The 57,671-nt window shown below is 46.7% G+C and carries 42 protein-coding genes and 1 pseudogene (1 of these 43 only partly in view); 40 read left to right on the top strand and 3 right to left on the bottom strand.

What is annotated here, in order from left to right; genetic code table 11:
• Positions 1 to 180 precede the first annotated feature (180 nt).
• From HP548_RS11415 to HP548_RS11275, 29 genes are all read left to right on the top strand, one after another.
• On the top strand, positions 181 to 1,971 hold the full coding sequence (locus HP548_RS11415) for a sensor histidine kinase (protein ID WP_175381691.1): 1,791 nt from the start codon (positions 181 to 183) through the stop codon (positions 1,969 to 1,971).
• On the top strand, positions 1,964 to 3,568 hold the full coding sequence (locus tag HP548_RS11410; protein ID WP_175381690.1) for a response regulator transcription factor: 1,605 nt from the start codon (positions 1,964 to 1,966) through the stop codon (positions 3,566 to 3,568). The genes HP548_RS11415 and HP548_RS11410 overlap by 8 nt, the downstream gene beginning before the upstream one ends.
• Before the next feature lie 358 nt (positions 3,569 to 3,926).
• Positions 3,927 to 4,910 (top strand): ABC transporter permease, encoded by a 984-nt coding sequence (locus tag HP548_RS11405; RefSeq protein WP_076291216.1) that lies wholly within the window; start codon positions 3,927 to 3,929, stop codon positions 4,908 to 4,910.
• Positions 4,911 to 4,925: 15 nt separating this feature from the next.
• The gene (locus HP548_RS11400; RefSeq protein WP_076291217.1) at positions 4,926 to 5,828 is read left to right on the top strand and encodes a carbohydrate ABC transporter permease; all 903 of its coding nucleotides are present in this window, start codon (positions 4,926 to 4,928) and stop codon (positions 5,826 to 5,828) included.
• Positions 5,829 to 6,014: 186 nt separating this feature from the next.
• A complete protein-coding gene (locus HP548_RS11395) occupies positions 6,015 to 7,703 on the top strand; it encodes an ABC transporter substrate-binding protein (RefSeq protein ID WP_099858550.1) in 1,689 nt (562 codons plus the stop codon).
• A 380-nt stretch (positions 7,704 to 8,083) separates the two neighbouring features.
• Positions 8,084 to 9,787 carry an ABC transporter substrate-binding protein gene (locus tag HP548_RS11390; RefSeq protein ID WP_076291219.1) on the top strand — a complete coding sequence of 568 codons (1,704 nt, stop codon included), beginning with the start codon at positions 8,084 to 8,086 and terminating at the stop codon, positions 9,785 to 9,787.
• A 318-nt stretch (positions 9,788 to 10,105) separates the two neighbouring features.
• Positions 10,106 to 11,803: an ABC transporter substrate-binding protein gene (locus HP548_RS11385; RefSeq protein WP_409347652.1), complete on the top strand. Its 1,698-nt coding sequence runs from the start codon at positions 10,106 to 10,108 to the stop codon at positions 11,801 to 11,803.
• A gap of 266 nt (positions 11,804 to 12,069) precedes the next feature.
• Positions 12,070 to 14,463, top strand: coding sequence for a glycoside hydrolase family 95 protein (locus HP548_RS11380; RefSeq protein ID WP_175381689.1), 2,394 nt, complete (start codon positions 12,070 to 12,072; stop codon positions 14,461 to 14,463).
• A gap of 3 nt (positions 14,464 to 14,466) precedes the next feature.
• Entirely contained in the window at positions 14,467 to 15,813 is a 1,347-nt protein-coding gene (locus HP548_RS11375) for a GH1 family beta-glucosidase (RefSeq protein ID WP_076291221.1), read from the top strand.
• A gap of 400 nt (positions 15,814 to 16,213) precedes the next feature.
• Positions 16,214 to 16,477 (top strand): hypothetical protein, encoded by a 264-nt coding sequence (locus HP548_RS11370; RefSeq protein ID WP_076291222.1) that lies wholly within the window; start codon positions 16,214 to 16,216, stop codon positions 16,475 to 16,477.
• Between the two features lie 317 nt (positions 16,478 to 16,794).
• Positions 16,795 to 17,748: a ubiquinol oxidase subunit II gene (gene cyoA / locus HP548_RS11365; protein WP_175381688.1), complete on the top strand. Its 954-nt coding sequence runs from the start codon at positions 16,795 to 16,797 to the stop codon at positions 17,746 to 17,748.
• 21 nt (positions 17,749 to 17,769) lie between these two features.
• On the top strand, positions 17,770 to 19,740 hold the full coding sequence (locus HP548_RS11360) for a cbb3-type cytochrome c oxidase subunit I (RefSeq protein ID WP_076291224.1): 1,971 nt from the start codon (positions 17,770 to 17,772) through the stop codon (positions 19,738 to 19,740).
• On the top strand, positions 19,741 to 20,361 hold the full coding sequence (cyoC, locus tag HP548_RS11355) for a cytochrome o ubiquinol oxidase subunit III (RefSeq protein WP_064640614.1): 621 nt from the start codon (positions 19,741 to 19,743) through the stop codon (positions 20,359 to 20,361).
• Positions 20,362 to 20,691 (top strand): cytochrome o ubiquinol oxidase subunit IV, encoded by a 330-nt coding sequence (gene cyoD, locus HP548_RS11350; RefSeq protein WP_076291225.1) that lies wholly within the window; start codon positions 20,362 to 20,364, stop codon positions 20,689 to 20,691. It begins immediately after the preceding gene.
• A 216-nt stretch (positions 20,692 to 20,907) separates the two neighbouring features.
• Positions 20,908 to 21,924, top strand: a complete 1,017-nt coding sequence (locus tag HP548_RS11345; protein WP_175381687.1) for a LacI family DNA-binding transcriptional regulator — start codon at positions 20,908 to 20,910, stop codon at positions 21,922 to 21,924.
• Between the two features lie 157 nt (positions 21,925 to 22,081).
• Complete coding sequence (locus HP548_RS11340; protein ID WP_175381686.1) at positions 22,082 to 24,412, top strand: glycoside hydrolase family 65 protein; 2,331 nt, start codon at positions 22,082 to 22,084, stop codon at positions 24,410 to 24,412.
• A 27-nt stretch (positions 24,413 to 24,439) separates the two neighbouring features.
• Positions 24,440 to 25,726 carry an ABC transporter substrate-binding protein gene (locus tag HP548_RS11335; RefSeq protein ID WP_175381685.1) on the top strand — a complete coding sequence of 429 codons (1,287 nt, stop codon included), beginning with the start codon at positions 24,440 to 24,442 and terminating at the stop codon, positions 25,724 to 25,726.
• A gap of 59 nt (positions 25,727 to 25,785) precedes the next feature.
• The gene (locus HP548_RS11330; RefSeq protein WP_053780124.1) at positions 25,786 to 26,682 is read left to right on the top strand and encodes a carbohydrate ABC transporter permease; all 897 of its coding nucleotides are present in this window, start codon (positions 25,786 to 25,788) and stop codon (positions 26,680 to 26,682) included.
• A gap of 14 nt (positions 26,683 to 26,696) precedes the next feature.
• The gene (locus HP548_RS11325; protein WP_076291229.1) at positions 26,697 to 27,539 is read left to right on the top strand and encodes a carbohydrate ABC transporter permease; all 843 of its coding nucleotides are present in this window, start codon (positions 26,697 to 26,699) and stop codon (positions 27,537 to 27,539) included.
• Positions 27,540 to 27,595: 56 nt separating this feature from the next.
• A complete protein-coding gene (locus HP548_RS11320; RefSeq protein WP_175381684.1) occupies positions 27,596 to 29,797 on the top strand; it encodes an alpha-L-rhamnosidase-related protein in 2,202 nt (733 codons plus the stop codon).
• An 18-nt stretch (positions 29,798 to 29,815) separates the two neighbouring features.
• Entirely contained in the window at positions 29,816 to 30,505 is a 690-nt protein-coding gene (pgmB, locus tag HP548_RS11315; protein WP_175381683.1) for a beta-phosphoglucomutase, read from the top strand.
• 21 nt (positions 30,506 to 30,526) lie between these two features.
• A complete protein-coding gene (locus HP548_RS11310) occupies positions 30,527 to 32,170 on the top strand; it encodes an alpha-glucosidase (RefSeq protein ID WP_175381682.1) in 1,644 nt (547 codons plus the stop codon).
• Between the two features lie 142 nt (positions 32,171 to 32,312).
• Entirely contained in the window at positions 32,313 to 33,152 is an 840-nt protein-coding gene (gene kduI / locus HP548_RS11305) for a 5-dehydro-4-deoxy-D-glucuronate isomerase (protein ID WP_076291293.1), read from the top strand.
• A 37-nt stretch (positions 33,153 to 33,189) separates the two neighbouring features.
• Complete coding sequence (locus HP548_RS11300; RefSeq protein WP_175381681.1) at positions 33,190 to 33,948, top strand: DeoR/GlpR family DNA-binding transcription regulator; 759 nt, start codon at positions 33,190 to 33,192, stop codon at positions 33,946 to 33,948.
• Between the two features lie 82 nt (positions 33,949 to 34,030).
• The gene (kduD, locus tag HP548_RS11295) at positions 34,031 to 34,783 is read left to right on the top strand and encodes a 2-dehydro-3-deoxy-D-gluconate 5-dehydrogenase KduD (RefSeq protein ID WP_053779016.1); all 753 of its coding nucleotides are present in this window, start codon (positions 34,031 to 34,033) and stop codon (positions 34,781 to 34,783) included.
• Positions 34,784 to 34,819: 36 nt separating this feature from the next.
• Positions 34,820 to 35,665, top strand: a complete 846-nt coding sequence (locus HP548_RS11290; protein WP_175381680.1) for a sugar phosphate isomerase/epimerase family protein — start codon at positions 34,820 to 34,822, stop codon at positions 35,663 to 35,665.
• Positions 35,666 to 35,912: 247 nt separating this feature from the next.
• Entirely contained in the window at positions 35,913 to 37,220 is a 1,308-nt protein-coding gene (locus tag HP548_RS11285; protein WP_063566572.1) for a homocysteine synthase, read from the top strand.
• A gap of 371 nt (positions 37,221 to 37,591) precedes the next feature.
• On the top strand, positions 37,592 to 39,604 hold the full coding sequence (locus HP548_RS11280) for a heavy metal translocating P-type ATPase (protein ID WP_175381679.1): 2,013 nt from the start codon (positions 37,592 to 37,594) through the stop codon (positions 39,602 to 39,604).
• A 180-nt stretch (positions 39,605 to 39,784) separates the two neighbouring features.
• Positions 39,785 to 40,600, top strand: a complete 816-nt coding sequence (locus HP548_RS11275; protein WP_175381678.1) for an alpha/beta fold hydrolase — start codon at positions 39,785 to 39,787, stop codon at positions 40,598 to 40,600.
• A 155-nt stretch (positions 40,601 to 40,755) separates the two neighbouring features.
• Here the strand turns inward: HP548_RS11275 and HP548_RS11270 are convergent, their stop codons facing one another.
• Positions 40,756 to 41,487, bottom strand: a complete 732-nt coding sequence (locus HP548_RS11270) for a ZIP family metal transporter (RefSeq protein ID WP_053779008.1) — start codon at positions 41,485 to 41,487, stop codon at positions 40,756 to 40,758.
• 253 nt (positions 41,488 to 41,740) lie between these two features.
• On the opposite strand from HP548_RS11270, the gene trxB reads away from it, so the two are divergent.
• From trxB to HP548_RS11255, 3 genes are all read left to right on the top strand, one after another.
• Positions 41,741 to 42,682 (top strand): thioredoxin-disulfide reductase, encoded by a 942-nt coding sequence (trxB, locus tag HP548_RS11265; protein ID WP_076291238.1) that lies wholly within the window; start codon positions 41,741 to 41,743, stop codon positions 42,680 to 42,682.
• A gap of 60 nt (positions 42,683 to 42,742) precedes the next feature.
• Complete coding sequence (locus HP548_RS11260; protein WP_024631391.1) at positions 42,743 to 42,973, top strand: glutaredoxin family protein; 231 nt, start codon at positions 42,743 to 42,745, stop codon at positions 42,971 to 42,973.
• 208 nt (positions 42,974 to 43,181) lie between these two features.
• On the top strand, positions 43,182 to 45,167 hold the full coding sequence (locus HP548_RS11255) for an AraC family transcriptional regulator (protein ID WP_175381677.1): 1,986 nt from the start codon (positions 43,182 to 43,184) through the stop codon (positions 45,165 to 45,167).
• Positions 45,168 to 45,298: 131 nt separating this feature from the next.
• Here the strand turns inward: HP548_RS11255 and HP548_RS11250 are convergent, their stop codons facing one another.
• Both HP548_RS11250 and HP548_RS11245 read right to left on the bottom strand, forming a co-directional pair.
• The gene (locus HP548_RS11250) at positions 45,299 to 45,496 is read right to left on the bottom strand and encodes a hypothetical protein (RefSeq protein WP_053779005.1); all 198 of its coding nucleotides are present in this window, start codon (positions 45,494 to 45,496) and stop codon (positions 45,299 to 45,301) included.
• A 145-nt stretch (positions 45,497 to 45,641) separates the two neighbouring features.
• Positions 45,642 to 46,808, bottom strand: coding sequence for an ROK family transcriptional regulator (locus HP548_RS11245; protein WP_076291294.1), 1,167 nt, complete (start codon positions 46,806 to 46,808; stop codon positions 45,642 to 45,644).
• 200 nt (positions 46,809 to 47,008) lie between these two features.
• Here HP548_RS11245 and xylA point away from each other — a divergent pair, with 200 nt between their 5' ends.
• The 8 genes and pseudogenes from xylA to HP548_RS11210 form a co-directional block, all read left to right on the top strand.
• Positions 47,009 to 48,325 (top strand): xylose isomerase, encoded by a 1,317-nt coding sequence (gene xylA / locus HP548_RS11240; protein WP_063566575.1) that lies wholly within the window; start codon positions 47,009 to 47,011, stop codon positions 48,323 to 48,325.
• A 471-nt stretch (positions 48,326 to 48,796) separates the two neighbouring features.
• Positions 48,797 to 50,290 (top strand): xylulokinase, encoded by a 1,494-nt coding sequence (xylB, locus tag HP548_RS11235; protein ID WP_175381676.1) that lies wholly within the window; start codon positions 48,797 to 48,799, stop codon positions 50,288 to 50,290.
• A gap of 294 nt (positions 50,291 to 50,584) precedes the next feature.
• Positions 50,585 to 51,301 (top strand): glycosyltransferase family 2 protein, encoded by a 717-nt coding sequence (locus HP548_RS11230; protein ID WP_246318028.1) that lies wholly within the window; start codon positions 50,585 to 50,587, stop codon positions 51,299 to 51,301.
• A pseudogene (locus HP548_RS34100) lies at positions 51,225 to 51,785 on the top strand (hypothetical protein); the annotation flags it as partial. The gene HP548_RS11230 and the pseudogene HP548_RS34100, both read left to right, overlap by 77 nt.
• Positions 51,786 to 52,214: 429 nt before the next feature.
• Positions 52,215 to 53,285, top strand: coding sequence for a glycosyltransferase (locus tag HP548_RS34095; protein ID WP_409347653.1), 1,071 nt, complete (start codon positions 52,215 to 52,217; stop codon positions 53,283 to 53,285).
• Positions 53,286 to 53,521: 236 nt separating this feature from the next.
• The gene (locus tag HP548_RS11220; protein WP_175381726.1) at positions 53,522 to 54,154 is read left to right on the top strand and encodes a bifunctional 4-hydroxy-2-oxoglutarate aldolase/2-dehydro-3-deoxy-phosphogluconate aldolase; all 633 of its coding nucleotides are present in this window, start codon (positions 53,522 to 53,524) and stop codon (positions 54,152 to 54,154) included.
• A 157-nt stretch (positions 54,155 to 54,311) separates the two neighbouring features.
• On the top strand, positions 54,312 to 55,262 hold the full coding sequence (locus HP548_RS11215) for an alpha/beta hydrolase (protein ID WP_343054819.1): 951 nt from the start codon (positions 54,312 to 54,314) through the stop codon (positions 55,260 to 55,262).
• Positions 55,263 to 55,464: 202 nt separating this feature from the next.
• A protein-coding gene (locus HP548_RS11210) for a YcdB/YcdC domain-containing protein (RefSeq protein WP_175381674.1) crosses the window boundary here: on the top strand, positions 55,465 to 57,671 show its 5' portion. It continues 193 nt past the right edge of the window; 2,207 of the gene's 2,400 nt are visible here — the first part of the coding sequence; its start codon is at positions 55,465 to 55,467; the stop codon falls past the right edge of the window.

Below are 57,671 nucleotides of genomic sequence, written 5' to 3'. Positions count from 1 at the left end.
ACTCCTAGTTAATTTATATAAAAGTATATACTGAAGAGGCGCTTCCAGGTATGGGAGTGCCTTTTTTTGAAGCCCTCTTGCAGGGCTTTTGCTGTTATGTGGTATGATGAATTGGAAGGGCAGGCGCAATATGTACTGACCTTTATATGTAAGCGCTTATAAGCGACGGAAGGTGCAGATATGTTTAGAAGGCTCATTCAAACATCCAACAATCTTAAATTAAAGCATAAATTGCTCATATCCTATGTACTTGTCGTCATGATTCCAGTACTGATTATTGGACTTGCTGTAACCGGATACTTTCGTAAGCAAGCGCTGGACAATGCAATAGGACAGACGATCAACAACGTGGAGAAGGTCAAGAGTCAGACCGCAACACTGCTGCGTGTACCCACAGATATTTCCAACATTCTGATGTTCAACAATGAATTGAAGGAAATTGTGAACAAAAGGTACGAAAGCGTTGTGGAGCTGACATCGGCGTACCTCGCATACAAAGATTTTCAGGAATACAAGCGTCTGTACCGTGAGGTTGCAGGCATTCGGTTTTACTCGACCAATCCGACGCTGATCAACAATCTGGAGTTCATTCCGGTGGACAAGCAGACCGAGGAGAGCTACTGGTACCAGAAAGCACTGCAAACGACGAGCATTGGTTGGTTCTACATTCCTGACAAGGGAGATAATCCGGTGCACAAGCTTAGTCTGGTACGTAAAGTGCCTTTTGCCGAATATCGGACCGAGGGTGTACTGATGATTGTAATCAATCAGGATGAGCTGAATGGATTGTTACGTCAGGAACCGTTCGAGACGTTGATTACGGACGAACAGGGTTATGTGGTTGCTGCCAAGAATACCGAGCTTGTAGGCAAGACGCTGGACGAGCTAGATTTTGGTGTAGATCTGCAAAACCAGGCCAAAGGTACAATTGAAGCTGATTTTCAGGGCGAGCCGTCCAACATTATCATTGATGAGATCAGTCCTGGATCGAGCATGAATAGCCTGAAGATCATTTCCGTTTTTGCCACCAAAAATATTGTCAAAGATGCGAATACCATTAGCATGATCGGTATGCTCTTTATTACGTTAGTGTTGGTCATTGCATTGTTGCTTGTATATATCATTTCATTTCTCACATCGAACCGATTGTTACGCCTTAGCAAACACCTGAATAAGCTCGCGCTGGGCGATCTTAACGTTACTTCCCGCATTGATGGAAATGATGAGATCGGGCAACTGTCCAGGCAGTTCAATTACATGGTGAAGAGCATTAATGAACTGATGACTCAAGTGGTAGAGGCAACGGAACAGAACAATCAATTGGAAATCGCGCAGAAAGAGATTAAACTGAAAATGATGGCCAGCCAGATCAATCCTCATTTTTTGTTTAATGCACTGGAGTCGATCCGCATGAAAGCCCATATCAAAGGTGAGGCGGAGATTGCCAATATTGTTAGGCTGCTAGGCAAACTGATGCGCAAGAGCCTTGAGATTGGCAACGGCAAAACGACGTTCAGAGCCGAGCTGGAGATGGTACGTTCTTATCTGGAAATTCAAAAATTCCGTTACGGTGACCGTCTTGCTTTCCAGATCCATATCGATCCGGAGGTAGAGAAGATATACATCCCTCCTTTGATTATTCAGCCTCTGGTTGAGAATGCGATTGTGCATGGTTTGGAAAATAAAGAGGGTACGGTCCGTGTGAATATAAATATTCGTTTGGTGGAGGATGTTGTTCAGGTGTGTGTCGATGATGATGGAGCAGGCATTACGCCGGAGCGTCTGGCTGAAGTGATGCAGTTCATCTGTGGACCGGAAGAACAGGAGAAGAGCCGGATTGGCATGCGTAACGTACATCAACGTTTAACGTTGACCTATGGAGAGCCATACGGGTTGCAGATTAAAAGTGTATACGGGAAAGGAACAGAGGTTTCTTTCACCTTGCCAGCAGGAGGAGACCAGCATGTATAAAGTGTTATTAGTAGATGATGAACCGAGCATACGTGAAGGACTGACAACGATCATTGATTGGGAAAAATACGGCTTTCAGGTAATTGCTACAGCTGCGAGCGGGCGTGAGGCTATTACCCGTTTCGAAGAGTTAGAACCGGACCTAACGATCATTGATATACGCATGCCCGGCATGACCGGACTGGATGTCATTGAGGAAGTGCGGCAGCACCATCCGGGTTCGCACTTTCTAATCCTGAGTGGTTACGCCGATTTTGATTATGCCAAGAAAGCCATTAGTTTTGGCGTGGATGGATATCTGCTCAAGCCGGTGGATGAAGAGGAGATTATCAGTGAGCTGGAGCGGATCTCTGTGATGCTGACACGGGAACGTGAGACACTGGCCCGCCATGCTGGTGAGGATACGGTCTACCGGGAGCATCAGATTGAAGCATTGCTTTTTGATAGTCTGGAAGGTACAGAAACGATGGAAGCAAATGCTCTAGGGTTGAACTGGTCGCAGTATCAGGTCGTGCTGCTGGAGATGCATGCCGAACCTGATTTACAGCGTGGTAGTGTGGTGAAACGCAGACTGGCGGAAACTTTTGACCAGAAAGATCGGGGCATTGTGTTTTCGTTCCATTCCGGACTGGGACTGTTATGTAAAGAGCCTATTTTGACTGTACAATCTGCCCAGCGTTTATATGATGAGTTGGAAGGGCTGCTGGGAGAGTGGAATATTCTCATGTACGCGGCAGCAGGTCAACCAGTAGACTCCACAGCAGACATCGCCCATTCCTATAATCAGGCCAACAGCATATTGGGCGGACGTTTCCTGTTCGCGGAACAACGTATTATGTTATGGAACGAAGACGAAAAGAGCAAGATTTCTTCTGCATCCATTGTTGTCAATGAGGAAGAAAGCGGTGAACCGGATGAAGCGGAGCTGGCGGACAAGCTGTATTATGCGCTCGACATTCGAAGTAGCGAGTCCGTGATGCGTGTGCTGACGGAGATGGAGGAACGACTGATTCCACATCACCAGACAGAACAGGCGATTAAGACGGCGTTCTCCCAAGTCTTTTCATTGGCGATTAACAAACTTGCAGCAACCAATCAGCATATGCAATCCCTTATGCAAGAGCATTCCGTTCTCATTACGGAGGTTTATCATCAATTAACGTTACTGGATCTCAAAGTGATGGCTGCTGAACACCTCAATCGGCTTATTCAACGCATGGGTGGAGGCAGCAAAGATACAGTACTGAAACAGATGATTGAATTTATCCGACGTAATCCGGGCGAAAATCTCAAGCTTGAGGTTCTAGCAGAGGTATTTAACTACAATAGCAGTTATCTGGGCAAGTTATTCAAAAATCATACCGGGGAATATTTCAATGCATTTCTCGATAAGGTTCGAATGGAGAAGGCAAAGGAACTGCTCGATGAAGGCTTAAAGGTGCACCAGGTTGCCGCGAGAGTGGGGTATGCCAACGTGGATTACTTCCACGGCAAATTCAAGAAGTATGTAGGGGAATCACCCTCCGCTTACAAACAAGCAAGAGAGCTTGCGAGATCACAGTCGAAGGATTCTTCAGGAGAGCCGGAACGGGAGTAGCCCATGTTTGGAGGGGAGTAGTGCCTTTTATCTTTGGGATTTCTCCTGATTAGGTAAAAACGTTTTCGAACTTATAGTCTATTGAAAGGACCCTGGAGGTCCTTTTTCTTTTTGATTTTACATAAAGTAAACGATTTCTATAAAACGTTTTCGATAATTACCATTTTCAAATTAATTTCCCTTTTAATTTCATTAATAAATAATAGACAGCGTCATTATCACTAATTTTATAGATATAATATCGGATTTTATAGGGGTATATCTAATTTTTATATGATTTTCTCTAAAATCCAGCTGGTATTTTGAAAACGCTCTATCAGGTATGATTATTTTATAAATCAGAGGAGGGGGAACGGAGATGGAAACGCTAACAGAAAAATCCGCTTCCGCGAAAAAAAGCAGTGACCCCAATCCGTCAACACAAAAACGGCGGAATAGAATTTGGGACAGCATGAAACAGCAAAAGTATCTCTATCTTATGTCATTGCCATTCGTAGCTTGGGTTTTTGTATTTAACTATCTGCCACTATGGGGATGGACGATGGCTTTCCAAAACTATAAACCAGCTAGATCATTCGGTGATCAAGAGTGGGTTGGTTTTAAACACTTTGTAGAGCTGTTCAGTGATGATCGCTTCTATCTGGTACTTCGAAATACGCTTGCAATGAGCTTGATGGGACTGGTTGTCGGTTTTATCGTGCCGATTTTCTTTGCGATTCTCTTGAATGAGATGAGAGGCATGTTCTTCAAGCGCGCCGTGCAAACGGTATCATATCTGCCTCACTTTGTATCCTGGGTCGTAGTGGCAGGGATTATTACCAAGATGCTCTCCACCGATGGCGGGATTATCAATGACATTTTGGTAAACCTAAACATTATCGATCAGCCGATCCAGTTCATGGCGAAGGGGAACTTGTTCTGGTACATTGTAACCGCTTCAGATATGTGGAAGGAAACCGGCTGGAATGCCATCATCTATCTGGCGGCCATTACCGGCATTGACCAAGAACTTTACGAAGCTTCCCGTGTAGACGGGGCGAACCGTTGGAGACAAATGTGGCATATCACGCTGCCAGGCATTCGGACTACAATCTCTGTACTGTTCATCATGTCTATCGGGCATTTGATCAGTATCGGTTTTGAGAAGCAATTTTTGCTGCAAAACAGTCTGGTGCTAGACTACTCGGAAGTGCTTGATCTATACGCGCTCAATTATGGTTTGAATATGGGACGATTCTCGTATGGTACAGCCATAGGCATATTCAACTCCGTTGTCAGTATCATCCTTCTGTTTACAGCGAACGGATTGTTCAAAAAATTCACCAAAGAAAGCATCATGTAGGGAGGGGACGACATTATGGCGAACAAAGCATTCAATGCTACTCGGGGCGATAAGCTGTTCGATATATTCAACATCCTCGCGATGACCCTGGTGCTGATTGTAACACTGTATCCATTCCTGAACGTACTGGCTATCTCACTTAATAACTCGACAGATACCGTACGTGGTGGAATTTACTTGTGGCCACGTGATTTCACATTGCAAAACTACAAAACGATTTTCCAATACGATGGATTGCTGCAAGGTTTGCAGGTATCCATTCTACGTACCATTGTAGGTACGTTGCTCGGCTTGATCAGTTCCTCAATGATCGCATTTACACTGAGTCGTCCTGACTTTAAGTTGAGAAAGTTTGTTTCCACTGCACTTGCACTCACGATGTATTTCTCCGGTGGTCTGATTCCGGTGTACATCCTGATGCGTGACCTGAACCTGATCGGTACGTTCTGGGTATATGTATTGCCAGGTATGATCAGTGCGTTTAACGTGTTCATTATCCGTTCCTTCATTGACGGCTTGCCGTATGCCTTGCAGGAATCTGCGAAGTTGGATGGCGCGAATGACTTTAAGATCTACTACAAAATCATTTTGCCGCTCTGTAAACCGGTTCTTGCAACCATCGCGTTGTTCTTGGCTGTAGGCCAGTGGAATGCTTGGTTCGATACGTACCTGTATAATGGTTCGAAGGCGCATCTGACCACGCTCCAGTACGAGCTGATGAAAGTACTGCAAAGTACACAGCAAGGCTCAGGTGCCGGACGTAACGCCAATGATATGGCTCAGCAGATGACACAGATTTCACCGGAATCCATCAAAATGGCGATCACGATCGTTGTTACGGTTCCAATCCTGATTGTGTATCCATTCCTGCAAAAGTATTTTGTAGGTGGTATGACACTGGGTGCAGTAAAAGCTTAAGCAAGTGTATACAGGCCGCCACATAGATAGAGTGGCCGTATAATAAAAGAAGCATCAGAATGCCCGAAGCGCAGCCATTTGGCCTGCGCTTCACCGTATAGGGCTGCGGAGTGGCATTCATGAAGCTATAGACAGGGACAAAAAAGTCCCGGATAGACAGACATATGAAACGGGAGGATTACCATCATGGCAAGAAACAAAATGAAGATTGCACTGGCTCCAGTGCTTGCGATGTCTTTGCTCGCAGGTTGCGGTGGAGGAAACAGCGGCGAAACGTCGTTTAAGGACACTAGCGGTGATACGTCTCCGATTACTTTTGACTTTTTTAGCGTCGATCCTAGTCCGAACTGGAACGGTATGAAGGATGAAGTAGGGAAGGTCCTTACAGAGAAAACAGGAGTAACCCTTAACGGTGAGTTTGCCGTCAGTGGTGGTCAGGATAAAGTATCCTTAATGGCAGCGAGCGGAGACTATCCCGATATCGTGTCACCCAAAGGAGAGCTAAGCAAGCTCGTGGATGCTGGGGCAATGGTCGATCTGACTGATCTGATCGAGCAATATGCTCCCAATTTGAAGAAGCTGTATGGTAATTACATGGACCGGCTGAAATATAGCAACGAAGATCAAGGGATTTATGTGCTGCCTACGTATTATGCGGTAGACCAGAAGTATTTTGATGCAGGTGGCGGATTTGGGATTCAGCAGCGTGTGTTGAAAGAGCTGGGATACCCTGAAGTTCGTACACTCCAGGATTATGAGAATGTACTGAAAGCATACAAAGAGAAACATCCAACAATTGACGGTCAACCAACGATTCCGTTATCCCTGGACGCAGATGACTGGAGAATCATGATTACGGTAACGAATCCGGGCTTCCAGGCAACAGGGGCTCCGGATGACGGCGAGTACTATATTGATCCTGAGACATATGAGGCAAGTCTGCATTACAAACGTCCAGAAGAGAAAGAGTATTTCCGTTGGTTGAACCATATGTACGCAGAAGGACTGCTCGATCAGGACAGCTTCGTACAGAAAACGGATCAATACAAATCCAAAATTGCAAGTGGACGTGTACTAGGTGTCATTGACCAAGATTGGGGTTATTCCGATGCGGAGAACGCATTGAAAGCAGCGGGTAAAGATGAAGCGACATATTCACACTTCCCGGTAACTCTGTCTAAAGATATCAAGGATCATTCCTTCCAGGACCCTGGTTTTGTATCTGGATGGGGTGTAGGGATTACAACATCGAATCCAGACCCGGTTCGTACAATTAAATTCTTTGATTACCTAGCTTCTGAGGAAGGCCAAGTGCTGATGAACTGGGGGATTGAAGGTAAGCAGTACGAAGTGAAAGATGGTAAACGTGTTATTCCGGCGGATATTCAGGACCAAAAAACGAATAATGCTGCCGTATTCCAGAAAGAAACAGGTATTGGCCTCTATACCAATATGTCTGGTCACTATGGAGATGGCGTTAAAGATTCCACCGATAACTATTACACAACGAATTTCCCTGAGCAGATTGTAGCGGCCTATTCCGATGCGGAGAAAGAGACACTCAAAGCATACGGCGCAACAACGTGGAAAGATCTGTTCCCAAGTGAAGATGAGTTCCCGGTTAAACCATGGGGAGCAGCGTACAATATGCCGACTCCAGGTGACTCGAATTACAACGTTATTTTCCAAAAAACACAGGATATTATCCGTAAACGGATCCCAGAAGCAATCCTCAGTTCACCAGAGCAATTTGATGCCATCTATGACGGTATGATTGCTGAACTTAACAAAGCAGGAGCAGAGGACATGGAAAAACAATACACCGAGCTGGTGCAAAGCCGTGTTCAATTGTGGAGCGGTGAAGAGAGCAAGTAATACGTTTTAGCAGAATAGTTTTTTCGAAAAAAAGGGCCCAGGAAACTGAGTTCTTTTTTATACCTAAAACGTTTTCTAAAAAACGTTTTCAATTTTGTAAATTCGCTATTGACAAGGACTTTTAGAGGGATTATTATTCAAATATGAAAGCACTTTCATTACTGATTTATCAAGGCATGTACACGAATCTTTTCAGTCAAAAGGAGTAAGGATTGGTCCTCAAATTACTGGATAGAGTGAGTCTTTTTCACTTCATTTAGAAAACGCTTTTTATGTTATAAAATCAAACGTTTTACAATCAGAATCACCCGATTACGGTATGTGCAGGTCAGCCTGTTCTACAATAGATAGCTTCATTTTATCCATAAGGGGGATTACACATGAAGGGCAAAACACCAAAAACATTCGCAATGCTTCTGTTAGCCAGCGCTCTTGCCATTACAGCAGGATGCAGTGGTAGCGGAGGAGGAACTACGGCTTCTGAGACACCAACGGACACTGGTGATACGACCAGTCCAATCACCTTTACGTTCTTTGGTGCTGACGCAAGTCCAAACTGGAACAATATGAAGGACGCAGTCGGCCAAGAAATTACGAAACAAACAGGTGTTACAATTGAAGCGGAGTATGATGTGAATAATGGTGGCGACCAGAAGATACCTTTGATGGCTGCCAGCGGTGATTACCCTGATATTATCTATCCTAAAGGTAACTTGTCTAAGCTTGTGGATGCAGGCGCGATGCTTGACCTGACCGATCTGATTGATCAATATGCACCAAACCTGAAGAAAATCTATGGGGACCAGATGAACCGTCTGAAATACAGTTTGGAAGATCAGTCCATTTACACAATCCCAACGAACATGGGTGTAGATAATGTTGCGTTTGACGCTACAGGCGGATTTGAGATTCAGCAAAAGGTATTGAAAGAACTTGGCTACCCAGAAGTAAAAACGCTTGAGGATTATGAGAAAGTACTGAAAGAATACTATGCTAAACATCCAACTATTGACGGACAGCCGACCATTCCGCTGACTCTGAATGCAGATGACTGGAAAATTATGATTACTGTAACGAATCCAGCCTTCCAGGCAACCGGTGGACCGGATGACGGTGAATATTACATTAACCCTGAAACGTATGAAGCGGTGCTGCACTATAAACGTCCAGAGGAAAAAGAATACTTCCGCTGGTTGAACAAAATGTACAATGAAGGCATCCTGGACAAAGATACATTTGTGCAGAAGGATGACCAATATAAATCCAAAATCGCAAGCGGTCGGGTACTGGGACTGATTGACCAGGAATGGAACTATGGCGAAGCTGAGAATGCATTGAAATCAGTGAACAATGGCGAGAATACGTACGCTCACTTCTCTGTATCCCTCAACAAGGATATTGTGGACCATACATTCCAACCAACCGGATTTGATGGATACGGCATCGGTATTTCCACAACTGCGAAAGACCCTGTACGTATTATCAAATTCATGGATTGGCTCGCCTCGGATGAAGGTCAGGTGCTGAGAAACTGGGGTATTGAAGGCCAACACTACAATGTTGAAAATGGCAACCGTGTCATCCCTGCTGATGTGCAGGATCGCAAAGTCAATGACAACTCGGCGTTCACCAAAGAAACAGGTATCGGAATGTACAACATCTTCAGTGCTAGATACGGCGATGGTGTCAAAGATTCCACAGGTAACTACTACACAACGAACTTCCCTGAACAGATTCAAGCAGGTTATACTGCCGCAGAGAAGGAAACATTGAAAGCCTATGGCATTACAACGTGGAAAGATTTCTATCCTTCTGAAGATGATTTGAAGTTGAAAGATTGGGGCGCAGCATATAATATGCCAGTACCTTCGGATACGGATTATAACGTAGCGTTCCAGAAAACACAGGATATTGTCCGCAAACGTATTCCTGAAGCGATCCTTGCCAAACCTGAGAACTTCGATAAAGTGTATGATGATCTCCTTGCTGAGCTAGATAAAGCTGGTGCGGTAGAGATGGAGAAACAATACACCGTTTGGATCAAAGAACGCGTAGCTCTGTGGACAGGTAAAGACGTGAAATAATAGTGAAAACAAGACATAATATATGATCATTTTCATAGCAAAAAAGGTCCCTCGAAAGGGGCCTTTTTTGTTGTTGACGAAAGGGATAGGATAGCATATAATCGTTAATGTAAGCACTTTCAGTAAGCGTTTTAAATTATTTTACGAAAACGTTTTACGTATTTTGAAGAGAGTTTTAAGAGTTTAGGTTTTGAGAAAAAAGAGTACAAAATTAAATATTTAGTAAGCGCATACAGAAATGTGTCTTACGAGCGGTATCCTCAGGCTTAAAGCCTGTTATACAGATAAAACCTTCATAAATAATAGGGGGACTAGACAATGAGAGGCAAAATGAAAGGCAATACACCCAAGACGTTTGCAATGTTGATGCTCGCAAGTGCAATGCTGGTTACAGCTGGCTGCGGAAATTCGGGAAGCAAAGAAACCTCCGAGTCCAGTGGAACCGAACCGGTTACCATTACATTCTTTGGTGCGGACGCCAGTCCAACCTGGAACAAAATGCAGGATGCAGTCGGTAAAGAGATTACCAAGCAAACAGGCGTTACAATTGAGGCTGAGTATGATGTGAACAATGGTGGCGATCAAAAAATTGCGCTTATGGCTGCTAGTGGTGAGTACCCTGATATTGTTTTTCCAAAAGGTAACTTGTCTAAACTTGTGGATGCAGGCGCGATGCTAGACCTGACCGATCTGATTGAGGAGCATGCTCCAAACCTGAAAAAAATATATGGGGACCAGATGAACCGGCTGAAATACAGTTCGGAGGATCAGGCCATTTATACAATCCCAACAAATATGGGTGTTGATAATGTTGCGTTTGACGCAACAGGCGGATTTGAAATTCAGCAAAAAGTACTGAAAGAGCTCGGATACCCTGAAGTGAAAACACTTGAGGATTACGAGAATGTATTGAAAGAATATGTGAAAAAACACCCAACAATTGATGGACAGCCGACTATTCCATTGACGCTGAATGCAGATGATTGGAAGATTATGATTACGGTAACGAACCCGGCATTCCAGGCAACAGGAGCACCGGATGATGGAGAATATTACATCGATCCTGAGACTTATGAAGCCACGCTCCATTACAAACGTCCAGAGGAAAAAGAATATTTCCGCTGGTTGAATCATATGTACAATGAAGGACTGCTGGACAAAGATACATTTGTGCAGAAGGATGACCAATATAAATCCAAAATTGCAAGTGGCCGTGTACTCGGTCTGATTGACCAAGAGTGGAACTACCAAGAAGCTGAAAATGCACTCAAATCAGCGGGCAAAGATGACAGCACATATGCTCACTTCTCTGTATCTTTGAACAAGGACATTGTGGACCATACATTCCAACCAACTGGATTTGACGGATATGGTATCGGAATCACAACTTCTGCCAAAGATCCGGTTCGCATTATCAAATTCATGGACTGGCTCGCTTCGGACGAAGGTCAAGTGTTAAGAAACTGGGGTATTGAAGGCCAACACTACAATGTAGAAGATGGTCAACGGGTGATTCCTCAAGATATCCAGGATCGTAAAACCAATGACAACTCCAACTTCACCAAAGAAACAGGAATCGGGATGTACAGCGTGTTTAGTGCCAGATACGGTGATGGTGTGAAAGATTCCACGGATAACTATTACACAACGAACTTCCCTGAGCAGATCCAGGCTGGTTATACGGCTGCAGAGAAAGAAACGTTGAAAGCCTATGGTATTACAACATGGAAAGAATTCTATCCTTCTGAAGATGAGTTGCAACTGAAAGATTGGGGCGCAGCATACAACATGCCTGTACCTTCAGGTACAGATTATGAGGTAACTTTCCGAAAAACACAGGATATCGTGCGCAAACGTATTCCTGAAGCTGTTCTGACAACAACTGCGAACTTTGATAAAGTATATGATGATTTCCTCGCTGAGTTGGACAAAGCCGGCGCAGTTGAAATGGAGAAACAGTATACCGTTTGGGTTAAAGATCGTGTTTCCCTGTGGACAGGTAAAGACGTAAAATAACTTATGTTTTAATTGAATAGGCGGAGATACAAAAAAGACCCTGAGATAGGGTCTTTTTTTGCTGCCATGTGATGTTTAACATTGACGCAAATTTCGAAATCAAATATAATTTGCTTACTGTAAGCACTTTCAGATAAACGAAGAATTAGCCTTATAGGTAAGCGGGTTAGAAACAAGTAAAACAACATTTATAGTGATTATTTAGTTATATCGAAAACGTTTTAGTAATGATTGAAAAATAGCTGATTCATGAACAGGAGTTATCTATGTCCCCATTTAATGAGAGAACAAAAGAAAATCGTCTGTGGTACCGTCAGCCCGCTACTCGCTGGGAAGAGGCGTTGCCTATCGGTAATGGTCGCCTTGGCGGTATGGTGTACGGTGGAGCAGCGGATGAACAAATCCAGCTGAATGAAGATACATTGTGGTCCGGATTTCCGCGCGACACCATTCAGTACAGCAGTCAGCGGTATCTGAAGCAGACCCGTGAACTGATTATGTCCGGGCAGTATAGCGAAGCTGAACAATTGCTGAACCGCGAAATGCTGGGACGTGATGTGGAAGCTTATCAGCCGATGGGCCACTTTAAGTTGCAGCACGATGAACTGGATGGGAATACGTACGATGAGTTTGAGCGGGAGCTGAATCTCCACACCGGCATTACAACAACGAAGTATTCATATAAAGGCATTCATTATGTACGTGAAGTATATGCCAGTGCGCCAGATGATCTCATGATCTGTACCATCACTGCTGATCGTGAGGGATCTGTAAACGTAAGTGTTACGTTGGACAGTCCACATCCTTATCATGTTCAGGCTTCGGGCGATGCACTTACTTTGTTCAGTCGCTGTCCGAGTCATGTTGAATCGAATTATTTCAGGGATCATCCGGAGTCTGTCATCTACGAAGAAGATCGGGGAACGGCTTATGCTGTGCAATTGGCCGCAACTGCGACGGGAAAAAATTTCGAAATATCGGTTATGGATGGGAAACTTCATATTGAGGGAGCGGACCAGGTTGTTTTTTATCTGGCAGCGGCGACTGCTTTTGAGGGCTATGATGTGACGCCTGTTAAGGATAGTATGCTTCTAGATCAGGAGTGCAGTGAGGTAATCACTAAAGCGATGGCTCATGGCATAAAGGTTCTTCGGGAGCGACATGTAATGGATCATGGAACTTTATTTTCAAGAGTATCAATTGATCTTGGCGCATCAGCCAACGAAGAATTACCTACAGATGAGCGACTGCAAGCTTACCAGGCTGGAGCCGATGATCCCGGCCTGGAGGCACTCTATTTTCAGTATGGCAGATATCTGTTAATGGGTAGTTCACGTGAAGGAAGCCAGCCAGCGAATCTGCAGGGAATCTGGAACCATCAGGTGGAGCCGCCTTGGCACAGTGATTACACGATTAATATCAATACGGAGATGAATTACTGGCCGGCAGAAGTATGCAATCTGAGCGAATGCCATGAGCCACTGTTTGGTCTGTTGGAGGATTTAAGCGATACCGGAAGAAGGACGGCGCGCATTTTGTACGGAGCACGCGGCTGGACAGCCCATCATAATGTGGATATTTGGAGAACATCCACGCCTACAGGCGGAGACGCAAGTTGGGCGTTCTGGCCAATGGGTGGCGTGTGGTTGACTTCACATCTATGGGAGCATTATCTGTTTACTCGTGATCAGCAGTTTCTCGCGGAACGCGCGTATCCAATCATGAAGGAAGCGGCGCTCTTCTGTCTGGACTGGCTGGTAGAGGGGCCAGACGGATATCTGGTTACCGCTCCATCAACCTCTCCGGAGAACAAGTTCCTTACTGAGGAAGGAGAGGCTCGCAGCATCTCCATGGCTTCGACGATGGACATGACATTGATTCGTGAGTTGTTCGATCGATGCATTGAGGCAACCAAACAACTGGATGTGGATCAGCAACTGGCGAACGAGTGGAGCGAGGCACGTAGCAAGCTCTATCCATTCCAGATCGGAAGCGAGGGGCAACTGCAGGAATGGTTTAAGGATTTTGCTGAATCCGAACCGGGGCATCGTCACGTCTCCCATCTGTATGGTCTATATCCGGGGGAGCAGATCAATCGACTGGATACGCCGGAACTGGTGGAAGCAGCACGAGTGTCACTTGAACGTCGTATCTCACAAGGTGGCGGGCATACAGGTTGGAGCTGTGCCTGGTTGATCAATCTGTATGCGAGGCTGCTGGATAGCAAGCTTGCACATCAGTTTGTCCGTACGCTGCTGGCTCGATCCACGCATCCTAATCTGTTCGATGATCATCCGCCGTTCCAGATCGATGGCAACTTTGGTGGCACTGCCGGTATTGCCGAGATGCTGTTGCAAAGCCACTTGGGTGAATTACATCTGCTGCCAGCGCTGCCTGTGCATTGGGCGAGTGGCAGTGTGAAGGGACTTCGGGCACGTGGTGGATACACGGTGGCAATCGAGTGGACAGAGGGCAGACTCTCAAGTGCCGAAATTAAGGCTGATCACACTGGTTCGATAACCATTCGGAGTGCATGCCCACTGCGTGTGGAAGGAAACGATCAGGTCAAGGCGCAGCTTACACCTCAGGGTGATTATGTAGTTATTTTAACCGTGACCGCAGGACAGATGATCCGCGTGTCATATGAGACGGAGGAGTAAACGATGACAATTTTTCAATTCCCACAAGATTTCCGCTGGGGAACAGCAACAGCTTCTTATCAAATAGAAGGGGCAGCGCAGGAAGGTGGACGCGGGGTATCGATCTGGGATACGTTTGCCCGTACGCCCGGCAAAGTTTTTAATGGAGACAATGGTGATGTGGCTTGTGACAGTTACCACCGTTACGAGGAAGACATCGAGCTGATGAAAAAGCTTGGGATCAACACCTACCGATTCTCCATCGCCTGGCCGCGTATTATTCCTGATGGAGATGGCGAGATCAATCGGGAAGGATTGGATTTCTATCATCGATTCGTGGATAAGCTGCTTGAAGCAGGAATCGAACCTTTCTGTACACTGTATCATTGGGACCTGCCTCAGACACTTGAGGATATCGGAGGTTGGGGCAATCGCAGGACGGTGGATGCATTTGTAAAATATGCTGAAGTTATCTTCAAGGAGTTTTCTGGAAAAATTAATTTCTGGCTGACTTTCAATGAACCATGGTGTATTGCGTTTTTGTCCAACCTGCTTGGCATTCATGCGCCAGGAAATAAGGACCTGCAAACATCCATTAATGTTGCTCATGGATTGCTCGTTGCTCACGGTAAAGCCGTTCAATCGTTCCGTCGCTTAGGCACAACAGGACAGATTGGTATTGCACCCAATGTATGCTGGGCTGAGCCTTACAGCAAATCTCCAGAAGATCAGGCAGCCTGCGACCGTTCCATTGCACTGAATACCGATTGGTTCCTAGACCCGATCTACAAAGGATCGTATCCACAATTTATGGTGGACTGGTTCGCAGAAGCTGGAGCTACCGTCCCAATTCAAGAAGGCGATATGGAAATCATCTCGCAACCCATTGATCTGTTGGGCATTAACTATTACACCATGGGAATCAATCGTTTCAATCCAGAGGCGGGTGCATTGCAATCCGAAGAGGTGGATATGGGACTTACCAAGACCGATATTGGCTGGCCTGTGGAATCACGCGGACTGTATGAGTTCATGCACTATTTGCAAAAGTACGGAAATGTGGATGTCTACATCACAGAAAATGGAGCTTGCATCAATGATGATTTGGAAAACGGTAAAATCAATGATGATCGCCGGATTGCATACTATGAGCAGCATTTGGCCCAAATTCATCGGATTATCAATGACGGCATTAATCTGAAAGGGTACATGGCTTGGTCTTTGATGGATAACTTTGAGTGGGCGGAAGGATACCGTATGCGCTTTGGTCTTGTGCATGTGGATTACCGTTCGCTGGTTAGAACACCTAAAGAAAGTTTCTATTGGTATCAGAATGTGATCAAAAATAATTGGGTGGAAACACGAATTTAGGCTGCTCTTCAATGTTGAGGAAGTAACGTTGTGAACTTATCTTTAAATAAGTAATTTAACGTTAGTTCAATTGTTAAATGCAGGGACAAACGTGTTTAATTAGATAGAAGGCGGTACATCGGAAATCCGATGCACCGTCTTTTTTTGTTATTTAATTTCAGCGAAGAGAGCACATGTTCATGAAGGTTTCATAAGGTCTGGGCTGTTTCATGTTATGAGAAGAGCGTTTTTGGGTTATAAGAAGTAAGAAGAAGTGATCTGGTCCTTGTCAACAGTTAAAATACAAATAAAGTGTCCAAATTGCGAAAGAAATTTGAACATTTGTTGACTAAAAATCATACTGATGTGGTATATTGGTATAAGGAAAGCACTTACAAAAAGGGAAAAGGAAGTGTTTACTATGGCATCGAAGACAGCAATGGTAAGCCAATTGGAGCGCAAAGATAAAAATATGCGGCGTGCAGTGTTAACGATGACAGTTCTGGCTTGGGTTGCCCTCATTACGGGAGTAATCATGTGCCTGATTAACCTGAATGATTTTAATGATCGTAACCTCGGATTAATGGTGGGTATCGGTTTCTTGGTGGGTAGTGTATTTATTTACGTAATTGCCAAATCGATTGGACTTGTTCATACACGCCGGGAAGACGAAGGCGCCGATTAAATAATCTAGCGTTGTTTCGTTCATAATAAGACTGGATGAGCTCCCGGAATCCCAGTCAATAAAGCCCTTTGCGGATTCGTTGATACTGTTCAACGGGACTGCAAAGGGTTTTATTTTGTGACTTGAAGTGTAAAGATTACAATGAGGAAATATCAAGTGTGCAAGCGATTTGTGAGAAAAAATTCACACATTTAAGGTGCAAAATCGACAAATTTGTTAACATGAACAAAAAAGTTGCTCATTTCTGATATCTTTAGAAGGAAGAGAGTAGTATACTGTTTTTTCAGTATGAGCGAATTTAAGGAGAGGGGATCAAGATGAACAAGAAACCTAGGTCGCTAATTCGGATAATCATTCCGGTTGTCCTGACGTTGGTTACAATTGCATTGATTGTCTGGCCAATGCTGGCAGGCGGGCAGTACGTTGTTCTGGATCCGAAAGGGCCTATTGGCGCTTCGCAGAGAGATTTGATTGTCATTTCGACAATTCTGTGTGCAGTCGTTATTGTGCCTGTATTGATTTTGTCTGCTGTAATTGTATGGCGTTACCGCGACAAACCGGACAATAAATCTGCTTATGAGCCTAACTGGTCTCATAGCACTAAAGCGGAGGCTATCTGGTGGACCATTCCGATCATTATTATTGGGTTGTTGGCGGTTGTAACCATTCGCTACACCTATGATCTGGAACCTTCGAAGCCATTGGCTTCCGAGAAAGCACCGGTGACCATTCAAGTATCTTCACTGGACTGGAAATGGCTGTTTATGTATCCGGAGCAAGGTATTGCAACGGTCAACACGTTGAATATCCCGGCAGACCGGCCCGTAAAATTTGAGCTCACCGCGGATTCACCGATGAACTCGTTCTGGATTCCGCAGCTTGGTGGACAGATTTATACAATGTCGGGTATGGCGATGACCTTGTACTTGCAAGCTGATCATGAAGGTCAATATTGGGGTTCAGGTGCCAACTTTACCGGAGAACACTTCGCCCAAATGCGTTTTGACGTCAATGCCACATCGGAGGAAGACTTCAATAAATGGGTGACTGAAGTGAAACAACAATCCCAACCGCTGACGCAAGAAACGTATAAAACACTGGCGGAACCGGGAACAAGCAATGTAGCTTATTATTCTTCCTTCCCTGAAGGACTGTTCCAAGACATCGTGACCAAGTATGTTATTGACGGTCAAAGTGCTCACAGCAAGCACGGTGAAGCTTCAGGTGTCAAAGAGATTACTACGCAAGACGTGGACAAGAGTGCTAACTAAAGATTCGAAAGGAGGCCCCCAATGTTAGAGAGACTTAAGGAGTTTGCATCGGAGTTTTTCGTTACCGGTGATCCGCTGATTTATGGTGCGGACGTGGCGATCGGAATTACGATGATTACCATCGTAGCGGTGCTGACTTATTTCAAAAAATGGGGCTGGCTCTGGCGTAACTGGTTAACTACCGTCGATCACAAAAAGATCGGTATTATGTATATTATTGCTTCCATAATCATGCTTTTCCGTGGTGGTGTGGATGCACTGATGATGCGTCTTCAGCTAGCTATGCCTAACATGGATTTCTTACATCCCGAGCATTATAATCAGGTCTTTACGACTCACGGTACCATCATGATCCTATTCATGGCGATGCCGTTTATGTTCGGTTTATTTAATGTTATTGTACCGCTTCAAATCGGGGCAAGGGACGTTGCGTTCCCATTCCTTAATGCACTAAGCTTCTGGTTATTCTTCCTGGGAGCAATGCTGTTCAACCTGTCTTTCGTTATCGGTGGTTCACCGGACGCAGGCTGGCTCAGTTATCCACCTTTATCGGAGCTATCGCATAGCCCGGGGGTGGGACAAAACTTCTATATATGGGGTATTCAGATTTCGGGTATCGGTTCCCTGGCTACCGGTATCAACTTCCTGGTTACCATCATTAAAATGCGTGCGCCAGGCATGAAATGGATGAAAATGCCGATGTTTACATGGTCGGTATTCTCCACTTGTATTATCATTCTGTTTGCATTCCCAATCTTGACAGTGACACTTGCATTGCTCTTCCTCGACAGGTTTGCGGGGGCGCATTTCTTCACACTTGATCTGGGCGGTAATCCGATGATGTATATCAACTTGATCTGGATGTGGGGTCACCCTGAGGTATATATCGTTGTCTTGCCGGCATTCGGCGTGTTCTCCGAGGTTGTAAGTACATTCTCGAAGAAAAAATTGTTTGGTTACAAATCAATGGTATTTGCGATGCTGATCATTAGCTTCCTGTCCTTCTTTACATGGGCGCATCACTTCTTCACGATGGGCTCGGGAGCAGACGTCAATGCATTCTTCGCCGTTACCACGATGTTGATTGCCATACCAACAGGGGTTAAGATATTTAACTGGCTGTTTACCATGTTCCGAGGAAGGATACGCATGGATACCCCGATGCTATGGACAATAGCATTTATACCATGCTTTATCGTCGGGGGGATGACGGGGGTTATGTTGTCCGTTGCACCTGCTGACTTCCAGTTCCACAACAGTTACTTCCTGATTGCCCACTTCCACCAAGTATTGATCGGTGGTGTAGTATTCGGATACTTTGCAGGTCTGTACTACTGGTGGCCTAAAATGTTTGGATTCCAACTACCTGAAAAACTGGGTAAATGGGCTTTCTGGACTTGGAATATCGGTTTCTATGTCTGCTTCATGCCGCAGTACGCTGTCGGTTTGATGGGTATGACACGTCGTCTGAGCACCTATGGCTGGGATACTGGCTGGTGGGAACTGAACTTTGTATCCACAATCGGGGCATTCCTGATGGGTGTCGGATTCTTGTTCCAGGTTGCACAAATCGCAGACGGTATTCGGAAATACAAAACACTCAAAGCTTCTGGCGACCCTTGGGGTGGTCGTACGCTCGAGTGGTCGATTCCTTCACCTGCTCCTGAATATAACTTCGCCATTACACCGCGCGGAGATGATATTGATGAGTGGTGGGAAGAGAAAGAACGTCGTGCCAAAGGAATTTATCCACCTGAACAGCCGCTTGAGCCGATTCATATGCCTAAGAATTCCGCGATTCCGTTCATCATGTCTATATTCTGGTTCATCGCCGGTTTCGGCTTTGTATTCGGATGGCTGTGGATGGCGATTCTTGGACTCGCTGGCGTAGGAATTTGCATGATCGCTCGTTCATTCTCATACGATACGGATTATTATATTCCGGTTGACGAAATTAAGCGTACCGAAGCGTCGTTAAGGGGGTCGGTATAAATGGCTCAAGCAGCCGCGAAGCACGGTCATGACCATGCACATGATCATGACCATGGTCACCATGACCCGCAAGAATTGAAAATACTCGGATTCTGGTTCTTCCTGATTTCCGACGTTATCCTGTTCTCCGTATTGTTCGCAACCTTTATTGTGTTGCGTGACAATACGGCGGGCGGACCAGTTTTGTCTGAATTGATCAAAATGCCTGGCGTTATTGCCGAAACATTTATTTTGCTCACAAGTTCATTCACAAGTGGACTTGCAGTTCTTGCCATGAATCAGGGCAAGGTGAAGCAATTGATCAGCTGGCTGGCAGTTACAGCTGTTCTGGGTGCGAGCTTTATCGCCCTGGAAGTAACGGAGTTTATTGAGCTGATTCACGAAGGGTTCAGTTATACAACGAGTGCAGCTTCTGGTGCATTCTTCACCCTTGTGGGTACTCACGGACTTCACGTATCTCTCGGTCTGATCTGGATGATCGGATTGATGCTGCAACTGAAAAAACGTGGAATTACCGATGTAACTCGCGGTAAAATCAACGTAATCAGCTTGTACTGGCACTTCTTGGACGTCGTCTGGATTTTCCTCCTGTCGATCGTCTATCTGATGGGGGTGATGTAGATGGCAGAGCATAACTCACATGAGTCCCATGGCCACGAACAGCATGGTTCACTCAAGTCCTATGTCATCGGCTTCATTCTGTCCGTTGTCCTGACCATTATCCCTTTGGTAGTGGTTCTGAATGACATGATGGGCAGAACAGCAGCGCTGAGTGTCGTTCTGGTAACAGCAGGACTTCAGTTTGTGGTTCAACTCTTCTTCTTCATGCATATCCGTGAATCGGAGAAGCCACGCTGGAATGTAATGGCTTTGATCTTTGGTCTGTTGATCATGTTGACCATCGTTATTGGTTCCATCTGGATCATGTTGAACAATACAGTTGCACATTAAGTTTTAGGCAATAGCTTAAGGGATCTCCCGACTTTATTTAAAAGTCGGGAGATTTTTTTTTACCCTATTTGATTGCACGCAGTGCGGGTAGAATAAGGTAAGGGATAGACGAGTTCCAAAAAGTCGAAAATAATGTCGAAAAAAGTTCTTGATTTTTCTTCTCGAATCCGTATACTCAGAAATATAAGTAATCCGAAACGTTTTGGAGGAAAGCAATTGGCTACAATTAAAGACATATCACAAATGACGGGATTTTCGATTACGACCGTATCCAGAGCTCTGAATGGGTACTCGGACGTCAGCGATAGTACGCGCAAACGGATTAAAGAAGTCGCCGAAACCCTGAATTATAGTCCGAATGGTCTAGCGAGAGGCCTGGTCATGAAGGAAACCAAAACGCTGGGGTTGCTCGTATCAGGCATGACGTACAAAAACATCGATAACAACTTTGTTTTCGAAGTGCTTTGCGGAATTAATGATAGCGCTGCCAATTCAGATTATGATCTGATTTTGTTCAGCACGAATACAGCGAAGCAAAAGATGAAAACGTACACACAGCTGTGCAGGGAACGAAAGGTGGATGGCGTCATTCTTCAGGGTGTGAAGACGGATGATCCGTATTTGCAGGAAGTATTGGATAGTGACATTCCTTGTGTATTAATTGATATCCCCATTCACAGTGAGTATGTTGGTTTTGTATCAACGAATCACAAACAAAGTGCACAGACTGCTGTAGAGCACCTTATCAGTTTGGGTCATCGGCAGATTGCCATGGTGAATGGTTACCCAGAGGCTTTTGTTTCCAAGGAGCGCTATGAAGGATATTCCGATGCAATGAGCAGCGCAGGATTCAGCTTGAAGCCTGAATGGATCGTAAACGGGAATTTCACGGAAGAGGAAGCACAGCAGCAAGCAGCAGAGTTGTTGAAGGCTTATCCGGAAATTACAGCAATCTTTTGTGCAAGCGACATGATGGCTCTGGGTGTAATGAAGGCTGCGAATGAACTAGGTATCACTATACCGGATGAATTGTCTGTAGTGGGATTTGATGACATTCCGACAGCCGCTTATTTTCAACCACCACTCACCACCATCGGACAGAACATGTATCAGTTGGGACATGAAGCTGCAAACCTGCTGATGGGCATGCTGAGATCGGAAAACAGCCCCAAATTTAATATTTTGCAAAATGAATTGGTTTTGAGATCCTCGACAGCCAAACCAGGTCGCTGAGTTTAGCTGAGAAATACGGTTCGCGAGGGATTGCAAAATTACCGAAATGAAGAGAGCACCGAAATGTTTTATAAAATCCGAAACGTTTCGGTATTATTTTCACTCAAATCCAAAACGTTTCGGATACATCATAAGATAGACATAGGGGGAGTACACATTGCTGAAATACGATGCAGGACAAGGAGAATGGAGTAACTGGCTGGTAACTGAAACCGGGTTTGATCCGGCTCATCAAGGGAAAGGCGAAGCTGTACTCTCACTTGGAAACGGCTACATGGGACTTCGCTCCGCAACGGACGAGAATTATGTTGGACAAGTGCGGAACTGGTTCGTAGCTGGAACCTTCAATAAGTTTGACGAACATGAAGTAACTGAACTCCCTAATGCAGCAGATGTGACGGAGCTTTCAATCACCCTGAATGGGGAAACCTTCAGCTTGGAAAAAGGAAGAACGATCAGCTACAGTCGTCAACTGAATCTCAAAAATGGTGAGCTGACTCGTAACGTGGTATGGCAGAGCCCAACAGGAGAAAGCTTTGAACTTCAATTCCGTCGTTTTGTTTCCTTGAGTAACCGTCATCTGGTTGGTTCATCCGTAAGCATCAAGCCACTGGATGGTCAGGCGCGTGTTCACATTGCATCCGGTATTAATGGACAATGGACGAACTCGGGTGCGCAGCATTTCACAGAAGGCGAAAAACGGATATTTGAAAAGACATATATTCAAATGACGTCAACGACGACACAATCTGCTATTGATTTTGTAACCAATACGGTGCACCACTGGCAGCTGAATGGTGAAAAGGTTGAGCCGGAACTGCGTCAAACGATGGGACGTCGCAAGGTTGGCATCGAAGGCACAGTGTCCGTGGAAGCTGGACAATCGGTAACACTGGAAAAAATCTCGAATGTGCATACTAGCCGCGATCTGGTGTACAGCAACGGTGGATATTCACTGGATCAAATGCGTGAATCGGCCCTGACAGAGCTGAAGCAAGAGTCGCAAAAAGGGTATGATCAGCTATTTCGTGAAAGCGCTAACTCCTGGGCGGATACTTGGTCCACGTACAACATTGAAGTGCACAGCACAAGTGGTTATGACCAGCTTGCCATCCGTTTTGCCATCTATCACCTCGTCATTATGACACCAGCGCATGATAATCGCATGGGCATCGGGGCGAAAGGATTAAGTGGTGAAGGGTACAAGGGACATTCCTTTTGGGATACGGAAATCTTCATCCTTCCATTCTTCATCTACAGCAACCCCAAGATCGCAAGATCCTTGCTGGAATATCGATATCAGGGGTTGGATGGAGCTAGAAGTAAAGCCAAGGAGAACGGATTCGAAGGAGCCATGTATCCATGGGAAGCAGCCTGGATCGAAGATGGCGAAGTTACACCGGTATGGGGAGATGTAGATATCGTAACCGGAGAACAGACGAAGATCTGGTCCGGCTTCATTGAACAGCATATTACCTCTGACATCGCTTATGCCGTTTGGCATTACGTCCAGTCTACAGGTGATGAGGCGTTCATGGATCAATATGGCTACGAAATCATTTTTGATACAGCAACGTTCTGGGCCAGTCGCTTGGAGTGGGATGAGGCCAAGGGCCGTTATCATATCAATGAGGTTGTTGGACCGGATGAGTATAAGGAACATGTGGACAACAATGCATTCACCAATCATATGGCTCACTTCAATATGGAACTGGCCATTCAATATTATGAAAAGCTTGAGCAGGAAAAACCTGAGTTGCTCAAGGCATTGTCTGTGAAGCTTGACCTGACATCCGCTCGGGAAGCGTGGAACAAGCTGGACCAAATGTATCTGCCAGGTCCAAATGAACAAGGACTTATTCCACAAGATGATACTTACTTGCAGAAGAAAGTCATTGATCTTACCCCATATAAAAATCAGACGAAAGTCGCCAGTATCTTCAATGACTACAACCTGGATCAGGTTGGTGAAATGCAAATTTCGAAGCAGGCTGACATTATGATGCTTTTCTTCCTGCTTGAAAATAAATTTGAACCCGCTATCAAACGTGCGAACTATGACTACTACGAGGAAAAAACATTGCATGATTCCTCACTGTCCCTATCGACGCACAGTATCCTTGCCAGTGATTTCGGTGATCGTCCGCTCGCATATGATCTGTTCCGCCGGGCTTCAGAGATTGATCTGGGGCCGCATATGCACTCTTCGGATGCAGGTATCCACTCAGCTTCGCTGGGAGGAATATGGGAATGTGTGGTGATGGGATTTGCCGGAGTTCGCATGTTGGATGGCCAGCTTCATCTCGATCCAAAGCTGCCTGAGTCCTGGAACAGTCTGAAATTCCCGCTCTACTGGCAAAACCAGCTGTTGCATATCACAATCACGTCCGAGGGTATTCTAATCGAGAGTGATGCAGAGGAAGAAATTTCTCTCCTTCTGTCCGGTCAGAAAGTTACTTTCAGCAAACGGTTTCAAACCTTGGTTTAATATAAATCCATGTGGGAGGTCATTTAAATGAAAAAAGGGTCCGCAAGTTTGGTCATGATGCTGATTTTGGTATTCGTATTATCCGCGTGTTCTTCAGGTGGAAGCAACAGTGCAGAAGGTGGAAAAGGAGAAAAAGTAAAACTTACCTTCTCTGTATGGGGAGATGTCAACTCCGGTGCGGATGAAGTGAAGCTTGCGGAAGAGTTCAATGCTGCACACCCGGATATCGAAGTGAAGTTTGAGCCAATTCCAAGTGAAGGTTATGGAACAAAACTCACTACATCCCTGGCAGCAGGTCAGGCACCAGACGTATTCCTGGTTGGTGAAGGTGACTACTACAAATACGTGGATAAAGGTGTAATTGAGCCGCTTGACGATTATTTGAGCAAAGACACCGCGTTTAATCTGGATATTTTCCAAAAGGATCTCATTGAAAATATGAAAATCGAAGGCAAACAATACTACTTGCCTAAAGATTTCAACCCACTTGCTCTGTGGTACAACAAACGTATGTTTGACGAAGCGGGAATCCCTTATCCAACAGATGAATGGACATGGGATGACATGATTGCAACTGCACAGAAACTGACTAAAAAAGACGGCAATAAATATACTCAATTCGGATTCAACGCAGGCAAATGGGAATATCCGATCTATACGTACCTGTGGGATTACGGTACAGACATTGCGAATGACGATGGAACAGCTGCAGAAGGCTACATGAATAGTGAAAAAACGATAGCGGCAATGGATAAATACGTCTCTTGGTCCCAAGGAGATAGCCGTGTATCCCCGACGCCACTGGATTCCGAGACGCTTGGCGGAGATTCATCGATGTTCATGACAGACAAGCTCGCTATGATGATTACAGGTCGTTGGATCAAAGGTGACCTCGACAAATCCGATGTTCAATATGGTTCTGCACTTATTCCGCAAAATACAGACGGTACTCGTTCAAGCATCATCGCAAGTGCGGGTTGGGCGATCAACGCAGCCGGTAAAAATAAAGAAGCGGCTTACGAACTGGTGAAATGGCTCTCGGGTACAGATGCACAGAAGCTTCGCTCTGCAAACGGTAAAGTACTGCCAGCGACTGTGAAAGAACTGGACGAAGTCAAAGCCAAAGAAGTAGCAGACAAACCGGTCATCGAAATGATGGATTATGCTAAAAAACCGGTAACTATGCGTTCTACAAACGGACCTGTGTTTGTTGAAGAATTCACCAAGGCGCTGGAAAAAGTGCTGCTTGGCAAACAGGATGTCAAAGGCGCTCTGGATGAAGCTGCGAAGAACGTTGACAGCAAAATCAAGTAAAAACCATGCGGGTGAGTCGGCTGCCATGCTGATTCACCCTCTTCATCAAGGAGGCTGCTATGCGTAATTCTAAATCCGAGCGTGCCGGGTATTGGTTCATATTGCCCTGGCTTATAGGCTTGTTGCTCTTTACCATTGGTCCAATGTTGTTTTCCCTGCTGTTGGCTTTTAGCAAATGGGATATTATTACCGGCGTACAATCGATTGAATGGGTTGGTCTGGATAACTTCAAAACGATGTTTCATGATGAGTTGTTCTATCAATCGTTGAAAGTTACCTTTATTTTCGCTCTGGTATCCGTACCGCTGTATCAAGTAGCATCACTACTGATCGCCTTGCTGCTGAATATGCGGAACAGAGGGATGAAATTTTTCCGATTGATCTATTTCATGCCTTCCGTTATTCCGGCTGTTGCGGCATCAATGATGTGGATTATGATTTTTAATCCGGAATACGGCATTCTGAACCGGGCGCTTGCCTTTTTCGGCGTACAAGGGCCAGCTTGGCTCCAAGATCCGAGTTATGCGCTGGGCGCACTGATTGTCATGGGTTTGTGGGGCGTCGGTAATACGATCATCATTTATTTGTCGGGCTTGCAGGGAGTTCCCGAAGAGCTGTATGAAGCTGCCAATCTGGATGGCGCTGGACCGTTTCAACGGTTTTTCAACATTACATTGCCTATGATTTCTCCAACGGTGTTCTTCAACGTAATTATGGGGATTATCGGCGGATTCCAGTATTTCACACAAGCATTTGTTATGACCAACGGGGGACCGCTGAACTCGACCTTGTTCTATAACTTGTATCTGTACAATAAAGCTTTTACCGATTTTGAAATGGGTTATGCTTCGGCATTGTCCTGGGTATTGTTCATCATCATTCTGGCGTTTACGCTGCTGGTTATCCGCAGTTCTTCGATGTGGGTCTATTACCAGGGCGATAACGAAAAGGATTGAGAGGAGGACAAATGATGAATCAAGCAACGACACGGAAACCGGTCTACTCGAAACTATTCTCTATGCTCATGCTTCTTGCTGGTGCGGCCGTCGTGCTGATCCCGCTGTTATGGACGTTTGCAACATCTCTTAAAACACCCGCGGAGGTGTTCAAAGATGATTTTTTCCCGGCTGTATGGATGTGGTCTAACTATAAAAATGCCGTTCTGGCCATCCCGTTTTTTACATTTTTGAAAAATACGCTGATTATTCTGATTCCGGTATTAGTCGGTACCGTATTCTCGTCTGCCCTATGTGCGTATGGTTTCGCCCGGTTTAACTTCCGCGGCAAACGCACGCTTTTCTTGGTGCTATTGGCGACGATGATGCTGCCTTCACAGGTAACGATGATCCCGATGTTCATCATGTTCAAGGAAATCGGCTGGGTTGATACATTTTTACCACTCATTATCCCTGCATTCTTCGGTGGCGGAGCGTTTAACATCTTCCTGATCCGCCAGTTCATGCGCGGTATTCCGCGTGATCTCGATGAGTCCGCTTTTGTAGATGGAGCAAACAAAATGCAGATTTTCACTAAAATCATGCTACCACTGTCCATGCCGCCACTGATTGCCGTATCGATCTTTACTTTTATGGGCGTATGGAATGACTTCCAGGGACCACTCATTTATCTGAACTCTAGTGAGAAGTATACGTTGGCTCTCGGATTGTCCATGTTCAAAGGGCTGTATAACGTGGAATGGAACATGCTGATGGCTGCAACGATGCTAATTATGCTTCCGCCACTCCTTGTGTTCTTTGTTGCACAAAAATACTTTATTGAAGGCATTTCCATCTCTTCTGCAATCAAGGGCTAATCGTCTGTATTAATAGAAGAGATAAGCGGTGAGCCAAACCGCAGAGGAGGACTACCATGGCCACATTAACAAGCAGACATCCTTTTAATTTGTATTATAACGCAGGTGAATATGTAAAGATTTGCGGTACCCAGGACGGATACTTTCCCGACTTTGGGCATCATATGGCTAACGAAATGGGCGGTGTATGGCTGCATCCGATCAAGCTACTGGATGGCTTCTGGCTGAAGGTAACCGATCTGGATCGCAACATTGCGGTATGGGCAAGGGCAGACGGATTCACAAGTGAATCCTGGGGCGGAAGTCGGTTCGATTATGATCACGGATTGAGCCACATTCCGGTATCCATTGAACGCAGTCAGTTTGCCCCCGATTATGAAAAAGGCATGGTCGCAGAATATGAGATCAGCTCTTACGGAAAAGGAACAACCCGGCTTAAGCTGGAGCTGCTGTCACGTACCGATCTCCGTCCAGTGTGGTATTCCGATGAGATCGGAATTATCCCAGGAGCAGGTGAAACGGCAGAAGCCATTACTTCGCGCAAAGTCATCGTCAAAGATGATGCCCAAGACTGGTATGCCATGATTGGAAGTGACCTGCCTGGAGTGGAAATGACAGTTGGTCCTGAAATATACGGACCAGAACTGACGGCAGGCAAGGGAATAGGCATTTCTTTTGTAACCGAATGCGCACTGGAGGAGAAGGATGTGTTCCGCTTCCGGTTATTTGTTGCCGGTTCGGAGTCATCCCGTGAAGCCTGTGAGCAGACTTATGCAGTTATCGAACGTAACCATGTCAGCTTGAAAGAGCAGAAGCAGCAGCTCTACGACAAGTTGGATCAGCGCGCAGTGCTGACCATTGAAGGCGAAGATGAGCTGAACGAGCAATTTGCCTGGGTGAAGCGCAATAATCAGTGGCTGGTGCAGCAAGTGGACGGAATTGGTCGTGGTTTGACGGCAGGTGGACCCACGTATCCGTGGTGGTTCGGCTGTGACAGTACGTATGCGCTTCAGGGTGTTCTTGCTACGGGAGATCATCAACTGGTGCGGGATACATTGAATCTGTTGCTGGAGAAATCCAAGGAAGCGAACGGCAATGGGCGTTTTGTGCATGAAGTGACCACGATAGGTGCGGTGTCTAATCCCGGCAACACGCAGGAGACGGCACACTATATCGCCTTTGTGTGGGAAATGTTCTTGTGGACCGGAGACGATGCACTTCTGCGCGAGCATTATGACTACTGTGTTCAGGGAATCGACTGGCTGCTGGGTGAGATGGACCCGGACGGAGACCTCTTCCCTTCCGGTTACGGCATCATCGAGATTGCCGGATTGAATATGGAACTAATTGATAGTGCCGTATATACAGCCAAGGCACTTCAGGCGCTGGAGCGTATGAGTCTCTATTTGGGTGAAACGAAGCGGCACGAAACATATCAAAAACAGGCCGAAAAAGCGATACGAGCAGTGAATGATGTGTATTGGTCTGAAAAAGACAGCCTCTATGCGGATGCCGTTGCACCTATTTCCGATATTTTGCCCAAGGTGGATTACATGGTTTCTCTCGCTGAAAAGCAAGGGATCACAGACTACCGGGAGTACGTGGAAGGATTGCTTGCCGATGCAGGTGAGAATCAGAAAGACCGCGGTTGGCTGCTGAACAAAAACTGGGTCATTGTCACTCCAATGGAAGCAGGAATTGCCGATCAGGACAAAGCACAGCGTGCGCTGGAAGCGATGCGAAACCGCGACTTCATTGGTGAATACGGTACGTATCTTGCTGCCATGTATCAACAGGGCACGATGACAATCTCTACCGGAGCACATGCGGTTGCAGAAGCGGCATACGGGCATCCGGATCACGCACTGGATTTACTGCGCCGGATGGGAAAAAGCTTCTCACGTGTAGTGCCGGGTTCATTCTCGGAGATGTCCCCGGACTACGGCTGTGTCGTGCAGGCGTGGACCATCTATGCACTTGCTGTACCAGTGGTACGACACTTCTTCGGCGTTCAACCGGAAGCACAGCACCGTCGTGTAACTTTATCACCTGATATGCCGCAGGCATGGGGCAACAAAACATGTACTCTGGAGCATCTGATGGTAGGCGATGCGGAGTTTGATATTCATTTTGAATCTCGTGAGGGCAAACGTTATGCGAGCATTTCCAATGCATCAGGCTGGACGGTTGTTCTGGACTGGAAAGGCGAGAGACGGGAAAGCAACGAGAAACGAATTGAATGGCAACTAGAGCAATAACATGGGGAGGAACGGGTAATGAAAGGGAACGGAGCACTTCAAGCCGTTATTTTTGATTTGGATGGTGTCATTACCGACACGGCGGAGTACCATTATGTAGCGTGGAAAAAGCTGGGGGAATCGCTGGATATTCCGTTTGATCGGGAGTTCAACGAGCAGTTAAAGGGCATTAGCCGCGGAGAGTCGCTGGCGCGCATTTTACGTCTGGGTGGCAAAGAAGATGCGTATTCGGCAGAGGAAAAGGAAGAATTCGCAAGCCGTAAAAACAAATATTACGTCTCGTTGCTGGACTCGCTGACACCGGAGCACACCTACCCTGGAATCCGGGAATTGCTGCTTGAGCTGCATGCCTCCGGCATTCCTGCGGTGATCGCCTCGGCCAGCAAAAATGCTCCTCAAATTCTGAAGGCGCTGGAGTTGGACTCACTCTTCCGTTATGTGGTTCATCCGGATTCCGTACCACACGGTAAACCAGCACCTGATCTGTTCCTGCGTGGAGCAGAAGAAGTGGGTGCTGACGTTAAAGCCTGCATCGGCATCGAGGATGCGCAGGCAGGTATTGAGGCCATCAAATCCGCAGGCATGATCGCCGTGGGTATTGGTGAAGAAGTTGTACTTAAAGGTTCTGGAGCGGACGTAGTGCTGAAAGATACTACACAGCTCACGCTGTCCTTCCTGGAGCGTACGTTGCAGGAGCACAGCCATTAAGCAGAAAAGGGGAGATGCAGCATGAACCGGGCATGGTGGAAAGAAGCCGTTGTATATCAGGTGTACTGGCGGAGCTTCCTGGATGCGAATGGGGACGGCATCGGGGATTTGGAGGGCTTGATGCTCAAGCTCGACTATATTAAAAGTTTGGGTATTGATGTCATCTGGCTTAATCCCATTTATGAATCGCCGGATAAAGATAACGGATATGACATAGCGGATTATTACCGCATCATGGCGAAAGCCGGAACGATGGAGCAGTTCAAGCAATTGCTGGACAAGGTACATGAACTGGGCATGAAGCTCATTATGGATCTGGTGGTCAATCATACATCAGAGCAGCATGCATGGTTTGAAGAATCACGTTCATCTGTCGATAATCCGAAACGCGACTGGTATATATGGAAGCCAGGGAAACCGGATGGCCCACCGAACAACTGGCGATCCTATTTTGAACCTTCAACGTGGACTTACGACGAGCGGACGGGAGAGTATTATTTCCACTCCTTTGCCAAGGAGCAGCCTGATCTGAATTGGGAAAACCCCGAGCTGCGTGAGGAGATTTACCGGATGATGCGTTTCTGGCTGGGTCAGGGCATTGATGGCTTCCGCATGGATGTTATTAATCTGCTTGCCAAGCTGGAAGGTTTCCCGGATGCGGAGCACCCGGAGAACATTGATTATCTGGGCAATAATCCAGGCATTCATGAATATTTGCAGGAAATGAACCGGGAGGTTCTCCAGCATTACGACATCATGACTGTAGGAGAAATTCCGTTTGTCACACCAGAGGATGGCCTTCTGTATGTGGGGGATAATCGGAAAGAGTTGCATACGTTATTCCATTTCCAGGTGGCGGATGACATGCCTACTTGGGATCTGAAACGGTACAAGGAAATTCAGGAGAGCTGGTATGAAGCTTTCCGACATGAAGGTTGGAACTCCCAGTTCCTGAACAATCATGATCACACAAGGCAGGTTTCAAGGTACGGGAATGATGGACAATACCGTGTGCAATCCGCCAAACAACTGGCAACCATGATTCATACCCTTCCGGGAACACCGTATGTATTCCAGGGAGAGGAGATAGGCATGACGGGTGTCCGGTTCTCTTCCATTGATGAATATCACGATATTGCAATGAAGAACAAATATAAGGAAGAAATCGGTAAAGGCCGTGCGCCAGATGAAGTGCTCCACAGTCTTCAGCCGCTGAGCCGGGATAATTCCCGCACACCCATGCAGTGGGACAGCAGCAAGCATGCCGGGTTTACCGAAGGGCGGCCGTGGATGCAGGTCAATCCCAACTATGAAGAGATTAATGTGGAGCGGGATTTGGCTGCGCAGAACTCCATATTTGCATATTACCAGCAGCTGATTGCCCTGCGTAAAACAGACGCGGTTATGGTCTATGGAGATTATCGTGACCAATCGGCAGGGGAAGAGCATGTATATGCATATAGCCGCAGTCTGGATGGAGAGACATGGCTTGTCATTCTCAATCACTCGGACCGGGAGCAGTCCTATCGTCTGCCTGCTTCATTTGCTGATCGAGCCACGAATGCCCACTTGATCATTGGCAATCTGGATCGGTCAACCTCGGATGAGGTTAGAGAAGGTACCCTTCGTTTGCGTCCTTATGAGGCGCTCATTTACTCCTTATAATATATAGCGAGATCACAAGAGCCTGGCGGGGATTTTCCCGTTGGGTTCTTTTATTTTCAAAAAAAGGTACACAAAAGATACAAAATAAACTAAAATGAACTTATATGAACATTATCTGACTAACGAAAGGAATGGATTAATGATGCAAAACCGTTATGCTGCACACCCGAATGAAGTAAAAAACTATGATACATCCCGTCTGCGCGAGGAATTCCTGATGGAGCAATTGTTTGCCACAGATGAATTGGTAACCGTTTACTCTCATGTAGATCGTTATATTGTAGGAACGGCTGTACCTCAAAGCAAGGATATCGCACTTGAAGTGAATCTGAAGGATATCGGAACGAACTTTTTCCTGGAGCGTCGTGAAATCGGTATCATTAATGTTGGAGGTCATGGAACTGTGACAGCTGACGGCCAAGGATACGAGATTGGTGCGAAGGAATGCCTGTACATCGGCAGAGGTGTAAAAGAAGTTGTGTTCAAGAGCAACGGCAACGATCAGCCGGCTCAGTTTTATTTTGTATCTACACCGGCTCACCACACATATCCAACAGTAAAAGCAACGCAAGAACAAGCTCAGCCGAACCACCTCGGCAGTATCGAAAGCTCGAACGAACGGACAATCTACCGCTATATCCACCAGGGAGAAGGCGGAATCCAGAGCTGTCAGCTGGTGATGGGCATTACGGAACTCGACAAGGGCAACATGTGGAATACCATGCCTGCACATACCCACAACCGCCGTTCCGAAGTATACTTATATTTCAACCTGCCGGAAGATGGTGTCGTATTCCATATGATGGGCGAGCCAAACGAAACACGGCATTTGGTTGTACGTGACCGTCAGGCCATCATCTCTCCTAGCTGGTCCATCCACAGTGGTGTCGGTACGAGCAGCTATACGTTCTGCTGGGCAATGGCTGGTGAAAACCAGACGTTCGAGGATATGGACGGCGTGGCGATGAAGGACCTGAAATAGGCGCGTAAATTCCAAAGAAACAGGAAGTTGATCTGTGATGAATCCATTGAAAAGACATGAAAAAATTATGGAGGCTCTGCTGGAACGGCAGGAAGTCACCGTGAGTGATCTGAGTGAACTGCTGCAGGTGACGGGCAAGACTGTACGGGAGGATCTCGATAAGCTGGAGGGCATGGGATTGCTCGTACGTGTCCATGGGGGTGCGATGCTGGCTCAGAACGACCAGTACGGCATCCTCACGAGTCGTGGGGCTACGGAAAAGCATCATTCGGAGAAAACAGAGATTGCCGAGCGAGCCCTTGCTTATATCCGGCCAGGAGATATTGTTGCGCTGGACGGCGGAAGCACTACATTGGAGATGGCGAAGCGAATGGACAATCAGTCCATTACCGTGGTAACCAATGATTTGTTCATTATTGCTGAGCTGACCAAAAAGGAGCAGGTACGACTGGTTGTGCCCGGCGGAGCAAGAGTCCGCAATATGCTGGTGGGAGACGATACGTCTGCCTTTATTTCCGGTCTCAACATTCACAAAGCGTTTATCTCAACGACGGCACTTCATCCGGAATTTGGACTTTCCATATATACAGGAGATCTGGTGCCACTAAAAAAAGCAATGATCTCTGCTTCTCAGCAGGTCTATGGCGTCGTGGATCATTATAAATTTGGACAATTTGCCCTTCGGACTTTTGCACACTGTTCGGAGTTGGACTGCATCATCAGCGACAGTCGGCTGGATGAGGAGACAGCGTCCCTTTACAGGCAAAATGGTATCGAAGTGGATTATCAGAGCTAACCTTCAGTTCCACAGTGGTTACGTGACTGCCGAGGCTGAAGAACACGGCTTGCAACCCAATAACCATGCGGAGGAATCATTCATGAACCCATTTGATTTAAGCGGACAAGTTGCACTTGTCACTGGTACATCAGGAGGTCTGGGGCAAGGAATGGCGATTGGCCTCGCTGAAGCCGGGGCAGATGTTGTGCTGGTGTCTTACTCCAATCCATCGGAAACAGCGCGTGCCATTGAGGCTCTAGGACGCAAAGCGTATGTAATTGAAGCTGATTTGAGTCGTGAGGACGAATTGACCGGGGTGTTTGAAAAGGCATTAGCCTTTCAAGGGAGAATTGATATTCTTGTTAACAATGCGGGAATTATCCGTCGTACACCTGCAGCCGATCACGGTCAGCAGGACTGGCACGATGTCATAGGTCTTAACCTGAACACGGTATTTTTCCTGAGCCAGTTGGCTGGCAGACATATGATTGAACGGGGAAGTGGCAAGATCATAAACATTGCCTCCATGCTGTCTTATCAGGGCGGAATTAACGTACCGGGATACACGGCCAGTAAACATGGGGTTGCCGGTTTAACGAAAGCACTCGCAAATGAATGGGCGGGCAAAGGTGTTCAAATCAACGGGATTGCACCAGGCTATATGGAAACAGACAATACGACTCAGATTCGCGCCGATGAAAATCGGTACCGTGACATCACGGCACGAATTCCGGCTGGACGCTGGGGAACACCTGAGGATCTGAAAGGTCCGGTTGTTTTCCTGGCATCGGCGGCTTCGGATTATTTGAATGGTCACGTACTGAATGTGGATGGCGGCTGGATGGCTCGTTAACGCTATCAGCGATCAGATTGCAAAGGAGACAGTGACATGAAACTTGGTATTCTTGCGCATACGTTTGGTAAACAGCCTACAGCACAGCTTGCACAGACCATCGCAGATAACGGATTTAATTCTGTCCAGCTGGCATTAGCCAAGGCCTTGTCGGATGTGGATTCGGCCAATGGCAAGCTGAGCCCTGGACTGGCGAACGAGATCGGAGATCAATTTGCACAGCGTGGAGTCAAGATTGCGGTACTGGGTTGCTACATTAACCCGATTGATCCTGATCCTGTGGCCCGTCGTGCAGACATTGAACGATTTAAGGAGCATCTGCGTTATGCCCGGGATTTCGGTTGCAGCATGGTGGCAACGGAGACTGGGGGCCTGGATACGTATCGCGACTCTCATCCGGACGGATATGAAGAAAAGGCATGGACGGTGCTGCGAGAGACGGTAGAGGAACTGGCTGAAGAGGCGGAAAAGTGGGGCGTTCATGCGGCGATTGAGCCTGTATCTACTCATACGCTTCATACACGTGAACATATGATCCGTCTGTTTGAAGAAATTCCTTCATCCAATCTGGGCATGCTGTTCGATCCTTGTAATCTGATCAAACAGCCGCATGTGGCTGACCAGTCTGCATTCCTGCGTGAGGTGATGGAAACACTGTATCAGCGCATCATTGTCATTCATGCCAAAGATGTGGCTTTCAATGCGCAGGGTGAGAAGTTCAATCCGGTGCCGGGTGAGGGCATTCTGGATTATCCGTTATTCTTTGAACTATTGAAAACCTATAAACCACATATCGATATTTCACTAGAAGGGGTAACGGCGGAAGAAGCTGTCCCGGCGGCCAAGCATTTACGTGAGATTTGGAGTGGCGTTCGGGTATAAACGGTACAAATTGGCGCAGAAGTTCAGCAGGTAATGGTTGCAAAAAAATCCTTAAAACCTTTGCTCCCGCAAAGGTTTTTTTGGTGTAGCAGTCTTCATCATACATATTTAATATTTCTCATCGGAAAAATCGGAAATATTTCTTTTCAAAAGCGACATCTTGTGAGAGAATATGGAAAACATACGCCACCATGTCATGACATCTAGGGATTTGCCAAACGTATAAGTTAAGGGAGGAAACAGATTTATGTCAAACGAACGTGAGCTTTCATTTGAAACATTGGCAATTCATGCCGGCCAGGAGATTGATCCGACTACCCATGCACGTGCAGTACCGTTGTACCAAACAACATCCTACGGATTCCGTGATACGGAGCATGCAGCCAATCTGTTTGGATTGAAAGAGTTTGGCAATATCTACACACGTCTGATGAATCCGACCACGGATGTGTTCGAACAACGTATTGCTGCACTTGAGGGAGGCGCTGGTGCACTGGCTACCGCTTCCGGTCAGGCAGCGATTACGTTCTCCCTCTTAAACATCGCAGGTGCGGGAGATGAGATTGTTTCCGCAGCGAGTCTGTATGGAGGAACGTACAATCTGTTCTCAACCACACTACCGAAACTTGGCTTAGATGTAAAGTTTGTAGATTCCAGTGATCCTGAAAATTTCCGGGCGGCGATTACGGACAAAACAAAAGCATTGTACGCTGAAACGATTGGTAATCCGCAAGGCAACGTACTGGATATTGAAGCTGTGGCAGCGATCGCCCATGAACATGGCATTCCTTTGATTGTAGACAATACATTCCCAAGTCCATATCTGCTTCGTCCAATCGAACATGGAGCTGATATTGTCGTTCATTCGGCTACCAAATTTATAGGTGGTCACGGTACTTCCATTGGTGGAGTTATTGTGGACAGCGGCAAATTCGACTGGAAAGCAAGTGGCAAGTTCCCGGGACTGACAGAGCCGGATTCGAGCTATCATGGTGTTGTATATACGGAAGCGGTTGGACCGATTGCTTATATTATCAAAGCTCGTGTACAATTGCTGCGCGACTTCGGTGCAACAATCTCACCTTTCAATTCATGGTTGCTCATTCAAGGACTGGAGACACTGCATCTGCGTGTTGAACGTCATAGCAGCAACGCACTGGCTGTGGCGCAATATCTGGAGAAACATGAGGATGTGGAATGGGTAAGCTACGCAGGTTTGCCGAGTCACCCTTCCTATGAACTGGCACAGAAGTATTTGCCGAAAGGCCAGGGAGCTATTCTGACCTTTGGTATCAAGGGCGGCGTGGATGCAGGACGCAAACTGATTGAAAATGTGAAGCTGTTCTCTCACCTTGCCAACGTAGGTGACTCCAAGTCACTGATCATTCATCCGGCAAGTACGACGCACCAACAGTTGACAGAAGATGAGCAGACTGCAGCCGGAGTTAATCCTGAGCTGATTCGTCTATCTGTGGGTACAGAGAATATTCAGGATATCCTCTACGATCTGGAGCAAGCCATTAAGGCTAGCCAGCAATCAAGCGTTAGTGTTTAATTCATAACGTGAATAAATTAAATTCATACGAGCCGCTTGTCCCTATGGACGAGTGGCTTTTTTAATTTTACACCGGCTAAGGTGAAAAACCCATTTACAAATGCAAAGCACAGGCATATAATGAATCAAAAGTTGTATTGGGTAAAAATAATTGCATAAGTACAAAAATGATTATCATTCTCATTCAAAATGATTTGAAAATCATTCGACAACCATTCAATAACCATGCTGCTGCGGGATTCCCGCAGCAGCATGTGTCATTTTTAGGGTATTAACAATGGCTCTCATTCTCAATACGACTTCAATACACGGGACATGGATGCAGCAAAGTGCAATCCACAACCCGACATTCAGAAAGGATTGTGATTCATATGCAAGCGATACACCAACCCATTCAAACCCAAGCAAAAGCTGAACAGCGTTCAGCCAATACACCTGGCCCAGGCCGAGGGCGCAAACCAGACTTTCGGGCTATGCTGCGCAACAAGGAAATGCAAGCTGCTCTGGGCAGTGGACTTTTGATGCTTATTGCCTGGGCAACGGCATCTTGGTCTAACCCGTTATCCGTACTACTATATATTGTTGCTTATGCCATAGGTGGATGGACCAAGGCTAAAGAAGGCATTGAGACACTGGTCAAGGATCGTGATCTCGATGTGAATCTGCTCATGATTGCAGCAGCGTTGGGAGCGGCAGCCATCGGCTACTGGAATGAAGGCGCCATGCTGATCTTTATTTTTGCGTTAAGTGGTGCACTGGAAAGCTATGCAACGGAGCGCAGTCACAAGGATATTTCATCACTGCTGGCGCTCAAACCGGAAACGGCGCTGCGTATTGAGGATGGGAAGATGAATCGTGTATCCATCGATGATTTGCAGCCGGGGGATCTGTTGCTGGTCAAACCGGGCGAATTGGTTCCGGCGGATGGTGTCGTGTACCGTGGCAGCTCTTTTATCAATCAGGCCTCGATTACAGGCGAATCCTTACCTGTAGACAAAATTGCTGGTGACGAAGTATTTGCAGGTACCGTGAACGGCGAAGGCGCTCTATATGTGGAGGTAACCAAATCCGCTGAAGGATCGTTGTTTGGCAAAATCATTAAACTGGTGGAAGAAGCGCAGACGGAAGTGCCGGATTCCCAACGTTTTATAGAGCGATTCGAGGGGATATACGCCCGTATTGTTGTCGCCGTAACGGTGCTGGTTATTGCGGGAACACCGTTATTGCTTGGTTGGACATGGAACGAGGCGTTTTACAAAGCAATGGTCTTTCTGGTTGTAGCTTCACCTTGTGCCCTGGTTTCTTCCATTATGCCGGTCATGTTGTCAGCGATGTCCAGCAGTGCACGTCGCGGTATTCTCTTCAAGGGTGGCGCTCATGTGGAGAACATGGCCCAGACTCGGGTGGTTGCTTTTGATAAAACAGGGACATTGACGATGGGTACACCACAGGTGACCGATGTTATAACGGCAGACGGATATGACCGGACACAGTTATTGGGCGCGGCAGCCGCCATTGAGAACCTTTCGGTGCACCCGCTGGCTCGGGCTATTGTGGAGCAGGCAAGCAAGGAGGACAGCAACCTCCCGATTGCTGAACAGGTTCAAGCTCTGACAGGCTGGGGGATTGAGGGGAAAGTAGACGGCGTTCTCTGGAAAATTGGCAAAACGGATGAATTGGATACGCATCAAATCAGTGAGGTAAATAACGCAAATGATATAGAGAAGCAATTGGGTGTTTCTGATATGAATGATCTTGCTGTATGGCTTGGCATACGTGCCCAACTTGAGGGAGAAGGCAAAACCGTGTCTGCCATCACAGCGAACGGGGAGATGGCCGGACTGATCGCGATGAGGGACACTGTGCGCCCACAAGCGGCCTCAGCGGTGAAAAGGCTGGAAGCGATGGGTCTAAAAGTGGCTATGCTGACAGGTGATCGTCCCGAATCGGCCGCAGTGATCGCCCGGGAGACAGGTGTGAGCCTGGTATACGCAGGTTTGTTACCCGAAGATAAAGTGAAGCGGGTGCATCTGCTTCGCGAACAGTACGGGCAAGTGTTGATGGTTGGGGATGGTGTGAATGATGCGCCTGCACTTGCAGCGGCAACGGTTGGCATGGGCATGGGCGTATCGGGCAGCGGCACGGCACTGGAAGTAGCGGATGTTGTACTGATGAATGACAATATTGAAGAAATCGCCTGGGTGATCAGGCAGGCTCGCCGGGCCCAGCGGACGGTGAAGCAGAATATGTTTTTTGCCATCACGGTAATTCTGGCTCTAATCGCGGGCAACTTCCTTCAAGATGTTGCGTTACCATTGGGCGTGGTAGGCCATGAAGGCAGCACGATCCTGGTTATTCTGAATGGACTAAGACTGCTACGATAACTAAATTCATTTGAAAAAGCCGGCGTTTGAACCTTGGGTCAGCGGGTAATGAATCGAAGAGACGATTCCAGAGGAACATTCTACATGAAATATGACTAAGGGAACGTTGTTATTGGAACATTACCATGCAGTGCGGCAAACTGCCGCTGCAACGAGATGACAATAAGGGAGCTGTGAAAAATGGGACGTTACGTACAAGTGGAACCGAATGTGAGTGTATTTGTTGAAGATATTGGCCAGGGCACACCGGTTGTCTTTTTGCACGGCTGGCCAGTTAATTATAAAATGTTTGAATATCAATTAAATGTACTGCCGAATCATGGCATTCGTGCCATAGCAATAGATTTCAGAGGTTATGGCAAGTCGGATGCTCCGTCCACAGGTTATGACTACGACCGGATGGCGGACGATGTTCGTGCCGTGATTGATGATCTGGAGTTGACCGACGTGGTGCTTGCAGGCTTCTCCATGGGTGGAGCGATTGCCGTGCATTATATGTCCCGCCATGCGGGACATGGTGTATCCAAGCTGGCGCTATTGTCTGCGGCGGCACCAGTGTTCACGCAGCGTGAGGGTTATCCGTATGGATTGACTCCAGCGCAGCTCACCGAGCAGATTATTGAGCCGATCTTCGCAGATCGTCCGAAGCTGCTGGAGACGTTTGGCGGCATGTTTTTCGCGAAACAGCACAGCCAGTCGTTTATGGATTGGTTCCATGCACTCGGCATGGAAGCTTCATCTTACAGTACGATTAACAGTGCAATTGCCTTGCGAGATGAGGATCTGCGAGGTGACCTGAGTTCGATTCAGGTACCTACAGCGATTTTACACGGGAAGAAGGATGAGATCTGTCCGTTTGAATTCGCCGAGGAGATGCATAAAGGCATTGCCGGTTCTCAATTGATTGCTTTTGAGGAGAGTGGTCATGGGGCATTCTATGATGAATTGGAAAAATTCAATGCCGAATTGATTCGATTCATCAAATCCGAATTGTGATCGTAGAACGACCTTTACAGATCGTTCCAATTATTTCATTTAATCTTCATTTGTGAACAAAAAAAGAACCTGGAAGTTCAGCGATCCGCTGTCCTTTCAGGTTTTTTGCCGTCCATTCTTGTGTTCATGTGAGGGCTGTTCTTTGTTCTTTTCCATTAAAAGAGTTCAGTTAGACCAATCATCGTGATCAGTCCAAGCAGAAAGGAAACCGTTGCCGCCCGTGCATTGCCGTCGCCGTGGCTTTCGGGAATCAATTCCTTGTACACGATGAACATCATCGCACCTGCTGCAAAGGCAAGACCATAAGGGACCAGACCGGAGACCAGACTACTGAGAGTGTAACCAATCATAGCTGTAACAATTTCAACTGCACCCGTCAGCGTGGCGATACCAAGCGCCTTGAAGCGACCGATGTTCTGATTGACCAGGAAGAGGGCGACCAGGAATCCTTCCGGCGCATTCTGCAATCCAATGGAAAAGGCAATCAGATTGCCAAGTCCTGCGTCACTGCTTGCGTAGCTGACACCTACTGATAGCCCTTCGGGCAGGTTATGCATGGTGATAGCTGCAATGATCATGAAGGCTTTGGCTTCAATTTTGAAAGGCATCTTCTCGGGATTTTCCAGATCCACATGGGGAATCTTCATCTCTAGCACAAGCAGAACCATGCTGCCCAGCATGATACCAAGGGCAAGTACGAACAAATTGGATTGCCCGAGTGCTTCCGGTATGAGATTGTACACCGAGGCAGAGGTCATGATGCCTGCTGCGTAAGCAAGCAAAATATCACGCAGGCGGTGTGTTACTTTGCGCATAAATAGAATAGGTATGGCCCCAAGGCCGGTAGACATGGCTGAGATAAAGCTGCCAATGAGTGCATCGTTCATGCTTCCATTTTCCCTCCTGATGAAGACTTCTTCATAATCGCTGCCGAGCATTGACACCGTACATAAAAGAGATCATAATGAACAACAGATTAGAATGATTATAAATTAGAATTCCGTTTCTGCATAGGTTAATTGTCATAACGGGCAGTTCATGTGGACATGATGTAGGCTTTCGTTCTAGTGTATGCAAAAGCCTTTGCTTTTGATGCCGGAGAGCCTGACCTTTTTGTAGAACCCGGGGGAGGAACTATACATGTATAAATCAATTATTATTGGAACAGGCCCTGCAGGGCTGACAGCAGCAATCTATCTGGCACGTGCCAACTTGAATCCACTCGTTATTGAAGGACCGCAACCTGGTGGTCAACTGACAACAACAACAGAAGTGGAGAACTTCCCAGGTTTCCCTGACGGCATTATGGGTCCTGAACTGATGGACAATATGCGCAAACAAGCAGAACGCTTCGGTGCAGAATTCCGTACAGGCTGGGTAAACAACATCGATATGAGCGAGCGTCCATTCAAAATTCAGGTTGAAGGCATGGGTGAACTCGTATCCGAAACCTTGATCCTGTCTACAGGCGCATCTGCTAAATACCTCGGTATTCCTGGAGAAGAAACGAATGTGGGCCGTGGTGTCAGCACATGTGCGACATGTGACGGATTCTTCTTCCGCAACAAAGAAATCATCGTTATTGGCGGTGGAGACTCCGCGCTGGAGGAGGCGAGCTTCCTGTCCCGTTTCGGTTCCAAAGTAACCTTGGTACACCGTCGTGAAGAACTGCGTGGTTCCAAAATCATGCAGGATCGTGCACGCAGCAACGAGAAAGTGGAGATGGCATTGAACCGTACCCCTCTTGAAGTGCTGGCTGGCGACAACGGCGTAACTGGATTGAAAGTACTGAACAACGAAACAGGTGAAGAAGAAATCATCCCTGCTAGCGGTGTATTCGTTGCAATTGGTCACACGCCAAACACTGGATTCCTGGGCGGACAGATCACAACCGACGAACACGGTTATATTCTGACTACACCGGGCACATCCGAAACCAATATCCCAGGCGTATTCGCTTGTGGTGATGTACAGGATACTCGTTACAAACAAGCGATCACAGCAGCAGGTAGTGGATGTATGGCTGCGATGGATACAGAGAAATATATTGAGAGCTTGGAGCACAGCGCTGTAGTCCTGTAAGGGAAGAGCTGTTTTGATCAATAGATTAGCTATAAAAAAAACAATATGAGGTGAATAAACATGGAAAACGTAATTGTATACACATCAACCAACTGCCCAAACTGCAAATCAGTAAAAAGCTTCTTGGCTGACAAAGGCATCTCTTATGAAGAGCGCAACATCGAGACAAGCGATGAGTTCGCACAACAAGTATGGGATATGGGCGTACGTGCCGTACCTCTGACTGTCATTGGTGAGCACCGTATTCTGGGTATGAACAAAACTCAATTCGCCAAAGCGCTGGACGCTTAATTTACCCTGTATAGGGTAAGTTCAAGTCACATGCAGCTATTCCGGTTCGCGCGAGCCGTTTGAATATATATTGGAGAAGCCTTAGTCCGAATCAGGACTGAGGCTTCTTTATTTGATTCAGATCTACTTCATTAATCTTCGAATTGTCCAATGAACAGAAGTGCGATATTCTTTTCTTAAGTCGTAAGCATTGAGGTGAACAGTCAGCATGATTATAGAACAACAGGAGCATTTTCGCTTCTGGGAACAGGCGAATATACGAGATATTCATGTTGAACATGCTCTTCTCGCAAAAGGCCAAAGAAAATTATTCACGATTCAGTCTAGCAGTTTTTTCTGTATTAGAAGAGGTAATTTGCTGGTACTGCTCAATCAAAAGCTCTATTCCATCAATCATTTTGAGATTATTCATGCCCCTCCCAAAAGCAGGTTTGAAGTTAACGCAGGTTCAGAGGGTGCGGAGTATATCGTGATTTCGTATAAAGCAGAATGGGTACCAACGTACGGCGATGAGCCGCTGTTATTAGACAAACACAGAAATCCAACCTATGTTACATACCGTGTGACACCAACTCAGCCGATGATGATATATGAAATTACAGATCGTATGCTGGAAATTCAGGAGCAGCAGGAGCATGGGCCTTCGGTGCCACTTCAACTCAAATCATCATTCTACCAATGGGTTTATCACATGGTGCAGGATTTTTATCTGCAGTCTCCGATTGTAAAAATAGCTAGTCCTGTTGAATTGGTCACACTTACTCTGGAATACATGTTGAAGAACTATGCGAAGCCTCATACGTTGGATTCTTTGGCTATAGTAATGCAACGTAGTCCGGGTCATCTCTCTAATTGTTTCAAACAAGTGCTGAATCGTGGACCGATTGACTGCCTAATCCGTTTGCGTATGCAAAAAGCGTGCAAGCTCTTAGTCGAAACAAAGCTTCCCTTACGGATTATTGCCTCTTCTATTGGGTATCAAGATGCATATTACTTCAGCAACGCCTTTAAAAAGTATATGGGAGTTTCCCCACAGAAGTATCGTAAGCAGATTGTAGAGGAAGATGTTACATCCTCAGCAGGAAGAAATCATATTGTTGGCTCTTTACCCCCATGTTATATTCCTTTATGTGATAATGATAATTATTATCAACACCTAGATGGAGGGTCTGACGATATGTTAAGAAATATAAAGAGAGTTCCGATAGCTTTGCTAATGGCTTTTGGGTTGCTGTTAAGTGCATGTAGTGGCGGTTCTTCGGGGAATACAGGGGCTGCAACTGGAGATGGAAGTACAGCTCAATCGGATGCACCATCTTCCCAAGTGAACAGTACAAGCGAAAATAATACAAATGAAAATACACAAGCGACGACACGTAAAGTGAATAGTTCCATGGGCGAGGTTGAAGTGCCTGCTAATCCGCAGCGTGTCGTAACAGATTTCTTCTTGGGTCATATTCTGGCCTTGGATGTAAAACCTGTAGGAAGTAATGGCGTATTCATGCAAAACCCTTATCTGGAGGGCAAGGTTTCCGGTATCGAGGATATTTCGGACAATCTTGAAGCAATAACTGCATTGAACCCTGACCTGATCGTTACAGGCGATGCCAAAAGTTACGATGCTTATTCCAAAATCGCCCCAACCGTCTTTCTGGACAACTCGGCTCCGGTTCGTGATCAGGTTAAAGAGCTTGGCGTTATATTGGGAAAAGAGGCTGAAGCGTCGGCATGGCTTACCGATTTTGAACAAAAGGTGACTTCGGCCAAGGAGCGTTTAAGCAGTATAATCAAAGAAGGGGAAACCGTTACTGTGTTTGACGGAGGCTTGAGCAAAGACATCACGCTTTATGGTAATGCGCATACGGGCAGAACGATCCATGGTGAATTGGACTTGCCTATGAACGAGAACGTGGAACGCAGCATTGATCCGAAAGTGGGCTGGGCTACGATCTCCAATGAGCTCGCCGAATCATATGCTGGTGATTACGTATTTATGGCCGTGAATGCCAAAGCGGAATCATACGACTATGCGAGCGATCCGGTGTGGGGAACGTTAGATGCGGTCAAAAACAATAAGTTATACGAAATTGACGGTTACAAATTCTATTTCTCGGATCCGATTTCTGTCATGGGACAAATTCAAGACATTGTGGAAATGATGGAAGAGCGCAATCAAGAGAACTCCAAAAGCTAGTGAGTATGATCCATTTAAATAGGTAATATGAAAAATCCCCTTTCACAGCTACAACAGAGCACATGTTTTATGAACTCTTTTGTGGATGTAAAAGGGGATTTGACGTTAAAATTAAACATATTTTATCTTATCTAAAAAAAGATACTCATAAAGGTCTGAAATACTACATACACCAGTACGCCTGACAGCATGTACATGAAACCAGCCTTCTTTTTGCTCTGAAACAATCGAAGTATGCCAAGGCTGAACAGCGGCGCAAGCACGATCAGGAACAGGAGTACGGTGACAAACATTTGCGCCGAGATATCTGAAGTATCCACGTAGGTCACGAATTTTCACTCCGTTTCGTCATCGGAATTAACATGGCGACATTCATGCCGCCATGACAAAAATCACATAACCCTATTATACCTCTGGATTTCTTTAACAAAAAGGGAGGAAATGGGGCAAAATGATGTCAATTTTCATCAGTTATTAGACGGACACTCTTATTTTACCTAGAAATTGGGAGATTGCTGAATAAGCGGCACCAACACGTGTGGACCGACTGCCTAGAGCAGCCCATTCAATCTGCAAACTGCGACGGTGATAGGGCAATGTACGCTCCTCCACCACTTGTTTCAGCGCCGTTTCAATCCATGGTCCTGCTTCAGAGAGAGGGCCGCCGATAATGATGCGTTCAGGATTGAAACTGTTGACGATATTAGTGATGCCAACCCCCAGTTTGCGGCCGATTTCTTGGTATAACTTCAATACATCTTCATGGCCTTGCTGTGCATAATCAATCAATTCCCGTGTCGTATGTGCCGGCAAAAGCAACTGATGATCCGGGTGCTCATAAGCTTTCTCTGAAGCATATAACTCCCAGCATCCACGATTACCACAGGAGCATGGTCTGCCTTCTGCTTCAATGGACATATGGCCGGTTTCTCCGGCATATCCCCAGGCTCCTTTGTACAGCTCGCCATCCACCATAATACCTGAACCGATCCCGATGCCTGCACTAATGTAAATCAGATGACGTACACCGATACCTGCACCAAAATTCAATTCTCCATGCGCACCTGCATTCGCTTCATTGTCGATCGTGACAGGTAACTCGAATACTTCTTCCAGCATGGCACGCAGGGGAACCTTCTCCCACCCCAAGTTGGGTGCAAAAAGCACCGTTCCTTCCTCGTCCACCATGCCCGGAACCCCGATTCCGATTCCAATTACCCCGTGAGGGGAGGGAGGGGCTGCATGAATCAGATCTTCTGCTGCAAGTTTCAACTGTTCAAATACAGAGGACACATCATGATGTTCCAGTTTCACAGCGTACTCTGTGATAATATGACCTTCCAGATCGGTGAGCACACCTTTTAAGTGGGTCACGCTGAGTTCCAAACCTACGGCATATCCCGATGTACCGCGAAACAGCAACATCAGAGGTTTACGTCCACCGCTGGATTCCCCAGGGCCAATTTCCTGCAAGAGTTCATCATTGATCAGATCGGCAACCAGATTGGATACCGTTGCTTTGTTCAGCCCTGTAATCTCGGATACCCGCGCACGGGAGAGGGGGGCATGACGCCGAATCGTATCCAGGACGATCGACTTGTTTATTTTTTTGACCAGCATCTGGTCTCCGGTAATTTTCATATCCATAAGGCACTCCTATTCTTCTATAAAAGGGTTCAGACCCGCAATCCGTAAACAAGCTATTCGACTATTATAGCGTAAACAAACGTGCAAAAAACATTTTTATTTTTACTTTGTTTAACCAATAGACAAAGTATAACTGATGTGTTAGGATAACGTTGTAAACGATTACTTTCAAAACTATTGAGGAGGCATTTTACATGGCCTATTTTGAATCCGTTAATAAAATTTCGTTCGAAGGTAAAGATTCCACGAATCCATTTGCTTTTAAACATTATAATCCGGAAGAAGTTGTAGCCGGCAAATCGATGGAAGAGCACTTCCGTTTCGGCATGGCTTACTGGCATACATTAACAGCGGGTGGTAGTGACCCGTTTGGTGCGGAGACTGCTGTTCGTTCTTGGGATAAATACTCCGGTCTGGACCTCGCGAAAGTACGCGTGGAAGCAGCATTTGAATTTTTGGAAAAAATGAATCTCCCGTTCTTCTGTTTCCACGATGTGGACATCGCACCAGAAGGCAACAGCCTGCGTGAGTTCTACAGCAACATCGATACGATCGTTGACCTGATTGAAGGCCACATGAAATCCAGCGGCAAAAAATTGCTTTGGAATACAGCGAACATGTTCTCCAACCCACGCTTTATGTTTGGTGCAGCTTCCACTTGCAACGCAGATGTGTACGCTCATGCTGCAGCGCAAATCAAGAAAGGTCTGGAAGTGGGTAAACGTCTGGGCGCAGAAAACTATGTGTTCTGGGGCGGTCGTGAAGGGTATGACACATTGCTCAACACAGACATGCAACTGGAGCAAGACAACATTGCCCGTATGTTCCACATGGCAGTAGACTACGCGAAGGAAATTGGCTTTGATGCACAATTCCTGATCGAGCCTAAACCGAAAGAGCCAACCAAACACCAATACGACTATGATGCAGCAACTTCTATTGCCTTCCTGCAAAAATACGGTTTGGACAAACACTTCAAACTGAACCTGGAAGCTAACCATGCTACACTGGCTGGTCACACATTCGATCACGAGATCCGCGTTGCCCGTACAAACGGCATGCTTGGTTCCCTCGATGCCAACCAAGGCGACATGCTGATCGGTTGGGATACAGATGAGTTCCCGGTTGATATGTACGATGCTACATTGACAATGTACGAAGTATTGAAAAACGGCGGTATTGGCCGTGGTGGTGTGAACTTTGACGCCAAAGTACGTCGTGGTTCCTTCGAAGCAGACGATCTGTTCCTGGCACACATCGCGGGTATGGATACGTATGCTAAAGGTCTGAAAGTAGCAGCGAAATTGATTGAAGATCGTGTATTCGATGACTTCATCGAAAAACGTTACAGCAGCTTCAGCGAAGGTATCGGTGCAGATGTGGTTGCAGGTAAAGCAACACTGGCTTCCCTTGCAGAGTACGCGCTGAACAACGAAAGCCCCCGCAAAAACCAATCCGGACGTCAGGAATTGCTGAGAGCAAAACTCAACCAATACATCCTGGCTGACTAATACCGGGTCTCATCTGTGCAAGGCATGGCATGTGACGACCATGCCTGCCCTGTACAAGCTTGTACCACGGAACGCCTGAACAAGCATGACATTCGGACCGTTCCCGACTTTCCCCTGGGAAGGCGGGGACGGTTTTTTGATACCGAAATGGATTGAATTTCATGAGTATCAAGGTTTGCATGTCCATTACTAATGACAGATATATGTCGTTGGCACGATTTTCAGCTACAGAGACGAGTACGTTTTACTCGTTTCATATCCATGTGTGTTCATGATTAAGCATGCAGAACGGAGTGAGCAGAAAGGACCCGGAGGAAGCGGTCGCATTTATCCCCGGATTTCTCCCTTGTTAAAGGGATGAAGGAAATCCGGGGGTAACGGCGATCCAAGGGTTTTCTGATCACGGAGTACTCTCATGTAAACTTGGATTCTTCGTGGATATAACCAGAGATAAATGAGAGGAGTTAACCCATGAGTTACGTAATTGGTGTCGATCTGGGAACAAGTGCAGTTAAAACTGTGCTGGTTAACCGTGAAGGGAAAGTGGCGTTTGAAGCTTCCGAGGCTTATCCGCTGTACCAACCCAAAGCTGGATACAGTGAGCAGAATCCGGAAGATTGGGTAGAGCAGACAATTGTTTCGCTGCGCAAATTGCTGGAGGTGTCCGGCGTACATCCTTCGGAGATCGAAGGACTGAGCTTCTCCGGACAGATGCATGGCTTGGTGCTGGTGAATGCCGAAGGTAAACCGCTGCGCAATGCCATTCTATGGAACGATACACGGACAACGGCTCAGTGCCGCCGCATTGAGAAAGTACTGGACTGGAAATTGTTAAGTATTGCCCGCAACCGTGCGCTCGAAGGTTTTACCCTGCCCAAAATCCTGTGGGTACAGGAGAACGAGCCGGAATTGCTGCAACAGGCAGCGCTGTTTCTGTTGCCGAAGGACTATGTGCGGTATCGCCTGACAGGTGATTATGCCATGGATTATTCGGATGCAGCCGGCACTTTGTTGCTGGATGTTGCAGGCAAGCAGTGGAGCAAGGAAATCGCGGAAGCTTTTGAACTGCCAGTATCCTTGTGCCCACGTCTTGTGGAGTCATTTGAAGAAGTAGGCACATTGCTGCCTGAGATTGCGGATCAAACCGGACTTGCAGCCGCAACGAAAGTTTATGCAGGCGGTGCGGACAATGCTTGCGGAGCCATTGGCGCAGGCATTCTGAGTGAAGGACAGACGATGTGCAGCATCGGAACGTCCGGGGTAGTGCTTTCTTATGAAGAGCGTAAAGATCTCGATTTCGAAGGCAAAGTTCACTTCTTTAACCATGGAGAGAAAGATGCCTTCTATATTATGGGGGTAACGCTTGCGGCAGGATACAGCCTGTCCTGGTTTAAGGATACTTTTGCAGCTGACAAATCATTTGATGTGCTCTTGCAGGGCATTGATGCGATTCCAGCGGGAAGCAACGGGTTGTTGTTCACGCCTTATATCGTTGGCGAGCGTACACCGCACCCGGATGCGAACATTCGTGGCAGCTTTATCGGCATGGATGCCGGTCATAAGCTGGAGCATTTTGGACGTGCTGTGATGGAGGGCATTACGTTCTCGCTGCGCGAGTCTATTGATATTCTTCGTAACGCTGGCAAAACAGTCAACGAAGTCATCTCCATTGGCGGCGGTGCCAAAAATGAAGCTTGGCTGCAAATGCAGGCTGATGTCTTCAATGCAACCATTGTGAAATTGGAAAGTGAGCAGGGCCCAGCTATGGGCGCGGCGATGCTGGCAGCTTATGGCTGTGGCTGGTTCCCATCTTTGCAAGAATGTGCTGCCGCGTTCATTCGTCCTGCGAAATCTTATGCGCCTAACCCGGAAGCGGTTAAGGTGTATGACGGACTATTTGCACTGTATCAGGATGTGTACGGGCAAACACGCAGTCTGAATGACCGTCTGGCAGCATATCGTTGATTATTCAGACCTCTTTTATATTGAGATCTGAATAGGTCATTAACAATTAAACCAATGAAATATTACATTAACGAGGCACCTGCGGAAGCGGGTGCCTTTTTTGTCGTTGTCCAAGAAAAGAAGAACATATCGTTTTTGAAGGTTCCTAAACGTCATGAAAGGTTTCCCTGCCAGACATAACCCCGTTCCAGACGCGCATAGATTAGATATTGAGGTTAACAGGGGTTCTGCCATTTTAATCATCCATAGCACATCAGTTATTACGCGTGACAGACTCAGCCTGGAGGTGGGGAGTTGGAAGATCGTGAAGCAACCACGAGGCCGCATGTCACCTTGTCCATGATTGTCCGCAATGAGGAGCACAGGTATCTCAGACAAGCGTTAGAGACTCACCGGCCGTGGATTGATCGTGCAGTAATCATTGACGACGGAAGTACAGACCATACCGTTGCTTTATGCCAGGAAATGCTGGAGGGAATTCCGCTTACGTTGATTGTGAACCCGGCCTCCTTGTTTGCAGATGAGGTGAGTTTACGGAAGCAGCAGTGGGAGACAACAGTGGCTACCGGACCGGAATGGATTTTGAATCTGGACGCGGATGAAATCCTGACAACGGATTTTGGGACTGTTCGGAATCAACTGTTGGGTGGAACGGAGGACGCCATTTATTTCAGGTTGTTTGATATGTGGAGCGATACACATTACCGGGAAGATCAATACTGGCAGGCTCATGCGTATTATCGGCCATTCCTGGTCCGATACAGACCGGAATGGAGCTATGAATGGAAGGAAACTCCGCAGCACTGCGGCCGTTTCCCGCTAACCATTCAGCATTTTGCCTATGGATGCCACTCGCCTCGGGTGAAGCATTATGGTTGGGCACGTGCAGAGGACCGAATTCGTAAATACGAGCGCTATCAGGCACTGGACCCGGATGCAAGATATGGCTGGAAGGAACAGTACGAATCCATTTTGGATGCAGAGCCCAGACTTTTGCAATGGTCGGAATAAGGGAAGGAGGACAATAGAGTTGAAGAAGGAAAAAGAAAAAGGTAAAGAAGAGCCAAAGGAAAAGATTCTTATCGCAAGTCCTATTCGGCAGACAGCCCCGGTACTACGTGAATTTCTCCAGTCCTTGGAATCGCTTGAGCGAACGACGGTGACGACAGACTATCTGTTTGTGGACGACAATGAAGAAGAAGCGGCATCCAATATGCTCCATGAGTTTGTACTTCGGCATGAAGGCAGTCTTTTGGATGCCAATGTAGATGAAGCAGATACCAATCAGGGAAAAGGAGTATACAACAAGGACGAGGGTGGGCATTATTGGCGCGACGAACAGATCTGGCGGGTAGCCGGACTGAAAAATCGTATTTTGGCATATGCCCGTGACCAGAAGTACGATGCCGTGTTCTTGATTGATTCCGATCTCGTCCTGCATCCACGGACATTGGAACAGCTCGTATCGAACAGGAAGGAGATCATCTCCAATATCTTCTGGACACGATGGCAGCCGGGCACAAGGGAAATGCCACAAGTCTGGTTGCAGGATGAGTACGCCCTGTTTCGCAAGGGAGGCAAACGCAACTCAGGGGAGGAAGCAGAGGACGAAGGTACACAAACGGATGCATTCCTGAGGCAATTGCGTACTCCGGGTTGTTATGAAGTGGGGGGACTGGGGGCGTGTACTCTTATTCGCAGGAATGTATTGGAGTCCGGGATTTCCTATGACCAGATTCCGAATGTATCGTTCTGGGGAGAAGATCGCCATTTTTGCATCCGTGCTCAGGCATTGGGGTTTCGTTTATATGTGGATACACATTTTCCGGCCTATCACATTTACCGACTATCGGAATTGCCGGGAGTGGCTGCTTTTAATCGCAGAGCCATACGCGGAGAGGAATCGATCAGTATTTCGTTGTGTATGATTGTGAAAAATGAAGAGGCTTCCCTTGCCAGATGTCTGGACTCGGTTAATGGGATCGCTGACGAGATCGTGATCGTAGATACGGGTTCGACGGACCAGACACGTCAGATCGCAGCCCGTTATACAGAACGCATCATCGATTTTGAGTGGGTGGATGATTTTGCGGCAGCACGGAACTTTGCCTTTGAACAAGCAACCAGTGAATATATATTATGGCTGGATGCAGATGATGTGTTTGAACCGGATGACCGGGTGAAGTTCATTGAACTGAAGCGTTCCCTGGATCCTGCTGTGGACAGTATCACGATGGATTATCATCTGTCGTTTACAGCGGAAGGAAAAGTGGCATATAGTCTGAGACGGAACCGACTGGTGCGCCGGGATCGGAATTATCGCTGGATTGGTGCCGTGCATGAATATCTTGAAGTGGCCGGTCATTTGCTGCATAGTGATGTGGCAGTCACGCATAAGAAAGATAAGGAATACACGGATCGCAATCTAAAGATTTATCGCAAACGCGAACAGGCAGGGGAGGAATTCTCTCCGCGTGATTTATATTATTTTGGCAATGAATTGAAAGACCACGGGCATCTTGAAGATGCAGTGCATTACTATGGAAAATTTCTGGATACTGGGCTGGGATGGGTGGAAGATCAGATTGCGGCATGCCAGAAAATAGCTGATTGCGAGGCAGCACTTGAACATTCCGAAAAGGAAGTCTCGGCATTGCTGAGATCCTTTGCCTTTGATTTACCGAGGGCAGAGATCTGCTGCCGATTGGGTGGATATTTTGCTGACCGTGCCGATTACCGCAAAGCCTTATACTGGTATGAACAGGCGACCCGCGCCGTACGACCAACTGATCCGATGGTCGTATTGAACGAAGCTGCATGGACATGGATGCCGCATTTACAATTGTGTGTGTGTTATGACCGGATGGGCAATCGGGCCAAAGCCAAAGAGCACAATGACATTGCTTTGATGTACCATCCGACACATCCCAGCATGTTGTATAATGATAAGTATTTTAAGGATCTGGAGAAGGATAATGTGCTGGGAAATGCTTAGAACAAACCTCTCTAATGGAACAAAGAGGATGAATAATCCCTTTTTCTATGGAGAGGTTTTTTTGTGTTCCTATTTAACTTTATACCGGAGATATTGGTGCACACACTCTCACAAGAAATTGGATCAAAAGATTTCATCCAGGGGACGATATGCTTTACAATAGTGACTAACGGAAAAGCGGTGATAACGAATACTTGTCCTCGGCTGCCGAATCTATGAAACAAGGGGAAGTTGGCATGAATCTGACGGAAGTATTATTGGAATCGAGACTGGTGGCTATTGTTCGTGGTATTAGCCGGGAAGCTGCTCAGGCAGCAGGGCAGGGAATGACCGATGGTGGAATCCGACTGATGGAAGTGACACTTAACACACCTGGAGCACATGATATTATTGCAGACTGGCGCGAACGGCATGAGGGTAAGGCTTATATCGGGGCAGGCACGGTACTGAATGTGCAGATGGCCAAAGAAGCCGTTGCAGCAGGTGCTCAATTTCTCGTGTCTCCGAATGTCGATCTGTCTGTTATTGAATATGCTGTAGAACATGGAGTGGAGATCTGGCCCGGTGCGATGACTCCAACGGAGATTGTGGCTGCCTATGAAGCAGGAGCAAAAGCGGTGAAGCTGTTTCCAATGGCGAGTATGGGTATTCCGTATTTACGTGAAATCAAGGCTCCATTGAATCATATTCCACTGCTTGCAACAGGAGGAGCCACGCTGGATAACATTGCAGATTATTATGCTGCTGGTGCGGCGGCAGTGGGCCTTGGAAGTGCACTTTTGCCACGAGAAGCACTTGCGGCAGGGAACGATGAGCAGATCGCTACTTGCACTCGTGCATTTGTGGAAATAGCGAAAATCGAGGGTTGAACATTGAAGCTAACGGAAGTGGACTAGACACACCAGGGTATATATATGAAAAGCTTCTGAACCATTAGATAATATAAGAAGTGATGTGGATTAACGTCCGGTTAACCTTGCTGTCGTATGATGGAGTTAGACCAGAAAACGGAGAGGAGTGACACCAGTGAAAGCTAAAACGATGATTGGCGGGATGATTGCTGTTGCCGCGGTAACTGCGGGTGGTTTATGGAAGGCAGCCGTGAAGAGTCAAACCCCCAAAAAGATTCCGATTACGCTCACACCGCCCATGCCATTTGAGGATATAACCTTCGAGAGTGGAGGGGGGCGAGTGCATGGCTGGTTCATTCCGGCTGGAGCTCATCTCCCGAAGCCTTGGCCGTTGGTTATTATTGCACATGGCTGGGGCTCCAACCGATCCCGTGTCCTCCGTTATGCACGTCCCATTTGGGAAGCGGGTTACGCCCTCTTTATGTACGATGTTCGAAGCCATGGAGCCAGTGACCCAGTTAAAGCGGCTTCAGCTTACCTGTTCCGCGATGATCTGCTGTCTGCATTGCAATATACGTCATCACGCCCGGAAATTGATCCTGCTGCAATCGGTGTGCTTGGGCATTCCTTGGGTGGGCTAGGCACGATCCTCGCTGTAACGGAGGGCATTCCTGTATCAGCGGTGATCACGGACTCCATGCCATCCCAATTCGAGGTTATCGTCAGTTCGGAGCTGAGACGGCGCCGTCTGCCTTTGTTTCCACTGGCCCAGCTGATTCCGCGAATCTGGTTCTGGCGGCTTGGAGAATCTCTGAAAACGTATCGACAGCGTGATCCAGTCATGCTGCTGAATGAACGGCGCAAGGGAATGCAGCTACCCATGCTTATGGTACATTCCAAAGGTGATAACTTTATTCCACCAAGCGAACTTGAATATTTTATGTCCAAAGCGGATCCGCCCGTGGAGCATCTATGGGTCAATAGTGGAGGCCATAGCTGTTCAGAAGAAGATCCTGCGTTCTGGAATACGGTGATTCCTTTTTTGAAAACACATGTAAAGGTGCAGGCTCAGTCTAATGAATCTGTTATGCCGAACGTCAATATAGAGAAAATTCAGCTCACTTGATGCTCAGGCTGATCGTCGAAACGCCAACCCAGTTGGCGTTTTTTTGCTGTTTCTATAAAATATGCAGAAATTCACATTTGTAAAATTGTTGGGAAAATGACGATTAAAAAGGAAGCTTATGGTATCATAGAATAGACTGGCAATATTCATGCGAGGTTATTTTCATGCATCCTTGTATGAAATTGAAGGGAGAGGTCCAGATTTGAGTTTTGATTGGAATTTTAATGTACGATTCAAAATGTTTACAGCCAAAGCGGCTACAGCAGCCATGGCAACTTTGCTTCTGGCATCACAGACACCAGGGTTTGCAGGCAGCGCGTCGGCAGCGACAGCGGAACAGGTAACAGAATCCGCAGCGGGGGAAACGGAACAACAACTTGGATTAACAGACAACGAGGTGCCTGAAGGAGCCAAAATCTCCTCCAAGCAAGCCAGCGAGAATATACTGAACTTATTTCCATTGTTAAAAAAGGCGACGATTTCATACGCACGATTTGATTCACCGAATTCTTTTCCGCCACCAGATTACAAGGCGTGGGATATCGGATTTGAACTGCGTGAAGGCAACCGATCCACTGGATTCAGCGCAACGGTTCATGCGGTTACAGGGGAAGTGCTAAGTGTACATTTGCCTTCTGAGTTGCTGGAAAAGCAGGTTTCAGATTCGGAGACGAAATTAACAAAAACCGAAGCGAGAAAGAAGGCGGATGAGTTCCTGTTTAAGGCAATTCCGAATCTGAAGGAAGGCAGTTTTGTTACCGTTGATGAACGGTATATAAACAACGCGCTGCAATCCCTATTTGGCCGAACAGAGTATACTTACAGCTACCAACTGAAACATGAAGGCTTGGTATCTGAGGCGGAAACAGCCTACATAAGTGTGGATCAGAGCGGTGTGGTGACAGGATATTCACGAACTACGATTGGAGCTGAATATCCATCATCGAAGGCGGCCATTTCAGCGGAGCAGGCTCAGCAGAAGTTCGAGGAACAGTTCGATGTTCAGCTGGCCTATATTAGCGAAGAACGATTCTCTTCTCGCAAAGGCCAGAAGTATTACTTGGGATACACGCCGAAGAACTCAAGTGTTATTCCACTAAATGCGGATACACTGGATCGAATCAATAGCTTGACAGGTGAAACCCTTTCTCAGGAAGTCTCCCAGGAGGACAAACCTCTGAAGGGCAGTGTAGCTGCTTTTACACCGAATACTGGGTCGAAGTTGAATGCTCAGCAGGCAGAGGAGCTGGTCAAAAAGAGTTTTAATATACCCGAAGGTTACCAATTGGATTATAGCCAGTTAACTAAAGGCAGTTTTGCAAGTCCAAACAATCAGGTCTGGAGTCTAAGCTGGAGCAACCGCAATGCAAGTGTGTCTTATATGTTTATGAGAGACATTTCGGCGCAGGTTGATGCGGCAACCGGACAGATCTACAGTGTGAACATATATCAGCGCATGATGCCGGGCATGGAGCAAGAGAAGCCGGAGACGGAAGTGAAAGGCAAGACCGTGACCAAATCTCAGGCGGAGAAACTGGCTGTCAATACAGTCATCTCACTTGTGCCGGATGCAAGCAAGCAATTCCGACTTTCAACGGTGCTTGAATTGGACGATGCACGAACATTTATTTTCCAACGGTACCTAAACGGAATTTTGGTTAAGGATGATACGGTTCAGGTACAAGTTTCAAATGATGGAACGCTCAATGAATATTATGCGCTGGTTGCTGCAACGCCAGAGCAGCTACCGACGGACGTCAAACCGGCCATTAGTTATGAGAAAGCAAGAGCAACATATCTTGAAGAATTCAAATTGGTGTTGTCCTACTCTCGTTATGGTGGGTACAGCATGGGTAACAGCGAATCCGTTCCCGTGGGTGTAAAGCTTGCCTACATGCCTACTCGTACGGACAGTCCACTAACTGGCGTATCCTATGAAGTGCTGGATGCTAACACGGGAGAATGGAAGTCGATGTACGGCAGTACGACTGGGGCAGTTCAAGTTACCACCAGTGATATTACGGGACATGCCGCTGAAACAGCCCTGCAGAACATAGTGCAACATGGTGTGCTTCTTGCAGATGAACAGGGACGTGTATTCCCAGACCGAGTCATCACCAAGGGTGATTGGTTTACCTATCTGGCAAGAGCAATTAATCCGAATATGGATATGTATTATAGTGGAGACGGGGATGGCAATTTATACGCTGACATTACCCCGGAGAGCCCTTATTACCAAGCTGTGCGGACATTGATCGATCAGCGCTGGTTAGCGGGTGCCGACTCTGAAACGAAGCTAAATCCAGAAGAGGAGATGACTCGTGAAGAGCTGGCGGTATTGCTCGTGCGCATTTTGCGCTATGAGAAATTAGCCGGATTCTACACATTGCCATCGGATCTTCCCAACCT

The sequence above is a fragment of the Paenibacillus taichungensis genome, assembly GCF_013359905.1.
Classification (GTDB): domain Bacteria; phylum Bacillota; class Bacilli; order Paenibacillales; family Paenibacillaceae; genus Paenibacillus; species Paenibacillus taichungensis.
This window is presented reverse-complemented; position numbering and strand designations above follow the sequence as displayed.

What these genes read in the sequence shown, in the direction of transcription:
- HP548_RS11415 (WP_175381691.1), top strand. Translation starts at nt 181, where the DNA reads ATGTTTAGAAGGCTCATTCAAACATCCAACAATCTTAAATTAAAGCAT.
- HP548_RS11410 (WP_175381690.1), top strand. Translation starts at nt 1,964, where the DNA reads ATGTATAAAGTGTTATTAGTAGATGATGAACCGAGCATACGTGAAGGA.
- HP548_RS11405 (WP_076291216.1), top strand. Translation starts at nt 3,927, where the DNA reads ATGGAAACGCTAACAGAAAAATCCGCTTCCGCGAAAAAAAGCAGTGAC.
- HP548_RS11400 (WP_076291217.1), top strand. Translation starts at nt 4,926, where the DNA reads ATGGCGAACAAAGCATTCAATGCTACTCGGGGCGATAAGCTGTTCGAT.
- HP548_RS11395 (WP_099858550.1), top strand. Translation starts at nt 6,015, where the DNA reads ATGGCAAGAAACAAAATGAAGATTGCACTGGCTCCAGTGCTTGCGATG.
- HP548_RS11390 (WP_076291219.1), top strand. Translation starts at nt 8,084, where the DNA reads ATGAAGGGCAAAACACCAAAAACATTCGCAATGCTTCTGTTAGCCAGC.
- HP548_RS11385 (WP_409347652.1), top strand. Translation starts at nt 10,106, where the DNA reads ATGAGAGGCAAAATGAAAGGCAATACACCCAAGACGTTTGCAATGTTG.
- HP548_RS11380 (WP_175381689.1), top strand. Translation starts at nt 12,070, where the DNA reads ATGTCCCCATTTAATGAGAGAACAAAAGAAAATCGTCTGTGGTACCGT.
- HP548_RS11375 (WP_076291221.1), top strand. Translation starts at nt 14,467, where the DNA reads ATGACAATTTTTCAATTCCCACAAGATTTCCGCTGGGGAACAGCAACA.
- HP548_RS11370 (WP_076291222.1), top strand. Translation starts at nt 16,214, where the DNA reads ATGGCATCGAAGACAGCAATGGTAAGCCAATTGGAGCGCAAAGATAAA.
- cyoA (WP_175381688.1), top strand. Translation starts at nt 16,795, where the DNA reads ATGAACAAGAAACCTAGGTCGCTAATTCGGATAATCATTCCGGTTGTC.
- HP548_RS11360 (WP_076291224.1), top strand. Translation starts at nt 17,770, where the DNA reads ATGTTAGAGAGACTTAAGGAGTTTGCATCGGAGTTTTTCGTTACCGGT.
- cyoC (WP_064640614.1), top strand. Translation starts at nt 19,741, where the DNA reads ATGGCTCAAGCAGCCGCGAAGCACGGTCATGACCATGCACATGATCAT.
- cyoD (WP_076291225.1), top strand. Translation starts at nt 20,362, where the DNA reads ATGGCAGAGCATAACTCACATGAGTCCCATGGCCACGAACAGCATGGT.
- HP548_RS11335 (WP_175381685.1), top strand. Translation starts at nt 24,440, where the DNA reads ATGAAAAAAGGGTCCGCAAGTTTGGTCATGATGCTGATTTTGGTATTC.
- HP548_RS11330 (WP_053780124.1), top strand. Translation starts at nt 25,786, where the DNA reads ATGCGTAATTCTAAATCCGAGCGTGCCGGGTATTGGTTCATATTGCCC.
- HP548_RS11325 (WP_076291229.1), top strand. Translation starts at nt 26,697, where the DNA reads ATGAATCAAGCAACGACACGGAAACCGGTCTACTCGAAACTATTCTCT.
- HP548_RS11320 (WP_175381684.1), top strand. Translation starts at nt 27,596, where the DNA reads ATGGCCACATTAACAAGCAGACATCCTTTTAATTTGTATTATAACGCA.
- pgmB (WP_175381683.1), top strand. Translation starts at nt 29,816, where the DNA reads ATGAAAGGGAACGGAGCACTTCAAGCCGTTATTTTTGATTTGGATGGT.
- HP548_RS11310 (WP_175381682.1), top strand. Translation starts at nt 30,527, where the DNA reads ATGAACCGGGCATGGTGGAAAGAAGCCGTTGTATATCAGGTGTACTGG.
- kduI (WP_076291293.1), top strand. Translation starts at nt 32,313, where the DNA reads ATGCAAAACCGTTATGCTGCACACCCGAATGAAGTAAAAAACTATGAT.
- HP548_RS11300 (WP_175381681.1), top strand. Translation starts at nt 33,190, where the DNA reads ATGAATCCATTGAAAAGACATGAAAAAATTATGGAGGCTCTGCTGGAA.
- kduD (WP_053779016.1), top strand. Translation starts at nt 34,031, where the DNA reads ATGAACCCATTTGATTTAAGCGGACAAGTTGCACTTGTCACTGGTACA.
- HP548_RS11290 (WP_175381680.1), top strand. Translation starts at nt 34,820, where the DNA reads ATGAAACTTGGTATTCTTGCGCATACGTTTGGTAAACAGCCTACAGCA.
- HP548_RS11285 (WP_063566572.1), top strand. Translation starts at nt 35,913, where the DNA reads ATGTCAAACGAACGTGAGCTTTCATTTGAAACATTGGCAATTCATGCC.
- HP548_RS11280 (WP_175381679.1), top strand. Translation starts at nt 37,592, where the DNA reads ATGCAAGCGATACACCAACCCATTCAAACCCAAGCAAAAGCTGAACAG.
- HP548_RS11275 (WP_175381678.1), top strand. Translation starts at nt 39,785, where the DNA reads ATGGGACGTTACGTACAAGTGGAACCGAATGTGAGTGTATTTGTTGAA.
- HP548_RS11270 (WP_053779008.1), bottom strand. Translation starts at nt 41,487, where the DNA reads ATGAACGATGCACTCATTGGCAGCTTTATCTCAGCCATGTCTACCGGC.
- trxB (WP_076291238.1), top strand. Translation starts at nt 41,741, where the DNA reads ATGTATAAATCAATTATTATTGGAACAGGCCCTGCAGGGCTGACAGCA.
- HP548_RS11260 (WP_024631391.1), top strand. Translation starts at nt 42,743, where the DNA reads ATGGAAAACGTAATTGTATACACATCAACCAACTGCCCAAACTGCAAA.
- HP548_RS11255 (WP_175381677.1), top strand. Translation starts at nt 43,182, where the DNA reads ATGATTATAGAACAACAGGAGCATTTTCGCTTCTGGGAACAGGCGAAT.
- HP548_RS11245 (WP_076291294.1), bottom strand. Translation starts at nt 46,808, where the DNA reads ATGAAAATTACCGGAGACCAGATGCTGGTCAAAAAAATAAACAAGTCG.
- xylA (WP_063566575.1), top strand. Translation starts at nt 47,009, where the DNA reads ATGGCCTATTTTGAATCCGTTAATAAAATTTCGTTCGAAGGTAAAGAT.
- xylB (WP_175381676.1), top strand. Translation starts at nt 48,797, where the DNA reads ATGAGTTACGTAATTGGTGTCGATCTGGGAACAAGTGCAGTTAAAACT.
- HP548_RS34095 (WP_409347653.1), top strand. Translation starts at nt 52,215, where the DNA reads ATGATTGTGAAAAATGAAGAGGCTTCCCTTGCCAGATGTCTGGACTCG.
- HP548_RS11220 (WP_175381726.1), top strand. Translation starts at nt 53,522, where the DNA reads ATGAATCTGACGGAAGTATTATTGGAATCGAGACTGGTGGCTATTGTT.